Origin of the sequence: Photorhabdus hindustanensis (genome assembly GCF_002968995.1) — a bacterium.
In the GTDB taxonomy this organism is placed as follows: domain Bacteria; phylum Pseudomonadota; class Gammaproteobacteria; order Enterobacterales; family Enterobacteriaceae; genus Photorhabdus; species Photorhabdus akhurstii.
This window is the reverse complement of the sequence record NZ_PUWT01000001.1, coordinates 1-57,671: the sequence shown is the minus strand read 5'-3', so window position 1 is coordinate 57,671 and position 57,671 is coordinate 1. Positions and strand designations below refer to the sequence as shown.

The window sequence follows — 57,671 nt, the reverse complement described above, 5'->3', positions numbered from 1 at the left end:
CCAATACGGTTTTCCGTATCTGCACGGCCATAATCCACACGTTGAACACCCAGATACTCTTTTAAGTTATCTGAATTGATTTCAATATGTTTTAAATTTTTATCCATTAACAATGCTTTTACCGTCTTACGGCACAGCTTAGAAATTTCTCGCTCTAAACTACGCACTCCTGCTTCACGAGTGTAATAACGGATAATCCCAATAATAGCACTGTCATCAACAGTTAATTCGCTTTTTTTCAGGGCATTACGTTCAATCTGCTTAGGCAGCAAATGACGTTTGGCAATATTCAATTTTTCATCTTCGGTATAACCGGAAAGACGAATAATCTCCATACGATCCAACAATGGTGCCGGAATATTCATAGAGTTGGATGTTGCAACAAACATGACATCTGACAGATCATAATCGACCTCCAGATAATGGTCGTTAAATGCCACGTTCTGTTCCGGGTCCAAAACTTCCAGCAAGGCAGAAGCTGGATCACCACGCATATCGGATGACATCTTATCAATCTCATCCAGCAGAAACAGAGGGTTCTTCACTCCAACTTTGGACATTTTTTGGATCAATTTGCCCGGCATAGAGCCAATATAGGTTCGACGATGACCACGGATTTCAGCCTCATCACGAACCCCACCCAACGCCATACGCACATATTTCCGCCCGGTCGCTCGCGCAATGGACTGACCTAAAGAGGTTTTACCTACCCCAGGAGGCCCAACCAAACATAAAATCGGCCCTTTAATTTTACTAATTCGGCTTTGTACTGCCAGGTACTCAAGAATACGCTCTTTCACACGCTCCAAACCATAATGGTCGGTATCCAAAGTTTCCTGAGCTTTAACCAAATCTTTTTTGACTTTACTTCGAGCAACCCACGGAACCTGCACCATCCAATCGATGTAACTACGGACAACCGTCGCTTCCGCCGACATAGGAGACATCATCTTCAGTTTTTGCAATTCAGCTTCGGCTTTTTCACGAGCCTCTTTGGGCATTTTTGCTGCTTCAATTTTACGCTTTAGGGTTTCATACTCATCAGGCGCGTCATCCATTTCACCCAATTCTTTCTGAATCGCTTTCATCTGTTCATTCAAGTAGTACTCGCGCTGGCTTTTTTCCATTTGTTTCTTCACGCGGTTACGAATGCGTTTTTCTACCTGTAACAAATCAATTTCTGACTCCATCATTGCCATCAGATATTCAAGACGCTCAACGACATCAGACATTTCCAAAACAGTCTGTTTATCACTAAGCTTCAATGGCATATGCGCAGCAATTGTATCAGCTAATTTAGCGGCATCTTCGACACTGTGTAACGAGGTCAGAACCTCTGGCGGAATTTTCTTATTTAATTTAATGTAGCCTTCAAACTGATTAATAGCAGTCCTGATCATAACTTCTTGCTCACGCTCATCAACGAGCGGCGAGTCAAGATACTCAGCATGAGCAGAAAAATGTTCGCCATTATCAGCCAGAGTCGTAATGCGGGCACGTTTCAACCCTTCGACAAGCACTTTTACCGTGCCGTCAGGCAGTTTTAACATCTGTAAAATAGAAGCTACGGTACCAACGGAGAAAAGGTCATTAACCCCTGGCTCATCAGTTGAAGCTTCTTTTTGCGCAACCAACATGATCTGTTTGTCATGATCCATTGCTGCTTCCAGGCAGTGAATAGACTTCTCACGCCCTACAAACAATGGGATCACCATATGCGGGTAAACCACCACATCGCGCAGAGGCAATACAGGGATTTCTATGCGTTCGGAACGCTCAAGATTCATAGAGCTCTCTCTTCGTTTAGCTTTCGCCAGTTTTTAGGAATCTCGTGAAACACGGTTCTCACGAGTTTCACTCCATAGAATATAAAATATATGGGGACAGGAATTTGACATTCAATGGTATGGCACTTTAATAAAAACAAAATGAGGGTAATCCCCTCATTTTATTCAATAATATCTCGTTTAGTGAATTCCCTGTCCTAGATTCAATTATTCACCAGAAACCTGAGCATCCGGTTTGCTGTAAATCAGCAAAGGTGCAGATTGACCATTGATAACAGATTCATCTACAACAACTTTTCCAACGTTTTCCATTGATGGTAGATCATACATAGTGTCCAACAATGCGCCTTCAACAATAGAGCGTAGGCCGCGGGCCCCCGTCTTACGAACCATTGCTCTCTTAGCAATAGCAGTCAGGGCTTCACTTCTGAATTCCAGATCAACGCCTTCAAGGTTAAACAATGCTTGATACTGCTTGGTCAACGCATTTTTAGGCTCTTTCAAAATCTGAATCAACGCTTCCTCACTCAATTCACTGAGCGTGGCAACAACTGGTAACCGCCCAATAAATTCAGGGATAAGCCCAAACTTAATGAGATCTTCCGGCTCAGCCTGTGCAAGCAATTCGCCTTCAGTCGCTTTTTCTGACTCACCTTTGACTTTCGCACCAAATCCAATACCCGTACTGGTATTTAAACGCTGGCCAATGACTTTATCCAGACCTGCAAACGCACCACCACAAATAAATAGGATTTTGGAGGTATCTACCTGTAAAAACTCCTGTTGTGGATGTTTACGCCCCCCCTGAGGAGGAACTGCCGCAATTGTACCTTCAATCAGTTTCAGCAACGCTTGCTGTACACCTTCACCTGAAACATCCCGAGTAATTGACGGGTTATCAGATTTACGTGAAATTTTGTCAATTTCATCAATGTAAACAATACCGCGTTGAGCTTTTTGTACATCGTAGTCACATTTTTGCAGTAATTTCTGAATAATGTTTTCTACGTCTTCTCCCACATATCCCGCTTCGGTCAGCGTAGTCGCATCGGCCATGGTAAAAGGAACGTCAAGATAACGAGCCAATGTTTCAGCCAATAGCGTTTTACCACTCCCTGTCGGCCCGATAAGCAGAATATTACTTTTACCTAATTCAACACCGTTACTGATATCGCCATTACGTAACCGTTTGTAATGGTTATAAACAGCAACCGCCAACACTTTTTTCGCCGTTTCCTGGCCGATAACATAATCATCCAAATGCTGACGGATTTCATGAGGCGTTGGTAATGCACTACGCTCACGATGTGGTACAAGCTCTTTAATTTCTTCGCGAATAATGTCGTTACATAAATCCACACACTCATCGCAAATATATACTGACGGGCCAGCAATCAATTTTCGCACTTCATGTTGGCTTTTCCCGCAGAAAGAGCAATACAGCAGCTTTCCTGAACCGTCTTTGCGCTTATCTGTCATCAGTCACAACCTCACTTTATCAACTGCTCCCCCAGATTTATCTGGCAAAGCAGGAAACTTCTGCTATTACCCCAAACGTCATAGCTTTACCAAATGGTAAGCCGAATGTTTATATTATAGCTTCCGGGAATAATAAATTAATCGCGATGGGTGAAAATCTTATCAACCAATCCATACTCTACGGCTTCATCTGCCGACAAGAAACGATCACGTTCTGTATCTTTCGCGATCTCTTCAATAGGTCTTCCCGTATGTTTTGCCATTAACTCATTCATACGCGATTTTACTTTCAATATTTCCTGAGCGTGAATTTCAATATCTGTAGCTTGTCCCTGGAAACCGCCTAATGGCTGATGGATCATAACCCGGGAATTTGGCAAACAGATACGTTTTCCCTTTGCCCCAGCAGTCAACAAGAATGCTCCCATTGAACATGCCTGCCCCATACAAATAGTACTGACATCCGGTTTAATAAACTGCATCGTATCATAGATGGACATTCCCGCAGTAATCACACCACCTGGCGAGTTGATATATAAGAAAATATCTTTTTCCGGATTCTCCGCCTCAAGAAACAGCATCTGAGCTACAACCAAGTTTGCCATATGATCTTCAACCTGACCGGTCAGAAAAATAATACGTTCTTTTAATAAGCGCGAATAGATATCGTACGAACGTTCCCCACGCGCAGTCTGTTCAACTACCATCGGCACCAGAGCCATGTGAGGCGCATATTGATCCCGCTTGTCGCTATATGACATTTTCGTCTCCTAATAGAATTCATGTTGGTGCCATTCATAACCAATTCTACTTGAGATAAGCGATGATGACCATGATTCAAAGTTAACCAATCAAGGGGGAATTACCCCTGAAAAATTTTGCAATCATATACATAATATTAAAAAGGATCTGGGGTTAAACCCACTTTTTTCAAGAAAAATCTTGCCTCTTACTTATAAAAAAACCCGCAGATTTATCTGCGGGTTCATTTCACTAAGACAACTAATTCATTATCTCATGACAAAATTAAAACTTATGCCATTTGATTCTGATTCATTAACTCATTGAAAGTGGTTTCTTTTTCAGAAACTTTTGCTTTACCCAGAAGAACTTCAACAGCTTGTTCTTCCAAAGCAATATTACGAACATTGTTCATCAATTCTTGGTTTTTACCATAGAATTCGATCACTTCTTGAGGATCTTCATAGGCAGAAGCCATTTCCTCGATTAATGCTTTAACACGCTCTTCATCAGCTTTCAGTTCATTACTGCTGATAACTTCACCTAACAGCAGGCCAACCACAACGCGACGTTTAGCTTGTTCTTCAAACAGTTCACGAGGCAGTTCCAGAGCTTGTTTTTCATTGCCGCCAAAACGCTGAGCCGATTGACGACGCAGAACATCAATTTCGCTATCAACAACAGCGGCCGGAACATCGATTTCGTTAGCCTTAACCAAACCATCGATAACCTGAGATTTAATACGGTTACGGACCGCATTTTTCAGTTCACGTTCCATATTTTTACGTACTTCTGCACGCAGACCATCAACGGTGCCATCAGCAATACCGAAACGTTTGATGAATTCTTCATTCAACTCCGGCAGTTCACGCTGTTCCACTTTTTTCAATGTGATCGCAAACTTAGCAGCTTTACCTTTCAGATTTTCAGCATGATAATCTTCTGGGAAATTGACATCAATGGTAAATTCTTCCCCAGCTTTATGACCAACAATGCCCTCTTCAAAACCTGGGATCATGCGGCCCTGCCCCATAGCCAGAACAAAATCAGATGCCTTACCACCTTCAAACTCTTCACCATCAACAGAGCCATTGAAGTCAACAGTAACACGATCTTCTGCGCCAACAGCTTCTTCGGTTTCTTTCCAATTAGCCTGCTGCTTACGCAATGTTTCCAGCATCGCATCAACATCTTCGTCTTTTACTTCAACAACAGGTTTTTCAACTTCAATGGCTTCCAGATCTTTCAATTCAACTTCTGGATAAACTTCAAACTCTACAGAGTAAGTGAAATCTTCACCATTTTTGAATTGTTCTGGTGCATAACTTGGCGCACCTGCTGGATTAATTTTTTGCTCGATGATTGCATTAATAAAGTTACGTTGCATCAGATCACTCAGAACGTCCTGAATGACAGAAGCACCGTAACGTTGTTTAACAATGTTCATAGGCACTTTGCCTTTACGGAAACCATCGATACGAACTTTTTTTGCTACATTGACCAACTCACTACTAACTGCTTTCTCAACATCGGCAGCAGGAACGGTGATTGTCACACGACGCCCAAGGCCTTGAGTGGTTTCAACAGAAACTTGCATCTTTTTACCTCAAAAAAATCATAGTGCTCGGTCAACTCCAGAGACCATACAACCAGCACATATTTGTATGTACCAATCGCAACACTCTCTAAGAACCGGGGCGGTCGCATTTAAAAACCGAGAATCCCTGATGTCAGAAGCGTCCCGAAACCATTCTAAAAATTAGACGCGACATTATAGCGATGCAGACGGTGTGAGTCGAGAATTGCTGAAAAAAGGCCGAACTATTCATCAACTTCACAGGATAACGATTATTCAGCGGCTAAATTTACATCCAAAACGGATGCATATATAAAACATAAAAACGGCCCGAAGACCGTTCGCTAAATTTATTTTATTGTGTAAGAAAATGTCCAAAACTAAGTATCAATCAGCGGATTTCAGGCAACAATATTACCCCCGCGACATGCTGGTGACGCTAAAACAGTATCCTGTAATTCATTCCACTCTTTTTCTGTATAGGTATGCAACGCCAAAGCATGAACACCTGCGGACAATTCTGCCGATAATACGCTGTAAACAGAACGATGGCGGTTCAGCATACGTTCACCAGCAAATTTATTACTGATGATTACGACCTTAAAATGGCTTTCAGAACCTACGGGTACATTGTGACGATAACTTTCATCAATGACCTCAAGATATGAGGGATTAAATGCAGCCTGTAATTTCTCTTCTATATCCTGATACACCATATCATTCTCCTTAACCACACAGCAGTCGTACTGCCAACCATACTAATAATTTTAGTCTATTCTCCATGAGTTATAGCACCAACGCATTAAAATATCTTTTAATCGAATCCCACATCATAAGGTTTTTATATGCGTTTACCCCATCAGGGATATGCCATGATCAAAAGGCAGTGCTATTATTGACGCAATTTATGCTATTGATAAGTATGACTGGATATCCTTATCACCGATGAGAAAATTAACATGTTGAAAAGAATCTTATTCCCACTCATTGCGCTTTTTCTTCTTGCTGGTTGTGCTGCTCCCAGCAATACCTTGACCATTGAACCTAAAATTACATTGCCAACAGCAGATCCAACAATGGGCGCGATTACCATCAGTATCAGCGGTGCCGACAATCGTCAGTCTCAGACACTTGCTCAAGTTAACCGCAATGCAAAGCTGGAAATACTGAAACCCTCCCGTGATCTGCGCTTTCTACTCCAGGAAATCCTGGAAAAACAGATGACCGCCCGTGGTTATATGATTGGCTCACCAGCCAATGCCAATCTGCAAATTATTATGAACAATCTATATGCAGACGTTAAAGAAGGTAGCCTGCGCCATAATATTTCAACAAAAGCTGATATTTCCATCATTAGTACAGCGCAAAATGGCAGTAAACAAGTTAAAAATTACCGCACCAGTTACAATGTACAAGGCCCTTTAGGCGCAACTAATGAGAAAATTGCTGATGCGGTCAATACTGTCTTATCAGAAGTCATAGCAGATATGGCGCAAGATCTTTCCGTCAGTAATTTCATCAAACAAAATGCTCGCTAATTAAAAGACTAATTGTTTATTAAAGGACTAATTATTTACTCTGCCCGCCAAGGGCAGGGTTTTGGGAGGCACATGTCTTATCGTTATCTCACCGTTTTTACCCAACATAACTCACGAATCCTGCTTTTACTCGGCTTTGTTTCTGGTTTACCGCTCGCATTGAGTGCCAGCACCCTGCAAGCATGGATGACTGTTGAAGACATTGATCTTAAAACAATTGGCTTCTTTTCTCTTGTCGGCCAAGCATATGTTTTCAAATTTCTTTGGTCCCCTTTTATGGACCGATTTACCCTCCCTTTTCTTGGACGGCGCCGTGGTTGGCTACTTGTTACACAGTTATTACTCATAGCCAGTATCGCTGCAATGGGTTTTCTCCAACCATCTCAACATTTATGGTGGCTGGCCATACTAGCGGTAACTGTTACTTTCTGCTCCGCATCACAGGATATCGTCTTTGATGCTTATAAAGCCGATTTATTGAGTAGCGAAGAGCGGGGTGTAGGCGCTGCCGTTTCAGTACTTGGTTATCGGTTAGCCATGTTGGTTTCAGGCGGGTTAGCGCTATGGATCGCAGACCGCTATATTGGCTGGCAACACACCTACTGGTTGATGGCTGGATTGATGTTAATTGGCATCTATACGACGTTAAAAGCTAAAGAACCTGACATTGACGCTCCGCCACCAAAAACACTCCAGCAAGCCGCAATAGAACCATTAGCCGATTTTTTTAATCGCAATAATGCATGGCTGATACTACTGTTAATTGTCATGTATAAAATGGGAGATGCCTTTGCCGCCAGCCTAAGTACCCCATTTCTGATCCGTGGTATTGGCTTTGATGCTGGTGAAGTCGGAATGATCAACAAAACGCTAGGATTAATAGCAACTATCATTGGTGCATTATATGGTGGTTATTTAATGCAACGATGGAGTTTATTCCGCTCACTCATGATCTTTGGCATCCTTCAAGCGATTTCCAATATCGGATACTGGCTGTTATCTATTACTGACAAAAATATCTACACTATGGGTAGCGCCGTTTTTCTGGAAAATATCTGTGGCGGAATGGGGACCGCTGCATTTGTTGCCCTAATTATGGCGTTATGTCATAAATCATTCTCTGCAACACAATTTGCTTTATTATCTGCTTTATCTGCTGTTGGACGAGTCTATGTCGGCCCAATTGCGGGTTGGTTCGTTGAATTACATGGCTGGCCAAACTTCTATCTATTCTCTATAGCGGCCTCTGTTCCAGGCTTATTACTGTTATTTGTCTGCCGCCAGACTCTGGTTTATACCCAGCGAACTAATGATTTTATGCCACGTACTGAGTTCAAAAATTTCTATCGTCTAGCGCTTGGCTTACTATCATTAGCAAGCATCTTGCTCACATTTTGGTTACTTATCATCATCACCAATGCTCTTAACTGGACTCATATACCTGATCTGGCCGAAACATTACTATCATGGGGAGTACAAATTGGTATCACAAGCATCATTCTCGGTAGCTTTCTAGATTATCTTGCATTAAGTAAGGTGCAAATTGATTTAAAAAGGTAAAAATATTAAGTTAATTTATCAAAGGTTGATCACTGTCAGCCTTTGATATTCATGCCCTCTTTCTTAAATATTTAAGTGATAGCGATCACACTTCAAATAGTCATTTGCCAAAAGTGCTATTTTCGAGTGATTATTTGATTGTTCAATATTTATATCTGCGTAGAATCAGACTACCATTTTAAGGGTTATTTAATATAGCTTTAAAACCCAAAACCTCTTTTCATGGATGCGTTAGAGAAATTTATGAGAACAACCATTCTGGCTACTGCTTTACTCACCACCGTCTCAGTTCCCGCTTATGCTGAATATCAAGGGGGCTTTGCTAATATCAGCATGAACTACCTCGACTGGACTAGCCATACCACACACAAGTCAGGGCAAACCTCTCATAAAGACGACTTTGCCTATTTGGAACTGGAAGGCGGAGCCGGCTTTGACTGGGGTGAATTATACGGGTTCTTTGATCTGGAAAATGCTTTCAACAGTCAGCATGCTGAACCAGGGGATAACCAAAGATACACTTTTAAAACAACCGGTCGCTTTTATCTGGCTGATACTGGTTTCAATCTCTATGGTCATGTTTACGGTACTTACTCTCTCCCAGGTACAGCGCACGGCGGGAACTTTCATGAGGTAAATACCCTTTATGGTATTGGCTACAACACTGATTTCGCCGGTGTCTGGTTCAAACCGTTTGTTGCGCTGCACTATGTTGACCAAACTTTCTACTCCGGTAATAACGGCTATGTTGTTGGCTGGGTTGCGGGTTACGATTTTCAGCTCTGGGAAGAAAAATTCAGCATAACTAACTGGAATGAAATAGAACTTAACCGGAATGAACGCTACGGCAACGGTGGTCGGAACGGTACCAATGGCGCAATCGCGTTATGGTGGACACCTCATCAATCCTTCACAACCGGCATTCAATATCGATATGCCGATCATAAATTAGGTGAAGACTTCTGGCAGGATGCGATTGTCTACTCCATTAAATATAATTTCTAATTATTGATTTTAATTGTGAGCTGCCAAAAGTGGCTCACAATTAATTTAATTCCTAAATAAAATGACTACGGTGGAAATTTTTAAAGCAAATTTTTTTTATTTTTTTCCTTTCACCTAAAAAATATAAAATGATTCAGTACAAATTCATATTTCCGCACTATTTCGTTACAATTAAATAACCTTTTCAAGCTAACTTCTGATTAATCTTACAGTTGCATGTGATCCCAGTAACATAAAGGGTTAACAACCCCTCAACTAACTATTACAAATGTTTACACTCCAGTAGCCTTACCGTAGAATGCCCGCACTGATGAAACGACAATAGAGCTTTTGTTATTTGGGGTCGTTAGATGAGACTTATGAAATACAATAAAAGTATTGGGATATTGTCAATACTAGCGGCTACTCTTATGCTGAGTGGCTGCGATATGGTATTGATGAATCCTAAAGGCGCTATCGGCGCTGAACAAAAAACGCTGATACTTACGGCTATTGGCCTGATGCTAATCATCGTTATTCCGGTGATCATCATGGCATTCACTTTTGCCCTGCGTTACCGCGAAGCCAACAAAAGTGCTACCTATCACCCTAACTGGGCACACTCAAATAAAATTGAGCTGGTAGTATGGACCGTTCCTATCATTATCATTATTATTTTAGCAACCATTACCTGGAAGACAACCCACGAGCTTGATCCATATAAACCACTGGTCAGTGATGAAAAACCAGTGACTATTGAAGTTATCTCCCTTGATTGGAAGTGGCTATTCGTTTACCCGGAGCAAGGTATCGCTACAGTTAACGAAATTGCTTTCCCTACTGGAGTTCCTATTAACTTCAAAATCACCTCTGATTCTGTGATGAACTCATTCTTCATCCCACAGTTAGGTGGTCAAATCTATGCAATGGCTGGCATGCAGACTAAACTTCACTTAATTGCCGATGAACCTGGCACTTATAAAGGTTTGTCCAGTAGCTACAGTGGCCACGGCTTCTCCGGCATGAAATTTACTGCTACCGCTACCGCAGATCGTGAAGGTTTTGAACAATGGGTTCAAAAAGTGAAAGCCTCTCCCAAAACCTTGGATACCATGCAGGCATTTAACGAGTTAGCTAAACAAAGCCAGAACCATCCGGTTGAATACTTCTCAAGCGTTAAGCCTAACCTGTATCAAGACATTATTGCCAAATTTATGGGCAACATGAATATGCATGGCAGCCACGGTGCAACGACAGGTCATAACATGAATATGAGCGAAACTGCTCATGCCGGAGTTGAGGAATAAAGTAATGTTGGGAAAATTAACACTTGATGCAATCCCATTGCATGAGCCCATTATCATGGTCACTCTTGCAGGGATTCTCTTCGCAGGGCTCGCGATTGTCGGAGCCCTGACCTATTTCCGTAAATGGAAATGGCTATGGAGCGAGTGGTTAACCAGCGTTGACCACAAGAAAATCGGTATTATGTACATTATCGTGGCACTGGTCATGATGCTCCGTGGCTTTGCCGATGCCATTATGATGCGTGGTCAACAGGCTGTCGCCTCTGCTAGTGAAGCAGGTTTCCTGCCGCCGCATCACTATGACCAGATTTTTACTGCCCACGGCGTTATCATGATTTTCTTCATGGCGACACCTTTTGTTGTCGGCCTGATGAACATCGTGGTTCCACTACAGATCGGCGCTCGTGACGTGGCATTCCCATTCCTGAACTCACTGAGCTTCTGGTTCTTCGTCGTTGGCGTTGCGCTGATTAACATCTCTCTGGGTGTGGGTGAATTCGCTCAGACCGGCTGGTTAGCTTATCCTCCGCTCTCAGGTATAGAATATAGTCCGGGCGTTGGGGTCGATTATTGGATATGGAGTCTTCAAATATCCGGTATCGGTACCTTGCTGACAGGCGTTAACTTCTTTGCGACGATCCTGCGTATGCGTGCTCCTGGCATGTCCATGATGAAAATGCCTGTATTCTCTTGGGCAGCACTCTGTACTAACGTACTGATCATCGCAGCATTCCCAATTCTGACCGTTACCATTGCCCTGCTAACTTTTGACCGCTACATGGGTACCCATTTCTTCACCAATGATATGGGCGGTAACATGATGATGTATATCAACCTGATATGGGCTTGGGGTCACCCTGAAGTTTATATTCTGGTGCTGCCAGTCTTTGGTGTTTTCTCTGAAGTGACTGCGACGTTCTCGAAAAAACGACTGTTCGGCTACACTTCTCTGGTGTGGGCAACCATTGCCATCACCGTATTGTCATTTATCGTATGGCTGCACCACTTCTTTACGATGGGCTCTGGCGCGAACGTTAACGCCTTCTTCGGCATAGCCACCATGATTATCTCGATTCCGACAGGCGTTAAGATCTTCAACTGGCTGTTCACCATGTATCGAGGCCGTATTGAGTATAAAACACCGATGTTATGGACCGTTGGCTTCATCGTCACCTTCTCTATCGGTGGTATGACCGGCGTTCTGCTAGCAGTTCCAGGCGCAAACTTCGTTCTGCATAACAGCTTGTTCCTGATTGCACACTTCCATAACGTGATCATCGGTGGTGTTGTCTTCGGTTGTTTCGCCGGTACTGCTTACTGGTTCCCGAAAGCTTTTGGTTTCACACTGAACGAAAAATGGGGTGTCCGCGCATTCTGGTTCTGGATCATCGGCTTCTTTATCGCCTTTATGCCAGTTTACGCGCTCGGCTTTATGGGAATGACCCGTCGTATTAGCCAAGATATCAACCCTGAATTCCATACTCTGCTGGTCGTCTCCGCGATTGGTGTTGCACTGATTGCCGTTGGTATCCTGTGTCAGGTCATTCAATTCTACGTGAGTATCCGTGACCGTGACCAAAACCGTGACCTGACCGGTGACCCTTGGGGCGGACGTACTCTGGAGTGGGCAACATCTTCTCCACCACCATTTTATAACTTTGCTGAAGTTCCACATGTTCAAACCCGTGATGCATGGTGGGATATGAAAGAAAAAGGCACTGCTTATAAGCGTCCTGCTCAGTATGAAGAAATTCATATGCCTAAAAATGCTGGTGCGGGGGTAATTATTGCTGGCTTTAGCTTGCTGTTTGGTTTCGCCATGATTTGGCATATCTGGTGGCTGGTTATCGCAAGCTTTGCAGGCATGATTATCACTTGGATTGCAAAAAGCTTTGATGAAGATGTTGATTACTACGTACCCGTTGCTGAAGTTGAGCAAATTGAGAATCAACACCATGAACAAATTAGCAAGGCAGGTCTGAACCATGTCAACTGAAACTATGACCAACCACAATCATGCCCACGAGCATCATGGGCACCACGATGCGGGAGCCACTAAAGTATTCGGTTTCTGGGTCTACTTGATGAGTGACTGTATTCTGTTCGCATGTCTGTTTGCGACTTATGCAGTACTCGTTAACGGAACCGCGGACGGCAAATCTGGTAAAGAGCTTTTCAACCTCTCTTTTGTATTGGTTGAAACTTTCCTACTGTTATTCAGTAGTATCACTTATGGCTTTGCCATGCTGGGAATGAACAAAGGAAAAATCGGCCAGGTTAACGCCTGGCTCGGCATGACTTTCCTGTTCGGCCTTGGCTTCGTGGCGATGGAATTGTACGAATTCCATCACCTGATTGTTGAAGGCTACGGTCCTGACCGCAGTGCATTCTTGTCCGGATTCTTCGCACTAGTTGCTACTCACGGTATCCACGTTACCTGTGGTCTGGTCTGGATTATCATCATGATAATCCAAGTCACCCGCCGCGGTTTAACTGATGTCAATAAAACCCGTCTGAACTGCCTGAGCTTGTTCTGGCACTTCCTAGATGTGGTCTGGATCTGTGTATTTACCGTTGTTTATCTGTTAGGAGCTATGTAATGAGTCATTCTAATACTGCTCATACTGGAGCTAGCCACGGTAGCCTGAAATCTTATCTGATCGGCTTTGTTCTTTCAGTCATCCTGACTGTGATTCCATTCTGGATGGTAATGGATGGTTCTGCCTCCCATACGACTATCCTGACAACAGTAGTCGCTCTGGCTGTGGTGCAGATTATTGTTCATTTTATCTACTTCCTGCACATGAACACTTCGTCAGAAGAACGCTGGAACTTAGTAGCATTGCTGTTCACCATTTTAATTATCGGTATTGTTGTTGTTGGCTCACTATGGATTATGTACAACCTCAACATTAATATGATGGTTGATTAAAGAGCTGCATATATGATTAAGCAATACCTGCAAGTAACTAAACCAGGAATTATTTTCGGCAATTTAATTTCTGTGATCGGTGGTTTTCTACTCGCCTCGAAAGGGGTGATTGATTACCCTTTGTTCATTTCGACTCTGCTCGGCGTTTCATTAGTCGTGGCTTCTGGCTGTGTATTTAACAACTACATTGACCGTGACATCGATCGGATCATGGAAAGAACAAAAAACCGTGTCCTTGTAAAAGGGCTTATTGATCCGAAAATCAGCCTGATTTATGCATCAATACTGGGTATTGTTGGCATAGTGCTGCTCTATGCAGCAGCCAATGCTTTAGCAATGCAATTAGCGATTATCGGTTTTGTCGTCTATGTAGGGGTTTATAGCCTCTATATGAAAAGGAAATCTGTTTATGGCACGTTGATCGGCAGTTTGTCCGGTGCGGCACCTCCGGTTATCGGTTATTGTGCAGTAACTGGTCAGTTTGATACGGGCGCGTTGATCCTGTTACTGATTTTCAGCCTGTGGCAAATGCCGCACTCCTATGCCATTGCTATTTTTCGTTTCAAAGATTACCAGGCAGCCAATATTCCTGTACTGCCCGTGATCAAAGGCATATCCGTGGCGAAAAACCACATTATCCTTTATATCCTGGCATTTATGATTGCAACCCTTATGTTAGCCATCAGCGGTTACGCTGGTTACAAATATTTGGTTGTTGCAGCAGCAGTGAGCGTCTGGTGGCTAGGAATGGCGTTATCCGGTTACAAAACTGATAATGACCGCATTTGGGCTCGTAAATTATTTATATTTTCCATTGTGGCAATCACTTCCCTGAGTGTCATGATGTCTATTGACCCACATGTACCCTCAGAAGCCTTCCTAACTTACGTCCGGTAATTTTCCCTGATGGCAGTGGTCCCCCCTGCCATCAGTTTCCTTCCAGCCTGTTATTCCCTCTCCTTAATACTTCAATATTATTAATTCAATTAACTATTTACCCCTTATTGAAAACCTATCTACAATGACACATCAAAATATTTCGAGGTAATCATGAACGATAATAAAATGACGCCACTTGAGCTTCGGGCGACATGGGGCCTAGGTTCAGTTTTTTCTCTGCGAATGCTAGGCTTGTTCATGGTGATTCCTGTATTAACAACCTATGGCCTGAATCTAGAAGATGCCACCAAAACACTTATTGGTATCGCCATTGGCATTTATGGTTTAACCCAAGCAATTTTACAGATCCCTGTTGGACTGCTTTCTGACAAAATTGGCGCTAAGCCCTTAATTGTTGGTGGGTTACTACTATTCGTCTTAGGCAGTATCATTGCTGCTCTCAGTGATTCTATCTGGGGCATAATAATTGGACGAGCGCTACAAGGTGCTGGAGCCATATCTGCTGCAATTATGGCGCTACTTTCTGATTTAACCCGTGAACAAAATCGAACTAAAGCGATGGCTTTTATTGGCATTAGTTTCGGAATAACTTTCGCCGCAGCCATTGTACTTGGCCCAATCCTGGCTCATGCCATTGGATTAAACGGTCTATTTTGGGTAATTACCATTCTAGCCGGTTGTGGCATTCTGATAACGCTATTTGCTGTTCCTTCCACAGATAAACACATCCTCAACCGCGAATCAGGCATTGTTCGTCACAGTTTCAGTAAAGTTCTGACTGATAGCCAATTGCTGAAACTCAACTTTGGCATACTCAGTTTGCACACTTTGCTAATGGCAAGTTTTGTCGCCTTTCCTTTGGTGATGCAACAAGCAGGATTCCCTAACCAACAACATTGGAAGGTTTACCTGATCACCATGCTGGTTTCATTTGTATCTGTTTTACCTTTCATTATTTACGCAGAAAAAAAGCGCCGCATGAAACAAGTGTTTTCACTGTGTATCACAATGCTACTGATTGCTGAAATTGTATTGTGGGCAGCGGGACATCACTTATGGGTAATTTTCATCGGCATACAAATTTTCTTTATTGCTTTCAATGTAATGGAAGCTATCCTGCCATCACTTATCAGTAAAGAAGCACCAGCAGGTTATAAAGGTACAGCAATGGGCATCTACTCTACTAGCCAATTTTTAGGTGTCGCTTTAGGAGGGAGCCTTGGTGGTTGGTTATCTGAATTAAAAGGAGCGCCGCTGGTATTTATGGCTGGTATCGTACTGACAACCATTTGGTTCATTATCAGTACAACAATGAAACAACCCCCTTATGTCAGCAGCATCAGAATTTCTCTGCCAGAAAATATAGTCAATAAAGCATTACTGGAACAAAAAATTCTTGTTCAGCCAGGCGTTTACGACGTCGTTATTGTGCCGGAGGAGCATAGTGCTTACATAAAAGTAGATACTAAACTGACAAGCAGAGCACAACTTGAACAATTGATAGCTAACAATAATGACACGATAGGTTAAGTATCAAACCAGATAACTCCACTCACTCCGATTTGATATTAAGGAAAACTGGGAGTGGGGTATTCTGGTCAGGAATACCCCACTCCATATTAGGCTAGATATCTCAATCCACTAGGCAGAAAATCAATCCCGGAAATTAGTAAACTGGAATGGCTGTCCCAGCTCTGCGCCACGAACTAATGCCATAACACTTTGCAAATCATCACGAGCTTTACCTGTCACTCGCACCTGTTCACCCTGAATCTGTGCTTGCACTTTCAGTTTACTATCCTTAATCAGCTTCACGATCTTTTTCGCCGTAGGGGTATCAATCCCCTGCTTCAGAGTCGCTTCAACGCTGTAAGTCTTACCACTGTGCAACATATCATCAGGGATATTCAATGCAGCGCCATCGATACCACGTTTAGCCAACTTTTCACGTATGATATCAACCAACTGACTTACCTGAAAATCTGACTCACTAGCGATCTTGATAGATTCACTTTTTTCATTTAATTCGAAACTGGCGCTGACATTACGGAAATCCCAACGGCTAGCAAGCTCGCGCTGCGCATTTTCTACCGCGTTGCGAACTTCATGCATATCAATTTCTGAAACAATATCGAAAGATGGCATTATCCATGACCTCCTGATAATCAATAAGTTGGCATGATAACCGCTTTCCACTGTCAGCAAAAGCGCTATACTTGGATTAGCGGGATCTTATTATTTCCATCCCAATATTATGGCAGCGTCTTTCAAAAGGTGTATATGAAGATAACCGTTCTTGGCTGTGGCGCTATAGGAAAACTGTGGCTAGCAGCATTATCGCAACAAAAGCATCAAGTACAGGGCTGGTTAAAAAGTTCCCAGTCTTATTTATCTGTTCATATTGACGAAATGAATGGGCAAGTATTCAACCAACCAATCCCAACTAATAATAGCGATCATCTTGCTAACAGCGAATTACTAATTGTCTGCCTGAAAGCATGGCAAGTCGCTGATGCAGTGAATAATTTACTCCCCAAACTTTCACCTAATTGCCCAATTTTATTACTACACAACGGCATAGGCACCCAAGAAGAACTATTATCAGCGCCTAATCCAATACTACTTGGCGTCACAACACATGGCGCATATCAGGATAACCAACGGGTTTATCATACCGCGTCCGGGCTAACCCATATTGGCTCGGCAACGTCAAATGCAACTGGGTTTAGCTCTCTGGCTAATGTATTACACCAATCTTTGCCAGACGTTGCATGGCATAACGAAATACTCTCTATTAGTTGGCTGAAACTTGCCGCTAACTGTGTCGTAAACCCGCTAACTGCACTTTATGAATGCCAAAATGGCGATTTGCTTCGCTATCCGGAACAATTAAATACTTTGTGCGAAGAGATTATTCAGGTTATGCAACGAGAGAACATGCATACTACTATCGACAACCTGATTGCCTATGTCTACGATGTGATTAAACTTACAGCAAAGAACTACTCTTCCATGTTGCAGGATGTCCGCGCAAAACGTCGCACTGAAATTGACTATATCACCGGTTACTTATTACGCCGGGCCGGTGCACATGGTCTGGCAACCCCTGAAAATATCCGTATCTATAACCTAGTTAAACATAAGGAAAGATGATTATGACCCCTTCAGCACTCATCTGCCTGGCCCACGGTAGTGAAGAAATAGAAGCCGTTACAACCATTGATTTACTGGTACGCGCTGGTATCAGTGTCACGATCGCCAGCACCGCCAGCGATGGAGAACTGGTTTTAACTTGTTCCAGAGGTGTAAAACTAGTTGCTGATGTCCCTCTGGAAAAAGTTATTGATGAATCTTTCGATGCCATTATCTTACCCGGCGGTATGCGAGGTGCCGAATGTTTCCGTGATAATTCACTCGTTATCGAAAAAATCCGCCAGGCACATTATCAAAGGAAAATTATCGCTGCAATTTGTGCCGTGCCTGCTATCGTGCTTGAACACCACAATTTATTCCCTACAGCCAAAATGACCGGCTACCCCGGTTTGCAAGACAAAATTTCGTCCGATAAATGGATTGATTGCCGAGTCTGTTTTGATGATCGAGTCAATCTATTGACCAGCCAAGGGCCAGCGACAGCTTTCGATTTCGCATTAAAACTCATTGAATTATTAAAAGGACGAGAAATAGCAGCAGAAGTGGCAGCTCAACTCATATTGCCACTAGGTGTATATTCTTATCAGGATTGAAAAAATAGACAAAAACATCTTACTTTATACGATTCGGGGTTCACGTAATAAGAACCCCGAAATGTATAATTAAAACAATTAAGGCCGATAAACTTTCACGTTATCAAAACCCTGCTCAGATAAATAGAGTGCCTGCAAACGACTCATAACTCCACGTTCACAATAGAGTAGATAAGTCTTATCTTTTGGCAAATCACCAAACTGGCTGCTCAACTTATAGAATGGCAATGATTTGATTTCCACACCATTTAACTGCAATGGCCGATCATCTTGTTCATCAGGCGAACGAATATCCAATAACACATCCGTTGGAACGAACGCTGTCACCGTTTCAATTTCAACCACTTGCTCATTGCTTTGTTCTGCGATCTGGCGAATATCAATATTCTGAGCCTCACTGATCACTTTTTCCAGAATATTAAAATCGAAATTTGCCTCTTCTGCTTCAATTTTAGCTTTAACAGCTTTTACTGTTGGGCTTTTTGAAATAACACCACAGAATTCAGGCATCGTACGGGCAAAATCCTCAGTGCCAATCTCACGCGCTAACCTGATAATGTGCTCCTTATCATGAGAAATCAGCGGCCGCAGAATCAATGTATCCGACGCATTATCAATCAAACGCAAATTAGTGAGTGTCTGGCTGGAAACTTGTCCCAAAGCTTCACCGGTAACAATCGCTTGCACGCCATAACGCTCTGCAACTTTAGATGCCGCTCTTACCATCATCCGTTTAAGCACCACCCCCATTTGGCCATCATCAATTTTTTCCAAAATTTCAGCGACAACAGGTTCAAAATCCACAGCAACGAAACGGACTTTATGGGAACTACCAAAACGATTCCAAAGATAATGAGCAACCTGCTTCACGCCAATTTCATGAGCGGAGCCGCCAAGATTGAAGAAGCAATAGTGAACACGGCAGCCACGGCGCATTAGCATATAGCTGGAAACACCAGAATCAAAACCCCCAGAAATCAGAGACAATACATCTTCCTGCGTTCCGATAGGAAAACCACCAATCCCTTCATAACGGGCTTTTACCAAAATCAGCACATCCTGATCAATTTCCAAATTGACGGTAACATCAGGATGATTGAGTTTTACTTTCGCAGATTCAATATGCTGGTTTAAACCACCACCGACATAACGTTCTACTTCATTAGACGTAAATTGATGTTTACCACGACGTTTTACCCGAACACAAAATGTCTTATTGTGGAGCGATTCGCCATAAGCATCATAAGCTTGTTCAAAGATATGATGCATGTCACGAAACTCACGCTCTTCTACTTGCAGAATATGGTGAATACCGGGGATACGTGTCAGCGCATCACAAATTTGAGCGCCAAGGTTTTCATCTTTAGTACGAACTTCGATATTATCCCAATGGCGAACCACTGCAATATTATCTCCTAATGTTTTCAGCACATTGCGAATATTACTAGCGAGAATTTTAATAAAGCGCAAACGAACAGTTTGGCTCTTGATCGTGATTTCCGGGAATAATTTAATAATAAACTTCATAGTGAGTTATAGTAGTAGTTAGGCATTTTGATAAAAAAACTGATGGTACGTTTTGGTTGTCAAATCAGGCCGCGGAGTATAACACTATCTCGTGGTATAGCGCGGAAAAAACACAAAATCAGTTAAGGATTTGTTTGCACCAGCATAATAAGATAGTCTGCAACCCTCAGGCGAACTCTGTAAATAGTAAAAAATTATGCCAAAGAAAAACGCAATATCAGAAAGTACAAACAGTACGCCAGAACCTGCCCCGGCAATGACATTTGAAAGCTCATTAAAAGAGCTGGAACAGATCGTCGCCCGGCTGGAATCAGGTGAACTGGCACTGGAAGAAGCCCTAAGCGAGTTTGAGCGTGGTATTCAATTAGCCCGTCAAGGGCAACAGACTTTGCAACAAGCAGAACAGCGAGTTCAGATTCTGCTTAACGATGATGCCCAATCTCCACTGAGTCATTTCTCCCCGGATACTGAATAAGCCTATGTCTGAACAAAATTCAACCCAATTTAAAGAACAGCTTAAAATCTGTCAACAACGAGTCAATAACGTTCTGATAAGCACACTATCTTCACTGGCATTTGCAGACAACCCGCTCGTTCACGCAATGCAACATGGTACTTTGCTCGGTGGTAAACGCCTGCGCCCATTTTTAGTTTATGCCGTTGGTGAAATGTTTGGGTTATCCGCAAATAATCTGGATGCTCCAGCAGCAGCCGTTGAATGTATCCACGCCTTTTCATTAATTCATGACGACTTACCGGCGATGGATAACGATGATTTACGCCGTGGACAACCGACCTGCCACATAAAATTTGGCGAAGCTCACGCGATTCTAGCGGGAGATGCATTGCAGGCACTAGCGTTTGAAATCCTATCTAAAAGAGAAATGCCGGATGTTACAACAGCAGATCGCCTCGAAATGCTTGCTGAATTGGCAACCGCCAGTGGCGTAACCGGTATGTGTGGCGGCCAGGCCCTGGATTTGGCAGCAGAAGGCAAACACATCGATCTCCATATGCTAGAAAAAATTCATCGCCACAAAACGGGCGCACTTATCCGTTCCGCAGTCAGAATGGGCGCATATGGCGCAGGTCAACGTGGGCATGACGTCTTGCCTGAATTGGATCAATATGCCCAAGCCATCGGGCTCGCATTCCAAGTTCAGGACGACATTCTTGATGTCATTGGCGATACCGAAATGATAGGAAAACGCCAAGGCAGTGACCAACAGCTAGGAAAAAGCACTTACCCCGCATTACTAGGGTTAGAACAAGCACAGAAAAAAGCATACGAACTGTATCAAGAAGCATTACAAGCTTTGAATAAACTGGAAGATAAATCTTATAACACAACCATGCTGCGCGCACTTGCCAGTTTTATCATTGAACGTAACAACTAAGGTCTGCCGGTAAATTTACCCACTGGCAGCGCTATTAATAAACACTTCTTAACGAGTATCAAATGAGCATTGATATAGCCAAATACCCAACATTGGCATTAGCGGAAAATCCTGAAGAACTTCGTATGTTACCAAAAGAGAGCCTGCCGAAGTTATGTGATGAACTTCGGCAATTCCTGCTAAACAGTGTCAGTCGCTCTAGTGGTCACTTTGCCTCCGGTCTTGGCACCATTGAGCTGACTGTGGCGTTGCATTATGTCTATAAAACGCCTTTCGACAAATTGGTATGGGACGTCGGCCATCAGGCTTATCCTCACAAAATCTTGACAGGACGCCGAGATCGTATTGATACGATTCGTCAAAAGAATGGGCTTCACCCTTTCCCGTGGCGGGATGAAAGTGAATACGACACCTTATGTGTCGGCCACTCATCGACCTCTATCAGTGCTGGATTAGGTATGGCAATTGCCGCTCAACGCGAAGGCAAAGGCCGTCGTACAGTTTGTGTTATCGGTGATGGCGCGATAACAGCAGGCATGGCTTTCGAAGCGATGAACCATGCCGGGGATATCGACCCGGATATGTTAGTCATTCTTAATGACAACGAAATGTCTATCTCAGAGAACGTTGGTGCGTTAAATAACCATCTAGCTCAACTTCTTTCCGGTAAACTCTACACCACATTGCGGGAAGGCGGGAAAAAAGTCTTTTCCAATCTACCTCCGATTAAAGAACTACTGAAAAAAACTGAAGAACATATCAAAGGCATGGTTGTTCCTGGCACTCTGTTTGAAGAATTGGGTTTTAATTACATTGGCCCCATCGACGGACATGATGTACTGACATTGACCCAAACGCTGAAAAATATGCGTGAGTTGAAAGGGCCACAGCTACTGCACATCATGACTAAAAAGGGTCGGGGCTATGCACCCGCCGAAAAAGATCCTATCAGTTGGCATGCGGTACCTAAATTTGATCCGACTACTGGCGCATTACCTAAAAGCTCAGACAACCGCCCTACTTTCTCCAAAATCTTTGGAGACTGGCTATGCGAAGAAGCCGCCAATGACAAAAAATTGATGGCAATCACACCAGCCATGCGCGAAGGCTCTGGTATGGTGCGTTTCTCCCGTGAATATCCTGATCAATACTTCGATGTCGCCATTGCAGAACAACATGCCGTGACTTTTGCCGCTGGTTTGGCAATTGGTGGTTACAAGCCGATTGTTGCTATCTATTCAACATTTCTCCAACGTGCTTATGACCAGGTTATCCATGATGTCGCCATTCAGAATCTACCTGTTCTATTTGCAATAGATCGCGGAGGTATCGTAGGTGCTGATGGTCAGACACATCAAGGCGCCTTTGATCTTTCATTCCTTCGTTGTATCCCCAACATGGTCATTATGTCGCCAAGTGATGAGAACGAATGCCGACAGATGCTGCATACCGGCTATCATTATCAGCAAGGTCCAGTAGCCGTGCGCTATCCACGAGGAACAGGAACGGGGGCAGAACGCCAATCATTTGAACAATTGCCAATTGGTAAAGGCGTTATTCGTCGTCAGGGTAAGAAGATAGCGATCCTGAACTTTGGTACTCTGTTACCCGATGCAATAACGGCAGCAGAGTCACTGGATGCGACTGTTGTTGATATGCGTTTTGTCAAACCACTGGATAAAGAATTGATATTAGAAATGGCTGATAACCATGATTTATTGGTCACGCTGGAAGAAAATGCCATTATGGGCGGCGCCGGAAGTGGCGTTAATGAACTGCTAATGCAGGAAGGTCGTCTGGTGCAAATTCTGAATATTGGCTTGCCTGACCAATTTGTGCCACAAGGCAGTCAGGAAGAAATCAGAGCGGATTTAGGGCTTGATGCCGCAGGTATTCAAAATAGCATCAATAAAAGGCTATTTTCCTGAGTATATAAGGATAATAGGGTATTTATCCTATTATCCTCAGTGTGTGGATTTACCGATTGATTACGTATAATGATTTGAGTTAAAACCGCCAGCGGTCTATACCTCCTACTCTGACGCCCACATTAGGAAATATTGGTGATAATCTGTCGAATTGTTCCATTATTGGAATTGTAATTAGCGACTTTTTTGGGATTATAGTAGGAAGTTCCTCAAGTTAGATGATATGTATTTCCGCATTCTTCTCTATAAAAAGGCACCATTTTCAGAATCAAGTAACGATGCCTACCAAAGTACTCTACACAAACCCAGCAATCCAGTGCAGCCGACTTCTGATATTTCGTGCAGTCGTCTTCTGAAAATGACAAGATAGGGGTCACGGCCGTGCCAAAAGCGTTCGTATTTGATACGGTACACGTACGCTTTCATTATGTACATCTTGCTAATAGGCACACCTTAATGTACGATTTCAATACGTACAAATAGGAGGGCGTAACAATGCCTCAGATCCCAGTAGAAACTAACGACCGAATGTCGCTACGTATTGCCTCAGAAGAAAAGTCGCTGTTGATGCGTGCAGCCGCTTTACAACATACCAACTTGACTGAATTCGTGATCCGCAATGTGATGTCAGCAGCACAGAAGATTATCGACGAGAGCGAACGGCTGGAGCTGACCAAAAGAGATAGTTTGCATGTTCTGGATCTTTTGGATAACCCACCGGCACCCAATGATAAATTGTTGGCCGCAGCATTTGCCTTGCCAAAACAATCATGACGCTACCAATCTGGCACGAAGAACCTATAGGCAAACATCATGATCGCGGTGCTTTTGACTGTGGTGATGAGGCATTGAATCAGTTTTTACATCGCCATGCAAGGCAGAGCCATGAGAAAGGTGGGGCAAAAACCTACCTTGCGGTTAGCGAGAACAATGGAACGGTATTGGGTTACTATAGTCTAAGCCCCGCTTCTATTGCTTATGAACGTGCACCGGAAGTGATTAAACGGGGCCTGGCTCGACATGAAGTGCCAGTATTTCGGCTCAGCCGTCTGGCTGTAGATCTTTCAGTACAGAATCAAGGGCTCGGTGGCCAGTTGTTGCTAGCCGCTGGTCGGCGCTGTTTATTGGTGGCCGCGCAGGCTGGCGGGGTTGCATTGCTGATTGATGCCAAGAATGGACGTGTTGCCGAGTGGTACACCAGCTATGGTGCTATTCCGCTATTAGATGCCCATCTATCTTTGCTGTTACCATTCAAAACAATACATGCAGCTCTAGTCACTGCGGGGAAGCTTTAAATGAGTCCCCTCTAAGGGATAATCAATACACCACACCTCAGAAAATAAAAATCTGATAAAACGCCAATAACCAAACAATCACGAAAGAAAATACAGCAGCGATAACATCATCCAACATGATGCCTAATCCGCCATGAACATAGCGATCAAACCAGCGAATTGGCCACGGTTTCCACATATCGAGAATACGGAACACCATAAAACCGGTCAAAACCCACTGCCAGTTAACCACAGGGATTGCCATCAATGTGATCCACATACCGATAAATTCGTCCCAGACAATACTACCGTGGTCATGAACCTTCATATCATCAGAAGTACGCTGGCAAATCATTATGCCGACAAACATCCCGACAATAATCACCAACCAGCACATCCATTCCGGAAACTGAATCAGTAATAACCAGAATGGAATAGCCGCTGCCGATCCCATTGTTCCCGGCACAACCGGCGACAACCCACTACCAAAACCTGTCGCTAATAGATGCCAGGGATTGCTCATCCGTAAGCGACGCTTTGCCTTATCCATGTGCTTCCTCGGTAATAAAATGATCGAACCCTTTTAGATCTAATTTAATCTCTTTATTATTGCTGTAGTAACGAATACCCTCCGATTCCGCCATGATCTGTCCAACACAGCTAAAACCAGCACCGGTATGCGCTAACGCAATTTCCAACGCACCACGATTCCGCTCCGGGACGGTAAAACACAATTCATAGTCTTCCCCACCACTCAAAGCCCACATCAAAGCTTGTTGTGGTTCAACATATTGTTTCATCGCATCAGAGTAAGGAATCGCATCCAGGTTTATTCTGGCTCCACATCGGCTGGCTTTCAGAATGTGACCCAAATCGGAAATCAAACCATCAGACAAATCAATAGCTGATGTTGCCAGGCCACGTAGTGCTTGCCCTTGTAAAATACGAGGCTGCGGCCTGAGATGACGCTGAACTAACCAGTTGTGGGATATCGGATCAGAAATTTGTAGACGGTTTTGTAACAGAGCCAAACCCGCCGCACTATCACCCAACGATCCACTCACATAAATCCAATCGCCATTTTTTGCGCCAGCACGCCGTAACGCTCTGCCTGCGGGAACTAAACCATGAATCGTCAACGTCAGACTCATCGGGCCGCGGGTAGTGTCGCCGCCAATAAGCTGCATACCGTAATAACGCAATTGTTCAAACAAACTGTCACTGAAACTACTCAGCCAGCATTCATCTACTTCCGGTAATGTTAAAGCCAATGAAAGCCAAGCAGGATCAGCGCCGACCGCGGCTAGATCACTAAGATTCACAGCGAGAGATTTGTAAGCTAAATCTTCAGGGGAGATATCAGGTAAAAAATGAACGCCTGAAACTAAGGTATCCGTACTAACCGCCAATTGTTGTTTATCGGCCAGTGTCATTAGTGCGCAGTCATCACCAATACCCAAATTTACATCACGCCGGTTAGTCTCCTGGCGATCAAAATAACGTGCAATGAGGTCAAATTCGCCACATGCCATAATAAAATCCCAAAAAATTACTGATGATCATGAACATAAGGCCGGTATCCCGGCCTTACAAATCATCGTCTACGGTGGGAAAAACCCGACAAGCAGTAGCTTATCTTTTTCTGCGTACTGCTGGACCAGATTTATCCAATACTCCGTTCACGAATTTGTGACTATCTTCAGCACCGAAGACTTTTGCCAATTCGATAGCTTCGTTAATAGCCACTTTATAAGGGACATCATCACGATAACTTAGTTCAAACATAGCAACACGCAAAATGGCTTTTTCTACCTGACCTAACTCTTCGAGCTGACGGGAAAGATAAGGAGCCATCAAAGCATCCAGCTTAACTGCATTCACAGCTACTCCTGACAGCAATTCACGAAAATAGGTTACGTCAACACCAGTGACGTCCTGCTCCGACAGAAACTGTAATTCAACATCAGCAATGCTATTGCCAGATAATTGCCATGAATATATAGCCTGAACAGCGCACTCACGAGCACGACGACGAGCAGCAGGTTTCACAAGATTCCCCTTAATTAAAACTAAAATCAGCCTTTAATGGCATTAATTACATTGACCATTTCCAGCGCGGTTAATGCAGCTTCTGCGCCTTTATTACCCGCTTTGGTTCCAGCGCGTTCAATCGCCTGTTCAATGCTTTCTGTAGTCAGAACACCAAATGCCACTGGGATTTCACTGGACATCGCCACACTAGACAGACCAGAACTGCATTCACCAGCAACGTATTCAAAATGAGCGGTACCACCGCGGATAACTGTACCTAGCGCGACAACGGCATCATATTTTCGGGTTTCGACCAATGTCTTCACTGTCAATGGTAACTCGTAAGCACCAGGAACCCAGACAACAGTGATATTCTCTGAGGCAACCTGACCGATACGCTCAAGCGCATCTACCGCGCCTCCTAACAGACTGTCATTAATGAAGTTGTTGAAACGTGCAATGGCAATCGCCACACGAGCTTGTGGAGCTGCAACAACACCTTTGATTACGTTCATAGCCTTCCTTCTATCTGTTCATATCCGCAGGGGGGCGGATTCTATCATATTCTTTCGTTAGCCGCGCCTGCCGATTTAGCAACGGAGCATAAAAACAGGCAAATTAATCCACACTCACATATTCAGTCAGTATACAGGCCGTAAACGCAGACGAAGATCAGGCCCAACTTGCTGTATATCAAAAATGTCAAATTCCGGCGCCACTGCCAGATTTTTGAGTTCAGGAATAGTAAACAAACCACAAGCCGTATCACCTAGCACTTTTGGCGCAACGTAAAGAACCAGTTCATCCACCAATCCTAACGTTAGCAATGCCCCCGCCAACAATGCCCCGCATTCAGTCCAGACCGTATTGATCTGGCGCCTCCCCAACTGCATCATCAATGACACTAAATCTACCCCAGCACCATGAGCCGGTAACAGTATCTGTTCTACATTTTTAGACAAGTCATGTTCATCTGCTTTAGTGCGAGCCAGCCAACAATAACCGGGCTGTTGTATCACCTGATGCTGAGGACCAACACGATTTTGACTGTCAACAATAACACGTACCGGTTGACAAAGATTTTCCTCGGGATAAGCCGCCTGAGTTTCTGCATCCAATTCACTCCAACGAACCGTCAAGTGAGGATCATCAGCCAGAACAGTGCTACTGGAACTCAGAATCGCGCTACATTGAGCACGGAATTTTTGCACATCATCGCGAGCTTGAGATGATGTAATCCATTTACTTTCGCCAGAAGCTAATGCAGTTCGCCCATCAAGAGAAGAAGCCATCTTCAACTGAACATACGGGAATCCGGTACGCATCCGTTTCAAAAATCCCCGGTTGAGAGATTCAGCTTCTTCCATCATCAGACCATGCTCTACTGCAATACCAGCCTGTTGCAGCTTATAAAGTCCCCTTCCTGCTACCTGTGGATTAGGGTCCTGCATCGCCGCAACCACACGGCTAACACCAGCCGCAATCAACGCATCGGCACAAGGTGGCGTTTTACCGTGATGACTGCACGGTTCAAGCGTGACATAAACAGTTGCGCCCTTAGCTTTATCTCCGGCCATCCGTAAAGCGTGAACCTCAGCATGTGGCTCGCCAGAACGTAAATGAAAACCTTCCCCAATAATCTGCCCATCACGCACAATCACACAACCTACGTTGGGATTAGGTGACGTGGTAAAGCGCCCTTGACGCGCTAATTCCAAAGCACGCGCCATATATTTTTTATCGTTATTCACTGGCTCAACCTTGTAATTTAGCAATCTCTTCGCCAAATTCACGAATATCTTCAAAGCTGCGATAAACAGAAGCAAAACGGATATAAGCAACTTTATCCAATTTCTTCAATTCATCCATGACCAGATTACCAATCATTTTGGATGGAACTTCCCGTTCACCGGTAGCACGTAACTGAGATTTAATATAGCTAATCGCCATCTCTACATCATCAGAACTAACCGGGCGCTTCTCCAGTGCTTTTTGCATACCGCGGCGCAATTTTTCTTCATCGAACGGCTCTCGGATATCGTCACTTTTTATTACTCTAGGCATAACCAACTCAGCCATTTCAAAAGTGGTGAATCGCTCATGACACTCAAGACACTGGCGCCGTCGGCGCACCTGCGAGCCATCCCCAACTAAACGAGAGTCAATCACTTTGGTATCAACAGCAGCACAAAATGGGCAATGCATATCGTTTCCTGATGGTTAATCCAAACTAAATTTACAGTTTATCCTTAATCTGAATAAAAAACACCCTGTCAGCCGGAATACTCACAGGGTGTTTGAACAGCATCAAGGCAGAATAATTAAGGTAACAAAGATGGCTGATCAGCCCCTTCTTTTTCAACTTTTTGCTGGATCATGTGTTCACGCTTCATACCCAGTTTCAACGCTAAAGCGGAAGCAACATAGATAGAAGATACCGTACCGATAGAAACACCGATTAACATCGCTAGTGAGAAACCCTTCAACATCGCGCCACCGAAAATATACAACATCAGCACCACCAGTAAGGTAGTCGCGGACGTCATGATTGTACGGCTCAACGTTTGCGTCAGAGAGACGTTCATAATTTCATACGACGTACCACGACGGATCTTACGGAAATTCTCACGGATACGGTCAGAAACCACGATACTGTCATTCAATGAGTAACCGATAACCGACATCAGCGATGCCACAATGGTCAGGTCAATCTCGATATGAAACAGTGATAGAACCCCTAATGTGATGATGACGTCATGGGCAAGGGCAAGAACCGCACCCAATGCTAAACGCCATTCAAAACGGAACCCAACATAAATCAAGATGCAGACAAGCGCCGCCAGTAACGCCATTGCACCATCTTGGGCGAGCTCAGCACCGACACTCGGCCCAACAATTTCAATACGATTGACACTCGCATCTTTATCAATGGTGTCATTAACGACCTTAATAACCTTTTTACCCAGTTCCTCATTAGCCGCTCCCGTAACCGGTGGCATACGCACCATGACATCACGGCTACTACCGAAATTTTGCAACAGCGGATCTTCAAAACCCGCTTTTGCCAGGCTATCACGCATCTTATCCAGATCAGCAGATTGACTGAGTTTGATTTCGATTACCGTACCACCGGTAAAATCGAGTCCCCAGTTAAATCCGCGGGTTGCCATCACAAAAACAGAAGCTACCAACAGCAGCAACGAAATTCCGAAAGCAACGTTGTCCCAGCGCATAAAGTCATAGACTCTGCGACCATAGTTCAATTGTTCAACAGTATAATCCTGTGCCACAACGTGCTCCTTAAATTGATAGCTTCTTAATACGCTTACCGCCGTATAGCAGGTTGACGATCCCTCGAGTACCTACAATAGCGGTGAACATAGAAGTCGCGACACCAATTGACGTTGTTATCGCAAAGCCTTTAATTGACCCGGTACCAACAGCATAAAGAATGACCGCAGTAATCAACGTAGTCAGGTTAGCGTCAATAATACTGGAGAAAGCCCCTTTATAACCTTCATGTATCGCTTGTTGTACTGTCCGGCCATTACGCAATTCTTCTTTGATACGTTCGTTAATCAGCACGTTAGCATCAACCGCCACCGCCAGCGTTAGCACAATACCCGCGATCCCCGGCATGGTTAACGTCGCCCCTGGCAGCAGAGACATGATACCGACAATCAACACCAGGTTAGCCAACAACGCACTGCTCGCAATCACGCCAAATTTACGATAGTAAATCACCATAAACAGAATTGATGCGATTAAGCCCCACAGACAAGCTTCTAAACCTTGTTCAATATTTTGCAGACCAAGGGTTGGTCCAATGGTACGCTCTTCCACAATCTGAATCGGCGCAATCAAAGCCCCTGCACGCAACAATAAGGATAACTGACGCGCTTCGGTTGCATTGGAAAGGCCCGTGATACGGAAATTGTTCCCCAGACGAGTCTGAATATTAGCAATGTTAATCACTTCTTCATGTTTAACTAACACCGCCCGACCGTTAGCATCTTTCTTACCGCTGTCTTTATATTCCACAAACAGTGTTGCCATTGGCTTACCAACATTGTCTTTGGTGAAATTAGACATCGCTGTGCCACCGGCACTGTCCAGTGAAATACTCACCTGTGGATTACCATATTCATCGGCATCCGAGATTGAATCTGTAATGTGATCACCGGTCAGAATAACACGCTTATATAGCACAACCGGATTACCGTCACGGGTGTTTTTCACCTCAGAATCACCAGGCACACGACCTGATGCAGCCGCGGTAGAATCAATACTGGTATTAACCAGACGGAATTCCAACGTTGCTGTCGCGCCAAGAATCTCTTTTGCACGAGCGGTATCCTGAATACCCGGTAATTCAACCACAATACGGTCAGCGCCCTGACGCTGAACCAATGGTTCAGCCACCCCCAGTTGATTAACACGGTTACGTAGAATAGTAATGTTCTGTTGTACCGCATAAGAACGGGCTTCGCGCTGACGTTCATCACTCATCACCGCTTTCAGGGTATTATTAGTTCCGATACTGAAAACTAAATCACGGTGACGACCTGTCAGATAGTTTTCCGCCTCAGCACGCGCTTTTTCATCACGGAAGCGGATTTCTACGCCGTAATTATCAATTTTACGAACAGTGGAATAAGGAATACCCTTTTCACGCAAATCAGTGCGCAGACCTTCAATATTCTGCTCTTGCAGTTTGCCTAATGCGGTTTCCATATCCACTTCCATCAGGAAGTGCACCCCACCCCGCAGATCAAGGCCCAACTTCATTGGTTCGGCGCCAACCTTACTTAACCAGGTTGGTGTTGCTGGCGCCAGGTTCAATGCCACCACGTATTGATCGCCTAATGTGGACATCAATACTTCACGGGCACGAAGCTGAATATCGGAATTATTGAAACGAGCAAGAATCGCGCCATTTTCCAGCGTAATAGATTTACTCGCGATTTGATTCTTTTCTAAAACATTATGGACTTGGACCAGCGTTTGCTCACTGGCGGCGACACCTCGCGCGCCAGTGATTTGTACAGCCGGATCCTCACCATAAAGGTTGGGAAGTGCATAAAGCAAACCGATGAGGATCGCAGCGATCAGCATCAGATACTTCCACAAAGGATAACGGTTTAGCACGGCAGTTCCCTTCGGGAAAATCAGAAATTATAGAGCTTTCATCGTACCTTTCGGTAAAACGGCAGCGACGAAATCACGTTTAATGGTCACTTCAGTAGTCTCATTCAGTGCTACAACGATATAACCCGTGTCAGAAACTTTAGTGACGCGACCAATCAAACCACCATTGGTCATCACCTCATCACCTTTGGAAATAGAATCCATCAGCTTTCTATGTTCTTTAGTACGTTTCTGTTGTGGACGCAGGATCATGAAGTAGAAGATCAAGCCAAAAACGACCAGCATGATGATCAAAGAATATGGGCTTCCCTGAGCCGGTGCGCCAGCAGATGCTGCTGCTTCAGAAATAATACTCATTAAACTTCCCTCATTGTTATCAAATTCAATAGTAATCAAAAACCAGCCGCAATATGCTATACACACCGAAACCAGTCAATCACCACTTAAGTCAAATACTTAATGCCGGAACGGGTTTACCAATCCGTTGATAAAAATCTTCAACAAACTGTTCAAGATTACCCTCTTCGATAGCTTGACGAATCTTAGCCATCAGGCGCTGATAATACCGCAAATTATGGATAGTATTCAGCCTTGCACCGAGAATTTCGTTACAACGGTCGAGATGATGCAAATATGCCCGACTATAATTCCGACAAGTATAACAGTCACACTGCTCATCCAGCGGAGAAGTATCCTCTTTATGTTTGGCATTACGTATCTTAATCACACCATTGGTCACAAAAAGATGACCATTACGGGCATTTCGGGTTGGCATCACACAATCAAACATATCAATGCCGCGACGAACACCTTCCACCAAATCTTCTGGCTTCCCCACGCCCATCAGATAGCGCGGTTTATCTTGCGGGATTTGCGGACAGACATGCTCAAGAATACGGTGCATATCCTCTTTAGGCTCGCCTACCGCCAGACCACCTACAGCGTATCCATCAAAACCAATCTCTACCAGACCTTTTACTGAGATGTCACGTAAATCTTCGTAAATACTTCCCTGAATAATACCAAACAACGCGTTTTTATTCTGTAATTCATCAAAACGCTTACGACTGCGCGCCGCCCAACGCAAGGACATCTCCATCGAACGTTTTGCATAATCCCAATCAGCAGGATATGGCGTGCATTCATCAAAAATCATGACAATATCAGAGCCCAAATCATACTGAATTTCCATCGATTTTTCTGGGCTAAGGAAAACTGGGGTACCATTGATTGGGTTACGGAAATGTACACCTTCCTCTTTGATTTTACGCATTGCGCCAAGGCTGAATACCTGAAAACCGCCTGAATCCGTCAAAATTGGACCATGCCATTGCATAAACCCATGCAGATCACCATGAAGTTTCATGATTTCCTGCCCTGGACGTAGCCACAAATGGAAAGTATTGCCAAGCAGGATCTGTGCGCCGGTATCCTTTACCTCTTCCGGTGTCATCCCTTTTACTGTGCCATAAGTCCCAACTGGCATAAATGCCGGCGTTTCTACCACGCCACGCTCAAAAATCAGACGACCACGACGGGCTTGACCATCGGTAGTTTGTAATTCAAATTTCACCTAACCTCCAGGCATCAGATAAACAGTCCGATGCTGTTGTTTAAAACCAGACAAAGTTGAAATTTACCGTTGAGCTGAGATATTCACATAATCCTATTTTCAACAACTTCAACAATATATTCCAGTCAATGCCATAATTATTACATTAAATTAAGAAATCTTTTCCTTGCAAGCTAAGGGATTACGACGAATAAACATCGCATCACCGTAACTAAAGAAACGGTATTTTTCTGCAACCGCCTCTTTATAAGCATTCATCGTATTTTTATAACCCGCAAACGCAGAAACCAGCATGATAAGTGTCGATTCCGGCAAATGGAAATTAGTAATCAACGCGTCCACAACTTGATATTCAAAACCCGGATAGATAAAAATTTGCGTGTCATTAAAAAATGGTGCAATTAGCCCATCCTGGCAGGCTTTTGCTGCACTTTCCAGCGATCGCACTGACGTTGTGCCAACAGCAACAACTTTGTTACCTCGCGCCTTACACGCCAGCACAGCATCAACCACATCCTGTGGCACTTCTGCATATTCGGCATGCATAATATGGTCTTCAATAGTCTCCACCCGCACTGGTTGGAAAGTACCGGCACCAACATGCAGTGTCACAAAAACCATCTCCACGCCCTTTTTACGCAGCGCTTCCAACAATGGCTCATCAAAATGAAGACCTGCGGTTGGCGCAGCTACCGCGCCGGGCCGTTCACTGTATACCGTTTGATACAACTCGCGGTCTGCCTCTTCATCAGGACGATTAATATAAGGCGGCAAAGGCATATGACCTATGTCATCCAAAATGGACAACACATCGCGCTCATCCTCAAAACGTATTTCGAACAGGCTATCATGGCGGGCCAACATGGTTGCTTTAAGACTGTCATTGTCACCCAACAACAGCTCAGTTCCCTCTTTTGGCGCTTTGGAAGCACGCACATGTGCAAGTACCCGCTTATCATCCAACACCCGTTCAACCAGCACTTCCAGCTTACCGCCCGTAGCCTTTCGGCCAAAAATACGCGCGGGTATGACTCGGGTATTATTGAAAACCAGTAAATCTCCGGCATTCAGCTTATTGAGAACATCCGTAAAAACACCATGCGTTAATGCCCCCGTTTCACCATCAAGCGAGAGCAAACGGCAACCACTGCGTTGTGGTTGAGGATAATGAGCAATCATTTCGTCAGGAAGTTCAAAAGTAAAATCGGAGACACGCATTATATTTAATCATTCAGAAAAACAGGCGGACTAGTCTAGTGCCGCAGCTCTGAGGGTGCAACAAATAAGCACATAACTTCGCGGATTTATATTATAATCACCGAATGAATTTTCTCGCTCACCTACATTTAGCTACTCTGACTGACAGTTCCCTGTTAGGGAATCTGATGGCAGATTTTGTGCGTGGTAATCCAGAGGGGCAATACAGCGCTGATGTGGTTGCAGGTATTCGCATGCATCGGCGTGTTGATGTATTAACAGATACCCATCCATTTGTTATACAAGCCCGTCACTTGTTCAGTAATCCATATCGACGGGTTGCGCCGATCACTTTGGATATTATCTGGGATCACTTCCTCTCCTTGTATTGGGATAAATTAGTTCCCACTTACTCATTACCGACATTTATTCACCATGCTCGCAACCAAATTGAACCTCATCTTTATTACACTCCTGAAAAATTTCAGGAGCTGAATGAATTTTTATGGCCGCAAAACTGGCTGATCCGCTATGCAGATCTTGCATTTATCGCAGATGTATTAACAGGCATGGCCCGAAGACATCCCAGATTATCGGCTTTATCTGGATCATTTCAGGATATAGAACAACATTACGCTGACTTTGAAGCACTATTCTGGCAATTTTACCCCTATATGATGGAAAAAGCGGAAAATAAGGATTTCTACTGTTCGCCTCAGTAAGCGTTATTATTACAAATTATGCTTGTGAATAAATTGTAAATGCGGATAGAAAGAAATCATTCAGGCAATACAGTATTTTCGCATGTTTAATGATTTCTTCATTCCTGATATCCAGCGATACAGTCAGAATTTCTTTTCTCCAGCATGCCAACCATTTGGCTGGTGTAAGATGAATAGTAGGAAATGACTTTTTAACGCTAATTTTCATTCGGAAAGATCTTCATCAGGGGGACCTAAGCGATCCAATTCTGCCAGAATCAACGGAATTTGTGCCTCTAAATCAGCGGGTCTTTTATCTTTACTCCACCAGATAAGCGGATCACGGCGTTTATAGTCCACCTTACTGACTGCCTCTTTGCCGTTTAATAAGAATTTCACCATAAAGGCGACTGCCAGCGCTTTATCATTGCCACTACTTAAGAAAGCAAAAGTATAGCTGCTGACATTAGGAATAAAACCACGCCCGACAAGGTTATTATTTTCGTCTAGGCCATAAACTTTGAGATAAAAAATATTAGTTTTTTCCCCCATGCCTACTTGTGGATAGCGGGCAGCATAGGCTTTTCCTTTATACCAAGTATAAAAGATCTGCCGTTCGCGATCGATAATTAATGGTGCCTGACGGCGTAAGAAAAAGATGGCCCAGACAAAAGGAGGAATAATCAGTAGATAAAGTAGCAGAAATGTTATATCAGTTACCAAAATATCATTACTATATCTATAATGGTTATAGCGATAATATAGGTATTTTCTTAAGGAAATTTCTTTATCATAAGCAATATACTCATACTTTTTAAGAAAATCCGGTAGAGCAGGATCCAAATAAAACTTCTCACCATAATCTTTTTTTGCATCGTTAACATACCAAAGCAGATTCTTTTCTGCTGCCCGCCATGTTTCAATAAAATCGTTAACGTTTAATACCAGGCTGCTAATAATCCCCAGTGTGACTGGGATCAAGACAATACTCCGAGCGCGGCGTTGAGTGTTACGAACATGGCACTCCCTGTTATCAAGGTAATCCAGTATCTCCACGTGTTTAATGGTTTCTTCATCCTTAATATCAGGTGGTACCGCTAGAATTTCTTTTTCCCAGCTCGCCAGTCGTTTGGCTGGCAGTGGATGAATAGTGGGAAACCATTTTTTGAGTAAGTGTTTCAATCGTTGTTTCATTCAGAAAGATCTTCATCAGGGGGACCCAAGCGATCCAATTCTGCCAGAATTAGGGGAATTTGGGCTTCTAAATCGGCAGGTCTTTTATCTTTACTCCACCAAATAAGCGGCTCACGGCGTTTGTAGTCCACCTTACTGACTGCCTCTTTGCCGTTTAATAAGAATTCCACCATAAAAGCCAATGCCAGACCTTTATCATTGCCACTGCTTAAAAAAGCAAAAGTATAACTGCTGACGTTAGGGATAAAGACACGTTCGATAAGGTTGTTATTTTCATTCAATCCATAAACTTTGAGATACAAAATATTAGTTTTTTCCATCATACCTAATTGTGGATAACGGGCGGCATAAGCTTTACCTTTATACCAGGTGTAGAAAATCTGTCGTTCACGGTCGATAATTAATGGCGCTTGGCTCTGCCAAAAAAATATACAATATACAAAGGGTGGAATAATCAGTAGGTAAAGCAATAAAAATGCCATATCAGTTATTAAAATATTATTGCTATATCTATAATGATTATAGCGATAATATAGGTATTTTCTCAAGGAAATTTCTTTATCATGAGCAATATATTCATACTTTTTAAGAAAATCTGGTAGAGCAGGATCCAAATAAAATTTCTCACCATAATCTTTTTTTGCATCATTAACAGACCAAAGCAGATTCTTTTCCGCTGCCCGCCATGTTTCAATAAAATCGTTAACATTTAACACCAGACTGCTAATAATTCCCAGAGTTACTGGGATCAAGTTAATACTCCTGAAACGGCGCTGGGGATTTCTAACCCAGCACTCCTTATCATTAAGGCGATCCAGTATTTCCACATGTTTGATGGTTTCTGCATCCTTAATATCTGGTGGTGCCGCCAGAATTTCTTTTTCCCAGCGTACCAGCCGTTGGGCTGGCAATGGATGAATAGTAGGAAACCATTTTTTGATTAAATGTTTTAATCGTTGCTTCATTCGGAAAGATCTTCATCAGGGGGACCTAAGCGATCCAATTCTGCCAAAATCAATGGAATTTGAGCGTCTAAATCAGCAGGTCTTTTATCTTTACTCCACCAGATAAGCGGCTCACGGCGTTTATAATCGACCTTACTGACTGCCTCTTTGCCATTTAATAAGAATTTCACCATAAAGGCCACGGCTAACCCTTTATCATTACCACTGCTTAAAAAAGCAAAAGAATAACTGCTGACGTTAGGGATAAAACCACGCCCGATAAGTTGATTGTTCTCATCCAAGCCGTAGACTTTGAGGAAAAGAATGTTAGTTTTTTCTGCCATGCCTACTTGTGGATAACGAGCGGCATAGACTTTACCTTTATACCAAGTGTAAAAAATTTGCCGTTCACGATCGATAATTAATGGGGCTTGTCGACGTAAAAAAAACATAGCCCATACAAAAGGTGGAATAATCAGTAGGTAGAGTAGCAGGAAACCTATATCAATTTTAAAATAATAGTCGCTATATTCATAATAATTATAGCGGTAATGCAAGTATTTTATCAGGGATAGATCTTTATCATCACCAATATAATCCATACCGTTCAAATAGTCAGGTAGATCATCACGTAGGTAAAACTTCTCCCCATATTCTTTTTTAGCTACATCAACCCAATGATAAATTTCTGATTCATTACTCTTTCGTTCTTCTATGAAATCATTTACTGTTAATAACATACTGGTGATTAGTCCTAGAGTTACCGGAATCAAAGTAATACTCCGAGCGCGGCGCTGAGTGTTACGAATATGGCACTCTCTATTATCAAGGTAGTCCAGTATCTCTACATGCTTAATAGTTTCAACATCCTTAATATCCGGAGGTACAGCCAAGATTTCTTTTTCCCAGCGTACCAGCCGTTTGGCTGGCAGGGGATGAATAGTGGGAAACCATTTTTTGAGTAAATTTTTTAATCGTTGTTTCATATAAATTCTCCATCAAAACTGCCCTTAATGGTATTTTCTGTTGTCGGCTCTTCTCCCCAGAAATAACGCAGAGGAGCGATAACATTTTCTGATTGTTGGTAATACCAATATAACTTGCTGCGATAAGAATTTATTTCTTGCCCTTCTGTTGTGACTATTTCTAATTTGGCTGTATTGCCATTCAGAGTTAGTTTCGCCTGTTCTCGCGCAGCCTTGAATGTAGCATCGCGAAAAGTATCTCGTGTATACTGGCGGTGGTTAATGGTGATAGGGATTATTTGTGCACCAAGATAGTATATTTCATTTTCTTTAACGAAAAGCCCGTATATTTCCGAAATTCCCATTTGGAAGGCAGGTAAGGTAAAGCGGTAAGTCGTCTTTTTATATTCTCTATGTATTTTTAGCTGTGGCTGAATAAACAGATTTAAAAATTCTTGGTTTTCGATAACGAAATGATTTTGCGTGTCATTATTCATTTCTCTAGCTGCTTTAAATTGTAGTGAAATGGTTGGCCTTGCCTTTTCTGTATCCCAAAAAGCATATTTCTTTCCTGCCCCCCAAAAACAGTTATTCAGCACTTTCTCTAAATCTGACCAGGCACTGGTGGCTTGTATAATACTGCCACCGATAAGCAAGCCAGCTCCGACTATAATCGCGGTTAGTACCCCCGCCGTCAGAAAGGTGCCTACCGCAGCTCCGATCAAGACTGCTGTTGTTAAAATGGTAGAACCTGTTCCTATAGCAACTTGGCCATAACCCTCCATGTTATTACCCATTTTGAAAGCGTTACTGGCATCATAGAAGGAAACAATTGCGCCTAAGTATCCTGCCATACTACCGGCAACACGGGAAAATTGACTGACCACCGCCGTATTGACGGCAGGCACTTTTATCCCACTCATCAGCGCTTTCACTATAGGGGAATTCACCTTACTTGCCAGTGTCGAACCAATAGAAGTCAAATCGGCACTCATACCAATCACCGCGGTACTAAAGCGCAGCAGGTTCATATAGGAAGATCCAGGCTGTAAAGGGTTGTTGCGGGCATATTCTGTCTGCATAACCACATCCGCCAGGGTGAAGGCATTGAGAAACAGGCTGACACCGGTCAATGAAGAATCAAACAGTAAACCAATAGAAGTTTTATTAGCCCCTTCTAAGGTAAACAGCTGAACCGGCGAGTCCACACTGGTCTTAACTTCCGGTAGAGTTATCACCGGTTTATTGCCAAGTGATTCCAGGCGCTTACTCCAGTTAATCATCCGTTCTCCGATAGCCTGTTGACGCACTGCCGGGTCAGGTCGGTGGCGATTCGTTTTCGACTCCAGCCGCTTAAGCACTTCCTGATAGCTCTGTTCACTGAGTGCCACTCGGCCGTCTGGTTCAATCACTACGCCTAGCGTGGATAACAAGGCCGGAACCAGTTGTTGGGTTATCTGGTCAATCGCTTTCTGGGGAAGCTGGCGGACATAACTTGAACCCTGATAAATTGCCTGATGAGTATAGGCACAAACAGTTGCTAAAAAAGTCCCCATACCTAACAGAATATTATCGACTCCACTGATAAACGGGCCCTTAAGCATCGGTGATTTTACTTTGTCGTTATTTAGTACGGTGACAACCCCGGTGGTAATGGTGCGCCAGAAGTTGCCATCCCCGTTGCCGTCTGACTCTTTGGCTGCAAGCTTCGCTAAAACCTGCTGGCCGGGCAAGGATGATTGCAGGTTGCCGAGCAGGCCGGAGAGGATTTCACTGAAAAACCGGAACTCCAGCGCATCCTCTTCTTCCAGCGTCTCCTTTTCATCTTGCAGTGAAAAGAAGTAGTGAAAGTAATTTTGCAGCCCGCCGACTTGATAACTGAGGTCCGGGTTATCCGCAAAGGCTTCAAACAATTTCATAAACATCGCCTGACGCGCTTCAAAATCTTCGGTGACTTTTTTCAATTTCGGCCAGTCGTTGTTCCAGCGGTCCTGATGAATACTGTCATCTATTTTCTTTTTCAGCTCCGGGTTTTTGGTGGCTTTGAGCTTTTCGACATAGAAACCGATGGTCAGTGGGTAGATGTTGGAGGCGTTATAGCTCTGTTGCCACAAATTCAGGATGGAGTAGGCTTCCACAATGTCCCGCTGACGGCCTACCGGGTCATGCAGGATCACAATCCGCGCCTGTTCATTGAAGTGCAGATAACTGTTGATTTCCTGGATAATCTTACCGGCGTCCATTTCGTAGCTGTCCTGAGTGGTCAGCGTATCAATACTGACGTCAGCCAAATCCAGTTCATTGATGTCTTTTTCAATGATGGCCTTGATGTTGGCAAACTGTTCCTGCCGGATTTTGTAATCGACAATCAGTTTTCGAAAATACTTGTCTGAGGCGTTAACCGCAAAAGGGGATTGCTTCTGTTCGAGGTTGATGAATTGCATGGTTTTTTGCCGCAGTTCAAGACTGTTGTCAATCTTAGCCAGTATTGAGGAGTGCCACGGGTGTTCACTGTAGGCGATACTGATATTGATGACATCTTTGGCGACAAACAGGAATGGATGACCTTCACCCCGAATGCCCGGCTCAGGGATAAGCCCTTCACTGGCATCTCTGCGGTTGAGGAACATGTATTTTTTAAATTTCTCTACCCGCTGTTTTTTACCGTTAACTTCTTTCTCTGACACGCAGTATTTAAAGATGTGCAGATAGCCCCGGGCCTTGCTGCCGCGGGTGGTGAGCGGGTCTTCTTCCTTGATGTATATCCAGCCGGGACGCAGCAGGCGGGCGGCATAGCCTTTGGTTTGTTGGAGTGATGAAGAGAACATCAGGGTGTGGATATCCGGCGGTGCTTCTGGTTTTTCCAGCTCCTTGCCGAAAAAGTTCACATAAGCATAGCGAACCGGGTAAATCGGTTTAACATCGCAGTCACAGGGCTGAATATAAGTATCTGCTTCAAGATTTTGTGGGAACATTTCGTAAGCTTTTTCTATTAATTTGTCAAATTCTTCCTGAATATTGATGGTCATAATATCTCCTTTGTTGTTAATCTAAGGATGTCATGGATACACTGCGGCTACTCTTATTATTCAAAAAAGTTCATACAACCAAAGGCTGAGAATATTTTCACTGGTTACAATCCTGAATAAGTTCATTGTTCAAGCAGTGAACTTACACAAATGATTTAACAACATTTCAAAAAGCTGTTTGGAGGAAATAGGATACAAAAATAGGGCCGGATCTTGCTTGAAACGGGAGAAATCAGCAGGGAAAAATGTGGGTTTTCTCGCGTCAATTCATTCATATTACATTTTATTTGTAAAAATTTTTCCCTATTGACGTCTTTAAGATTCCTCATTTCTACCTCTGTTTTTCACGTTAGAAAGTTAATATAAATTTATATTTATCCTCAATAAATATCAAAATTGATAGTTTAAGTAAATGTAAATTTTTGCTCAGAACAGTCAATAATATAAATTTTATAAATGTTTAAGTAACATAATTATTTAACTTATTTCAGTAAGTTCTTATTCCAATAACTACAAATTGCCCATCTATGCTGGAGAATAAATGATGGACACAGAAATCGTCATGTAAGTAAATGTAGGTAAGTAATAGGTGAGAATAATGCTCTTCGGTCGCGCTGACGGGTTGTATTAGGAGTGGCCCGAACAGTGCCCAGATTTGCTCTATAACGAATAAAAATAGACTAATTGATATAAGTCTCTTAGTTTGAATCCGAATAAACCTTTGCAAAAATCCCCTACCTTATTAAGGTAAAGAAAATAAAAATAAAGTATTAATAGGTAAAATCTATTGCAAAGATTAGTATTTTATCCTTTATTGGTGTACGCTAATTCTTTATTCTATATCTAATTTTTACATAAACCTCGTAAAACTACAGGAGTAACTCATGGTTCTGGTAACTCGTCAAGCCCCTGACTTTACAGCAGCAGCAGTCCTCGGCAACGGCGAAATAGTTGGGAATTTCAACCTGAAAAAACACCTGAATGGTAAACCTGCGGTTATCTTTTTCTGGCCAATGGACTTTACTTTCGTATGCCCTTCTGAGCTGATCGCATTTGATCACCGCTACGAAGAGTTCAAAAAGCGCGATGTTGAAGTTATCGGTGTTTCTTTTGATTCTGAATTCGTCCATAACGCATGGCGTAAAACTCCTATCGATCAAGGTGGTATTGGCGAAGTTAAATATGCAATGGTTGCCGATACTAAACGTGAAATTCAAAAAGCATACGGCATTGAGCATCCAGATGCGGGTGTCGCTCTGCGCGGTTCTTTCCTGATCGACAAAAATGGCGTGGTTCGTCATCAAGTCGTTAACGATCTACCTCTGGGCCGTAACATTGACGAAATGCTGCGTATGGTTGACGCATTGCAATTCCACGAAGAGCACGGTGATGTCTGCCCTGCACAGTGGGAAAAAGGTAAAGAAGGTATGAGCGCCTCTCCAGATGGCGTAGCTAAATACCTGTCTCAAAACGCTGGTAAACTATAACCTTAGATATTACCCATATTCAGACCAGTCGGTTATTCCGGCTGGTTTTTTATTGCTGAAATTCCTCGTTTTGCCACCTTGCGCACAAAAACTCCCTCATCCTGATAACCATCGCCATTTATAATTAAATTTACAATTGTTTAACATTAAAATCAGTGTAAATAAAACAGCTTATTACAACTGACGAAAATAACCTCGCCAAAAAACAGGAGCTCGCAATATGTCGAAAACATGGAAAACACCACTGGCAATCTTATCCTTGCTTATCTCATCCCATCTTTATGCCGCTTCGCAACCGGCTGTTGAAGCTAAAAATGGTATGGTCGTTTCAGCTCAACACCTTGCTTCACAAGTGGGTGTCGATATCCTAAAAATAGGAGGAAACGCAGTTGATGCAGCCGTTGCCGTTGGCTATGCCCAAGCCGTTGTTAATCCATGTTGTGGAAATATCGGTGGTGGTGGTTTTATGACAATTCATTTGGCTGATGGCACCAATACTTTTATTAACTTCCGCGAAACCGCGCCAAATGCAGCAAGTGCCGATATGTATCTGGATAAAGAAGGCAATGTTATTAAAGAATCAAGTTTATATGGTTACCGCGCGGCCGGTGTGCCTGGAACTGTGATGGGGTTAAACAGCGCCCTAAAAAAATATGGCAAATTAAGTCGTGAACAAGTTATGGCGCCTGCGATTAAGCTGGCACGAGAAGGTTTTATACTGACCCGCGCAGACACTGATATTCTAGATACTTCAATCAAACGCTTCCGCAAAGATCCAGAAGCAGCCCGTATCTTCCTACGCAAAGATGGCTCTCCTTATCAACCGGGAGACAGGCTGATACAAACCGATCTAGCGAATACGTTGGAGTTAATTGCCAAAAAAGGGCAAGAAGCTTTCTATCACGGAAATATTCCTAAATTGGTCGCCGAAGCAGCTAAAAAATCCGGCGGCATTATTACCGAAGCTGATTTTGCCAACTATAAAATCTCAGAAACAACCCCCGTCACCTGTAACTATCGCGGTTATAAATTTATCTCTTCACCGCCACCGAGTTCAGGTGGAGTAACCATGTGTGAAATTTTGAATATCTTGGAAGGCTACAACCTCAAAGAAATGGGATTCAACTCGGCTAATTATATTCACACACTGACAGAAGCCATGCGTCATGCCTACATGGATAGAAATACTTACCTTGGCGATCCAGAATTTGTTAAAAATCCCATCGATCGCTTATTGAGTAAGAATTACGCTGAATCTCTACGTAAAAAAATAGAACCAGGTAAAGCAACATTATCGGAGAATGTTCAGCCAGGTATTGGCCCCCATGAAAAACCAGAAACTACTCACTACTCTATTGTCGACAAAGAAGGTAATGCGGTTTCAACCACCTATACTATCAACGGACTTTTCGGCGCTGTCGTCATCGCCCCCGGGACAGGTTTCTTCCTCAATGATGAAATGGATGATTTCACCACTAAAATTGGTGAGAAGAATCTTTATGGCCTCATCCAAGGCGCGACTAACTCTATTGCCCCAGGTAAGCGCCCACTATCCTCGATGAGTCCGACACTTGTCACAAAAGACAACAAGATATTCCTTGTTCTGGGTTCACCCGGCGGCTCCCGTATTATCTCTATTACCCTGCAAACTGCCTTAAACATCATTGAACATGGGATGCCTCCTCAAGAAGCGGTTAATAGCCCCCGCATTCATCATCAATGGTTACCCGACGAAGTTTATTATGAGCAACGTGGTATTTCTAAAGACTCATTGAATTTACTAGAAAAAATGGGATACAAGATGGTGGAACAGATACCGTGGGGCGCTGCTGAAGTGATTATGGTGGGTTTACCTAAAACCGCTGGCGATTCAGCTAATTCTTCAGGCAATGATGCCGCCGTATCTGGTAAAGTGCGTGAAAACCATTTTTATGGCGCCAATGATGTCCGACGCCCGGCCGGTGCGGCTATTGGTTACTAATGACCAAAATGACCAACAACTAAAAAAATAGCTAATCTGTGTAGGCAATATCGGGATGGGAGATCCTTTTCTCAGGAACCCCATCCCATACTTTCCCTAAACATCTGACAATGGCAAACAATCAGAGAAACAAACATCATCACTAATGCGTTTGAGTCTCGCGAGTACCAGAACGCCCTAAAACGCGGTCATAAATACCAGCCACAACTAAAACCAACAGGGATGGTGCTAACCAAGCCAACCCTTGATCTGCCAGTGGTAAACGTGTTGCCCAGTTTGGTAACAAATAAGCTAATGCTTCGGATGATTTAATCGCATCCAAAATACCAAACATCAGACTAATTAACATTACCGGAGCTAAAATACGGGTAAAATTGTGCCACCAGCACAGCGTAAAACTCAACACAATCAGAACGATACAAGGTGGATAAATAGCTGTCAGCACCGGTATAGAAATCTTAATCAAATGACTCAAACCAAGGTTAGAAGTCAACATGGAGAATCCTCCAAGGATCAAAACCAGTGAACGATAAGACAGAGGCAAATAACGGCTGAAAAACTCAGCACATGCACAGGTTAACCCAACCGCCGTCACCATACAGGCGACAAAAATCAGCACAGCCAGAAAAATACTGCCAACGCCACCAAAAGTATGATGCACATAGGCATGCAAAATGATCGCGCCATTTTCTGCATGAGGCACTAACGATCCACTACCCGCTCCCAACTTGAACAGGGAAAGATAAACCAGTATCAGACCAAGGCCGGCAATAAAACCTGCCCACATTGCATAACGGGTCAATAATGAAGATGAGGCAACGCCTCTTGAACGCGCGGCGTTAACAATAACAATCCCAAATACCATCGCTCCCAGCGTATCCATCGTCAGATAACCATTGACGAAGCCACTGGAGAATGGGATTTGCTGATAAACATCAATCGCTGGAATTGAATCACCAGCCGGCCAAAGTAAAGCAGCAACACCAAGTATACCTAACGCCAACATCTTGATAGGCGCTAACACATGCCCGACAGTATCAAGCAAACGGCCTGGGTACAGGGAAACAGCAATTACCAACACAAAATAAATAAGACTGTAGATAAACAGGGATAACTCGCCGGTACTGGTAAGCGGGGCAATGCCTACTTCAAAAGAGACAGTTGCGGTCCGTGGGATAGCGAATAAAGGACCAACAGCCAAATAACAAACTGTCGCCAGCAGCAAACCAGCAACTTTACCAATAGGTGAACTCAGCTCTTCAATACCACCGCCAACTTTTGCCAACGCGATGATTGTAATGACGGGTAAACCAACCGCAGTTGCTAAAAAGCCTAGTGCTGCTAACCAAACATATTCACCTGATTGTAACCCCACCATCGGGGGAAAAATGATATTTCCCGCCCCCACAAACAGAGCAAAAGTCATAAACCCTAATGCCCAAATATCCTTAGATGATAAACGATGTGTCATAATGATTATTAATATTTTGTTACCATATTTATGGCCTGAATAATATAAATACTGCCAATAGCTAAGCCCATATTGACAATATTGAACCCTAATTTAACGATTTATTATCAAAATAATATTCACCAGGTATCTGTTGAAGACAGATTATAGCGATTATTATAGATAGAATCGCCAACAACTGCCCACAAGTAAAACTTTTATAGTGCCAGAAGGCAATAGATAAACCAGAATGCAGAAGTATATGCCGTACTCTTTTTCAAAACCAGTGATTGCTGTTAGCTATCATTGAATAAACACTATATGATTTGCGTTTTTTTTAACCTGAAAAAATAATAATCAATTGCGAAGATTAATTATTACTGTTAATCAAACTATTCCTATCTCTTCTGCTGGTTATTTTAACAGGTACAATCAATCCTGGCGGTAAAGTAAAACTAAAGGCCGTCCCTTTCCCTATTTCGCTGGAAATTTCAAGATGAGAATGATGATGATGTAAGGCATGTTTCACAATCGCAAGACCGAGACCGCTTCCTCCTGTTTGTCTGGAGCGTGCTTTATCCACCCGATAAAAACGTTCGGTCAAACGAGGTAGATGTTCAGCACTGATACCTTGCCCATTATCTTTCACCGTAAATTCAGCGCCGTGGGAATTCTTTTTCCAACTGACATCAATTTGAGTCCCTTTCGGGGTATGGTTAACTGCGTTATAAACCAAATTCGACATTGCACTGCGAAGCTGCTCTTCATTGCCGAACACTTTGAGCCCTTCGCCAATATCAAAATTAATCTTATAACATTCATTACCCAACGCTGTGGCTTCCTGACGCAATACTTTAAGCATCAAAGGCACATCAACCACTTCATTCATATCAATCTGGGGAGCGACTTCAATTTTAGATAGTTGCAACAATTGTTTCACCAAACTGTCCAGCCTCCGGGTTTGCTCCTGCATCGTATTCAACGCTTTCTTACTTAGCGGATTATCCTCTGCCTGATCCTGCATCATTTCCAAATAACCCTGCAAAACGGTTAAAGGGGTACGCATTTCATGACTGACATTGGCAAAAAAGTCACGACGGGCATTTTCCAATGTTCGCTTCTGAGTCACATCTCTGGCAACCATCAAGAACTGTCCCTCAGTATAAGGCATCACCCGGAACTCAACCGTGAAACCATTATTTAATTCAATGGATAAAGGACGTGAAAAATCTCTGGAAAGGATATATCGGCTAAAATCAGGGTAGCGGAGTAAATTAAAAATATGCTGTCCATTATCTTCAGGCCAACGAAAACCGAGTAAATGTTGCGCCAAGCGGTTACACCAGAAAATATTACCTTCTGTTGTCATCATCACAATGGCATCGGGCAATGATTCCGCCCCGCTACGAAACCGTTTGATCAACAATGCCAGCTCACGACGCCGTTTTCGATTCCGTTGCTGCATCTGGTGAATACCATAGAAAATTGGCTCCCACCCTCCTCTCCCCGACGGCGGCAACATACTGCGATCCAGCCATAGCCAGTTCGACAGTTTTAGCAAGTTATAACCATGCCACATCAACACCAAAAACACCGAAACAAATAAACACCAGGATAAGTGACCAATAAATATCGATAAAATTAACGCAGGCAAACAAAAGAGAAGCAGTTCTGAAACCAGCTTCTTCCAGGATAAACGTTCTAACACATTAGATTCTCCGGTGCGTGGATTTAGTAACGAGTAGAAAAACGGTAACCCGTACCACGAACGGTCTGCACCATTTTATCATGGCCGCCAATCTCTAATACTTTACGTAAACGGCGGATATGGACATCAACAGTTCTATCTTCAACGTAAACGTTTGCTCCCCAAACATAATTAAGCAACTGTTCACGGCTATAGACCCGTTCAGGGTGAGTCATAAAGAAGTGCAATAATTTAAATTCCGTCGGCCCCATATCCAGTGCTTTATCCTGGCTGGTCACCCGATGGGAGGTTGAATCCAAAACCAAGCCATTCATTTCGATAATATCTTCCATGACCATCGGTGAAATACGCCGTAATACCGCTTTAACTCTAGCAACCAGCTCTTTAGGAGAAAAAGGCTTGGTGATATAGTCATCCGCCCCAACTTCGAGGCCACGCACCCGATCTTCCTCTTCACCGCGGGCAGTCAGCATCATCACCGGAATATCACGGATATTATTATTCCGTTTCATCTGTTTAATTATCTGCAAGCCAGAGCCGCCGGGAAGCATCCAATCCAATAACACTAAATCAGGATATGGCTCAGATAAACATGCCAACGCAGAATCATAATCCTCTGCTTCTACCGGCTGATACCCGTTTTTTTCCAGAACAAAACAGACCATCTCACGAATCGGAGCTTCATCTTCAACTACCAGAATGCGTCTTGCCATGATTAATCCCATTAACATATTGAGTTGACATCCACTACGCCCTAAAGAACGAGGTTTTACGGCGCACCTGATAACAGCTTAATTTGAAAAAGCATTATGCGTCAGTTTTATGACAAATTTATGAAATCCTGCCTTGGTTATCCGCTATCTGCAATCTATTTCGCAATAATTAATTTAACAATTGTCATATTTCATAATGAATGCGAAGCCGCTCGGAGATATATTCAAGAGATCGGATTTAAAAGCGACATTCAGAATACAGCGATTATAATCATGCTTCACTTTAACCAATGACGGCGAAACTATGCGTATTATTCACACTTCGGACTGGCATCTCGGCCAATATTTTTTTACAAAAAGCCGGGCTGCTGAACATCAACATTTTCTGCGCTGGCTGATTAAACAGATCGAAAACTACCAAACCGATGCATTAATTGTTGCCGGAGATGTATTTGATACCGGCTCACCGCCTAGCTACGCCCGCGAGCTATATAATCGCTTTATCGTTGAACTACAGCCTACCGGTTGTCAGTTAATTATCCTTGGTGGTAACCATGATTCAGTCGCAACATTAAATGAATCAAAAGAACTCCTTTCCTGCCTGAATACCACCGTTATCGCTCACGCAGAAAAAGATCCACAAAAACAGATAAAAGTACTCATCACCAAACAAGGCAATGCCGGTGCGATTCTTTGTACAATCCCTTTTCTGCGGCCAAGAGATATTATGATCAGCCAGTCCGGTCAATCAGGAGAACAAAAACAACTCGCATTACAAGAAGCCATTGCAAAACACTATCATCGACTCTATCAGCAAGCGTGTGAATTACGTGATGAATTGAATTTGCCTTTACCTATCATTGCTACCGGACACCTAACGACCGTTGGCGCCACGGTTACAGATTCAGTGCGGGATATTTATATCGGTACATTGGACGCCTTCCCGGCACAAGCGTTCCCGCCGGTAGACTATATTGCGCTTGGGCATATTCACCGGCCACAAATCGTGGCTAAATCTGAACATATTCGCTACAGCGGCTCCCCAATTCCTCTTAGTTTCGATGAAATCGGGCAAGAGAAAAGTGTCTGTTTGGTGGAATTTACCCAAGACAAACTGGAATCTATTAAGCTTTTACCCATTCCACAATATCAGCCTATGCAGCTTATCAAGGGCGACCTACAACAGATTGAGCAACAATTACAAACTTTTAATGACCATCAAGGAGAGCAGCCCGTCTGGCTGGATATTGAAGTTGCCACCCAAGATTACCTCCATGATATTCAGAAAAGAATTCAATCAATGGTTGCAGAGCTTCCTGTCGAAGTCATTCTGCTGCGACGCAGTAAAACACAGCAGCAAAATAGGCTAGCGCAAGAAAACAGAGAAACCCTGACAGAACTTAGCGTTAACGAGGTTTTTGCCCGGCGACTTGCCCAATCAACACTCGAAGATGAAGAACATAAAAGACGTCTGACTACTCTTTTCGAACAAACAGTGAACAATATCTATCAGGCTAAAAACAAGGAGGAGCAGGCATGAAGATTTTGAGTCTACGGCTAAAAAACATTAATTCATTACAGGGTGAATGGAAAATTGATTTCACAGCAGAGCCGTTTGCCAGCAATGGTCTGTTCGCCATAACCGGCCCTACCGGTGCGGGTAAAACTACCTTATTGGATGCGATCTGCCTTGCGCTTTATCACGAAACCCCACGCTTGACGATTTCTACCTCACAAAATGAGCTGATGACCCGACACACCGCGGAATCATTAGCTGAAGTTGAGTTTGAAGTGAAAGGTGTCGCTTACCGTGCTTTCTGGAGCCAACGACGAGCGCGTAATCAACCGAATGGCAATCTGCAAGCCCCTAAAGTAGAACTCGCCCTTAGCAGCAGCGGCAAAATTCTGTCCGACAAAATCCAGGATAAAAAAGAAAAAATCATTGAAATTACCGGATTAGATTATGGCCGTTTCACCAAATCTATGTTGCTCTCCCAAGGGGATTTCGCCGCTTTCCTCAATGCTCAGCCAAACGAACGGGCTGATTTATTGGAAGAGTTAACCGGTACTGAAATTTACGGAATTTTATCTCAACAAATCTACCAACAACATAAACAAGCACAATCAGAGCTGGATATTCTGCAAGCCAAAGCATCCGCCATTGATTTGTTAACAGCAGAACAACATCAACAATATCTGGAACAACAGCAACAACTCACCCATGCTGAATCACAACTCAATCAGCAGATAAAAACAGTGCAACATTCGGCACAATGGCTGACACGTGAGGAAGAACTTGAGCAACTTGTTACTGAAAATAACGCTTCCTTACAACAGGCAGAAAAAGCGCTGACTCATGCAGAACCGCAACTGCAAAAACTGGCTAGCAGTGAACCGGCAGAAACAGTGCGTCCCTTGCTGGATGATAAAAACCGAACGCAATATGAACATCAGAGAATCAGCAAACAGTTGGCAGAGATGCGTCAGCAACTTCATCAACAACAACAGACGCTCACGCCGATACAGCAAAACGTGACTCATGCAGATTCTGCCAGAGCCGCACACCAACAACACAGGCAACAACAAGAAAAGCTGATAACAGGACAGGTGATTCCATTAGATCATCAAATTGCGGTGCAGATTAAAGAGCTCAATCTTACTCAGCAACAAATCAACGAACAGAAAACCGCACTTGAAAACCGCTGTCAGCAATATGACACCGCAAATCAGCGCGCCCTATCATTCACCAATCAAAGAAAACAACTGGAAAACTATTTCGAACAACAACCTTATCATCAATATTTCGGTGAAAAGCTGGCTTTTTGGCAACATCAATTCTCTTGGCGACAAGAACAGCAGCAACAAATTGATCACCAAACGCAAAAAATTGGCGAACTCACCGCCGAAATCGCGCAACTTAACGATAATCTGAACAAACAAGGAGAAGATTTAAAACAACAGATTGAAAATAACCAACCTCTGGAACTGGCATTTGAGCAGGCCAAACAACAATTTTTTACTCTGCAAAAGCAATATTCGCCGGAGAAATTAAAAAAACAATTAACTCAATATCAGGAACAGCTACCGCTGCAACATAAACTGGAAATCCTATCGCCGCAAATCTTGCAATTACAAGCCGCTATTGCCAGTCATCATATTCGCTTACAACAACCGGAAAAATTATTAAAGGAACTTCCTGTTCAAATTGAATCCATCGATAAACAACTCTTAGACAAACAGCAACATTTAGCCGATCTGACTCAACGTATTCAGTTAGAACAAAAGATTGTTAGTCTGGAAAAAGAACGGGCACAACTCAAGGAAAGCTCCCCTTGCCCACTGTGCGGTTCTGAACATCACCCTGCCATTCAAGCTTATCAAAATACTGAACTGCCAAAATCAGAACAACGGTTAAAAGATTTACGTCTGCAATTTGACGAGTTACAAGCCACCAAAATATCATTGGTCAATAAAAAAGAGTTCCAACAGCAACAATACGACCATATTTTGCAAGAAATTGCTGACGCTGAACCACGACTGAATGTATTAACTCAACAATGGCAGGAAACTTGCGCAACATTACAGATCGACATTTCTTTTTCAGATAAACCCGCTCTTGAACGATTTGTGCAACAAAACCAATCTGCTCATCAGCTTTGCCAAACCCAATTAACCGAACTTGAACTAGCAGAAAAAACGTACCATAAAACAGAAAAAACAGTGGCCGCTCATCAAGAACACGTTAAAGAAATTGAGCGAAATATTGAACTGAATAAGCATCAATACAATGCACTGAAAAAACACTTATCTGAACTGCAACCAGAAATACAACGGCAGCAGTGTAAGCTGACGGATGCCATCGAAAAAATGACATCAGAATTACAGCAATATGATTTATCACTGCCAATGTTGAATGAGAGTGAAAACTGGCTGCAACAACGTAGAAAAGAGTGGCAAGTATATCAAAACTGTCATGAAAACTGGCAACAGATCCAAAAAGAAGAAGCGGTTATCCAAAATCAGATTGAATCATTGCATAAACAGAAAGAAGAATATGTATCCCGTTTAAACGAGCTTAATCAAACAGCACAACAGCAGAAACAACAACTCGCAGAGACACAACAACAACGCAAAAAGCTATTTGGTGAACAATCTGTTACAGAAATCACTCAAGCATTACAACAACAATCTCAAAAGCTGGAGGAAATGCACAAACAAGCATTGTCACATCTGCAACAAGCGCAATCCAGCATCAACCAACTAACCGGCGCCATTCATGAGACAGAAAAAAACTGTCGCCAATCTGAACAACAAAGACAGCAAGCAGAACAGAACTTCAATGTTGCGTTAGCTAAAAGCCCATTTACCGATCAACATGCCCTTGAAACAGCACTGTTATCACAAGAGCAACGTCAAGAATTGCGACAACTCAAAGAACAACTTGAACAACAGCAGATACAAGCCAACGCCCTATGCCAGAAAGCGATAGAGGCCCTGCAACAACATCGGAAAAATCGCCCTGAATTACTTGATCAATATACAAAACCACAACTGACCGAACAGTTGGAAAACATTGCTGATGAGCTAAAAAGAAACACCTTACAACAAGGAGAACTGAAAAACCTGCTTGGTAATGACGAAACACGCCGTCAACAGCAAAAATCCTTATTGGAAGAGATCAGTCATTGCCGACAAAATTATGATGACTGGAGTTATCTTAATAACCTGATTGGTTCGGCTGATGGCGCTAAATTCCGTCGTTTTGCTCAAGGATTAACACTGGATCATTTGGTTCATCTCGCCAATCAACGGCTGAAAAAATTGCACGGACGCTACGATTTGCAACGTAAAAACAGTGATGGTCTTGAACTGCAAGTGGTTGATGCCTGGCAAGCCGATGCTATTCGTGATACCAAAACGCTTTCTGGCGGCGAAAGTTTTCTGGTCAGCCTCGCCTTGGCTTTAGCACTATCTGATTTAGTCAGCAATAAAACCAGTATCGATTCACTATTCCTGGATGAAGGCTTTGGCACACTTGATCAAGAAACCCTTGATATTGCACTTGACGCGCTGGACCATTTAAATGCTTCCGGTAAAACCATCGGTGTTATCAGCCACATTGAAGCCATGAAAGAACGGATACCCGTGCAGATCAAAGTTAAAAAAATTAATGGGCTTGGGATAAGTAAACTCTCCCCTGAGTTTCGTTATGGTAAACAATAGCGGAAAACAATAAAAAGTATTCCCAAAGTGAATTGAATGCCGCCATTTTTTCCTTGAAAAGGATACTCCCGCCAGCATAAAGGCGGGAAAGAAATTTCGGCAAGGCATTACCCTTGCTGGTTTTGAGTGTATTGCGTGGCTTACTCTCGCCAACATACATCAAGAAGCAAGAACGTCCAACGAAATGATAATTCTTCGAGCTGTTTGTTATCCCTCTTCCCCTGATGTTAAAAGCGCGTTTTACTCATAATTAACATTCAGGAAGGAGAAGTCCGCAGGTTTTGTTAAAAACGATAGGTTTAACAGGTTAATAATTCACAAACTATTGACAACCCTTTTTTTTTAAAAAAATTTTTTTCATCATATAATATTTCAGGTAACGTATTGTCTATTGATTGACTTTCTCTAATAATGCCTTATTACACCATCAATGGTAAAAGGTCTGGTAGATTAATAATCCAGAAAGGTGATAACTGTCAAGCAGGTATTTAAGCGTTAACCGAGAGAGAAAATAGCTTATAAAAATAACGATACGAATCGATTTTAGCATGAGATCACATTAAATGTATGAAAAGAGACATGGCTTAAATTGGAGTATTTAAAGTATCACGGTTTTGTATAATAAATGAAATATATAATAACGCTGTTAAGCAACCCGATTCAGATACTATAATTTAAATCATTTTCTTGGGCATTTTTATACCAATTTTCCATGTTCAATTATTTAATTGCTTTATAAACAAGTTTATTTCCCGATTGAAAACGTTATTAAATAACTTTCCAAAATAGTGCTCCACTTCGTACAACTACTTGTGTAGCAAGGGTTGTAAACTATACATAGCAGAGTTATGAGTTAGTACGGTCTATCAAGCATCAAATTTGTACTGTTTGGATATTAATCAGATAGGCTAACTGTATCAGTATTATGAAATCCTATTTAAAGCCAGTCTCTTTAAGAAAACAGCTTGCCTAATCAATTCATATTCTTATTTATTTTACCTGATTACATAAGTATTAACAGAGTCAAGTTTTTTCACTGATGGATTTATGATTGGCAGGGTTTAAACTGTTATTAAAATGCATTATTTTAACATCGGATTTTAATCGGTATAAAATACTAAATGGTATTTTTACCACTTTCGACGTCTGCTTTCTGTTAAGTTTAATCATACCCACTATCTATTTTTACTGATCATAATAATCACTTATCTGTTTGGACATTCATTCTTTTTTATCCATTATTTCCCAACACGCATTAATACTGACCCTGTTTTACCGACAATCTTGAGTGATTTTAATAATCCCCACTCTTTGTTTTATGAATAAATCAGTCAGTAAATAGCCTGATGATATAAGGATATCCCTTTATGTTTTTTCAGATAATTAACTCAACTATTATAACTTAAACCCTATTAAAATAATCTACCAACCAATTTTTTATAGATTTTCTCGTAAAATAACAACGAAAAAGCATCTGAATATCCTCTTGTTAGTTATATAAAAGCTTTAATTTCTCCGCATTATCACTTTTAAATAGTTGTATCATATTAGGTAAACGTAAAATAAAATAATCGGAGGATAGTATCGCAGATAAATGTATTAAATATGAAAGAGAGTCGGCTGTTTTTAGCCACTCTGTATTTTTTTAAAACCTGGCATTAATGAAGCACCTATTTTTTCAATCCTTAGCTAACTAATTTCCCTTGGATTCATATAATGAATAAAATATTAAGGTATAAGTTTCTTATATCTTTTCATAAACATAAACGACTTATAGATTAATTTCACAGGTAATAAAGAATATGCAATAGGAATAATAACTACTACAACAGAACGAGTATTTGTTTCCACAAATAACTCACCTAATCACGCTCCCCATGTTATTAAGGTGTCATTTCGTCCTCTATAAAGTTGCTTCAGTCTGACCGGTTTCAGCTTCGCCGGGCAAACATAAAAGTCCCTCGTATAGCCATCATCCTGAATAAGAACAAAAATACCGATCTTGAACATCGGCATTTTGCTGTGGAAGAGAAGATTAATTTAATGCTTCAACGCTTCAATTTTATCCCGGCTCAGGCCGGTACTGGTGACAATAATGTCCAAACTCACGCCATGCCGTAATAAGGCACGAGCCGTTTCCAGTTTACCTTCCTCTCGACCTTCCTTTCGACCTTCCTCTCGGCCTAGCTCAATACCTTGCTCAATACCTTGTTCGCGCCCTTTTTGTTCAAGCTGTTCTGCAATAGTCATCAACATTGTTTTATGCTCCGGAGATTGTTGCTTTAGTCTGACCGGTTTCAGCTTCGCTGGGCAAACGTAAAAGTCCCTCGTATAGCCATCATCCTGAATAAGAACAAAAATGCCGATCTTGAACATCGGCATTTTGCTGTGGAAGAGAAGATTAATTTAATGCTTTAACGCTTCAATTTTATCCCGGCTCAGGCCGGTACTGGTGACAATAATATCTAAACTCACGCCATGCCGTAATAAGGCACGAGCCGTTTCCAGTTTACCTTCCTTTCGACCTTCCTCTCGGCCTTCCTCTCGACCTGCCTCTCGGCCTAGCTCAATACCTTGTTCAATACCTTGTTCGCGCCCTTTTTGTTCAAGCTGTTCTGCAATAGTCATCAACATTGTTTTATGCTCCGGAGATTGTTCAATCAGTTGATGGACAAAGTGTGAGATATCCAGCGTATGTCCATTCAGTAAAATATAGCGTAATACAACATTGCGCTGCTCGATTGTATTATACCCTCCATTCAGGAGTTCCACCAATTGGGGGACCCATTCCAGCATATCCCGGCAGCAAATAATCTAAAAACAAAAATGTTCAATTAAAACAAAAAATTACATCAACATAAATCACAACAAAATAAAATATGTACAAACAAATGTACAAACAAAAAGGGTACTCAATATGAAGTGTAGTGATTGGTTTTACGGTGTTAGGCGGGAGGTTCTGAGATGAGAAAGAGATTGTGAAGCCGGATTAACCGGCTTCGTTCTGCCTGTACGGCAGTATACATGCTTTTCAAAAATCAGCATTTCTAAGCTACTTGTGCAGTAGTAAATCAATGTTAAACATATTTAAAAGCATATGTCAACACTTTACTTCGGCACTTCCGGCCACTTCACATCAGGCGCTTGATTCAAATCTGTATGAGTGAGTAGTACTCTGTATTTTCTCCACTCTAATAGAGACTCGCGCGTTTCATCTGTAGCCATCTCTAAGTCGACAGAATCTTGCAACAGTGAGATTGTGTAATTTGCTTGCTGTAACAGTGTTGCTTGTTTCTGTTTTGCTTCGTTGATTTGATGAGCTTTGAGTAAGTCTTTATCAACTACCCAATCCTTACCATCCCATTTGTCAAAATCAGTTGGCGGTTTTTTGAAGGTCAGTGTTGCCGGTAACTCACCGATTTCCGTTATCTCAATCGGCTCTCGTGTTAATGTGTCGTAAGCTATCTTTCCTCGGTAATCGGGGCGGATTTCCCAGCACTTACCATCAATGCTGCGGCAGACAGCCTCGTCATCAGACTTCGGTAACTCAGGAGCATCAGGATAAGCACCCGCTGATAAACTGATACCAAGCATCACATACTCAATATCAGAGTTGATGAATTCTCGTGTGATTTGATTCGAGTGATAAAC

46 protein-coding genes and 3 pseudogenes (1 of these 49 running past the window's edge) are annotated in these 57,671 nt (G+C 42.8%); 21 read left to right on the top strand and 28 right to left on the bottom strand.

The window, feature by feature from the left end; genetic code table 11:
- The 5 genes from lon to bolA form a co-directional block, all read right to left on the bottom strand.
- Positions 1–1,787, bottom strand: partial view of an endopeptidase La gene (gene lon, locus C6H66_RS00260; protein ID WP_036775120.1) — the 5' portion only. Its footprint begins 568 nt before the window's first position; the window shows 1,787 of its 2,355 coding nt (coding positions 1–1,787); the start codon lies at positions 1,785–1,787; the stop codon falls past the left edge of the window.
- A gap of 207 nt (positions 1,788–1,994) precedes the next feature.
- Positions 1,995–3,266 (bottom strand): ATP-dependent protease ATP-binding subunit ClpX, encoded by a 1,272-nt coding sequence (gene clpX / locus C6H66_RS00255; RefSeq protein WP_036775117.1) that lies wholly within the window; start codon positions 3,264–3,266, stop codon positions 1,995–1,997.
- Between the two features lie 137 nt (positions 3,267–3,403).
- Positions 3,404–4,027 (bottom strand): ATP-dependent Clp endopeptidase proteolytic subunit ClpP, encoded by a 624-nt coding sequence (gene clpP / locus C6H66_RS00250; protein ID WP_036775116.1) that lies wholly within the window; start codon positions 4,025–4,027, stop codon positions 3,404–3,406.
- A gap of 272 nt (positions 4,028–4,299) precedes the next feature.
- On the bottom strand, positions 4,300–5,604 hold the full coding sequence (tig, locus tag C6H66_RS00245) for a trigger factor (protein ID WP_040150024.1): 1,305 nt from the start codon (positions 5,602–5,604) through the stop codon (positions 4,300–4,302).
- Positions 5,605–5,984: 380 nt separating this feature from the next.
- Complete coding sequence (bolA, locus tag C6H66_RS00240; RefSeq protein WP_036775112.1) at positions 5,985–6,299, bottom strand: transcriptional regulator BolA; 315 nt, start codon at positions 6,297–6,299, stop codon at positions 5,985–5,987.
- A gap of 243 nt (positions 6,300–6,542) precedes the next feature.
- Between bolA and C6H66_RS00235 the strand changes: the two genes are divergently transcribed.
- From C6H66_RS00235 to C6H66_RS00195, 9 genes are all read left to right on the top strand, one after another.
- Positions 6,543–7,121, top strand: a complete 579-nt coding sequence (locus tag C6H66_RS00235; protein ID WP_046394478.1) for a lipoprotein — start codon at positions 6,543–6,545, stop codon at positions 7,119–7,121.
- A 72-nt stretch (positions 7,122–7,193) separates the two neighbouring features.
- The gene (ampG, locus tag C6H66_RS00230; protein WP_105394486.1) at positions 7,194–8,681 is read left to right on the top strand and encodes a muropeptide MFS transporter AmpG; all 1,488 of its coding nucleotides are present in this window, start codon (positions 7,194–7,196) and stop codon (positions 8,679–8,681) included.
- 243 nt (positions 8,682–8,924) lie between these two features.
- Positions 8,925–9,686 carry a nucleoside-specific channel-forming Tsx family protein gene (locus C6H66_RS00225; protein ID WP_036775106.1) on the top strand — a complete coding sequence of 254 codons (762 nt, stop codon included), beginning with the start codon at positions 8,925–8,927 and terminating at the stop codon, positions 9,684–9,686.
- Positions 9,687–10,036: 350 nt separating this feature from the next.
- Positions 10,037–10,972: a cytochrome o ubiquinol oxidase subunit II gene (cyoA, locus tag C6H66_RS00220; protein ID WP_105394485.1), complete on the top strand. Its 936-nt coding sequence runs from the start codon at positions 10,037–10,039 to the stop codon at positions 10,970–10,972.
- A 4-nt stretch (positions 10,973–10,976) separates the two neighbouring features.
- The gene (cyoB, locus tag C6H66_RS00215; protein ID WP_046394476.1) at positions 10,977–12,968 is read left to right on the top strand and encodes a cytochrome o ubiquinol oxidase subunit I; all 1,992 of its coding nucleotides are present in this window, start codon (positions 10,977–10,979) and stop codon (positions 12,966–12,968) included.
- A complete protein-coding gene (locus tag C6H66_RS00210; RefSeq protein ID WP_105394484.1) occupies positions 12,958–13,572 on the top strand; it encodes a cytochrome o ubiquinol oxidase subunit III in 615 nt (204 codons plus the stop codon). Before cyoB ends, C6H66_RS00210 begins: the two co-directional genes overlap by 11 nt.
- The gene (locus C6H66_RS00205; protein WP_036775099.1) at positions 13,572–13,904 is read left to right on the top strand and encodes a cytochrome o ubiquinol oxidase subunit IV; all 333 of its coding nucleotides are present in this window, start codon (positions 13,572–13,574) and stop codon (positions 13,902–13,904) included. The genes C6H66_RS00210 and C6H66_RS00205 overlap by 1 nt, the downstream gene beginning before the upstream one ends.
- 12 nt (positions 13,905–13,916) lie before the next feature.
- Positions 13,917–14,801 carry a heme o synthase gene (cyoE, locus tag C6H66_RS00200; protein ID WP_046394473.1) on the top strand — a complete coding sequence of 295 codons (885 nt, stop codon included), beginning with the start codon at positions 13,917–13,919 and terminating at the stop codon, positions 14,799–14,801.
- A 153-nt stretch (positions 14,802–14,954) separates the two neighbouring features.
- A complete protein-coding gene (locus C6H66_RS00195; RefSeq protein WP_105394483.1) occupies positions 14,955–16,334 on the top strand; it encodes an MFS transporter in 1,380 nt (459 codons plus the stop codon).
- A gap of 123 nt (positions 16,335–16,457) precedes the next feature.
- Here C6H66_RS00195 and C6H66_RS00190 read toward each other — a convergent pair whose 3' ends face one another.
- Complete coding sequence (locus C6H66_RS00190; protein WP_036775093.1) at positions 16,458–16,949, bottom strand: YajQ family cyclic di-GMP-binding protein; 492 nt, start codon at positions 16,947–16,949, stop codon at positions 16,458–16,460.
- Positions 16,950–17,084: 135 nt separating this feature from the next.
- Between C6H66_RS00190 and panE the strand changes: the two are divergent.
- A pseudogene (gene panE / locus C6H66_RS00185) lies at positions 17,085–17,997 on the top strand (2-dehydropantoate 2-reductase).
- Complete coding sequence (yajL, locus tag C6H66_RS00180) at positions 17,960–18,550, top strand: protein deglycase YajL (protein ID WP_046394470.1); 591 nt, start codon at positions 17,960–17,962, stop codon at positions 18,548–18,550. Before panE ends, yajL begins: the two are co-directional and overlap by 38 nt.
- Before the next feature lie 78 nt (positions 18,551–18,628).
- Here yajL and thiI read toward each other — a convergent pair whose 3' ends face one another.
- Positions 18,629–20,077: a tRNA uracil 4-sulfurtransferase ThiI gene (gene thiI / locus C6H66_RS00175; RefSeq protein ID WP_046394469.1), complete on the bottom strand. Its 1,449-nt coding sequence runs from the start codon at positions 20,075–20,077 to the stop codon at positions 18,629–18,631.
- A 196-nt stretch (positions 20,078–20,273) separates the two neighbouring features.
- On the opposite strand from thiI, the gene xseB reads away from it, so the two are divergent.
- The 5 genes from xseB to C6H66_RS00150 all read left to right on the top strand — a co-directional run bounded on the left by xseB (position 20,274) and on the right by C6H66_RS00150 (position 24,697).
- Entirely contained in the window at positions 20,274–20,552 is a 279-nt protein-coding gene (gene xseB / locus C6H66_RS00170) for an exodeoxyribonuclease VII small subunit (protein ID WP_046394468.1), read from the top strand.
- Between the two features lie 4 nt (positions 20,553–20,556).
- Positions 20,557–21,474 carry a (2E,6E)-farnesyl diphosphate synthase gene (ispA, locus tag C6H66_RS00165; protein ID WP_046394467.1) on the top strand — a complete coding sequence of 306 codons (918 nt, stop codon included), beginning with the start codon at positions 20,557–20,559 and terminating at the stop codon, positions 21,472–21,474.
- A gap of 62 nt (positions 21,475–21,536) precedes the next feature.
- A complete protein-coding gene (gene dxs / locus C6H66_RS00160; RefSeq protein ID WP_046394466.1) occupies positions 21,537–23,402 on the top strand; it encodes a 1-deoxy-D-xylulose-5-phosphate synthase in 1,866 nt (621 codons plus the stop codon).
- 495 nt (positions 23,403–23,897) lie between these two features.
- The gene (locus C6H66_RS00155) at positions 23,898–24,176 is read left to right on the top strand and encodes a type II toxin-antitoxin system TacA family antitoxin (protein WP_046394465.1); all 279 of its coding nucleotides are present in this window, start codon (positions 23,898–23,900) and stop codon (positions 24,174–24,176) included.
- A complete protein-coding gene (locus C6H66_RS00150) occupies positions 24,173–24,697 on the top strand; it encodes an acetyltransferase (RefSeq protein ID WP_046394464.1) in 525 nt (174 codons plus the stop codon). The genes C6H66_RS00155 and C6H66_RS00150 overlap by 4 nt, the downstream gene beginning before the upstream one ends.
- Before the next feature lie 37 nt (positions 24,698–24,734).
- Here C6H66_RS00150 and pgpA read toward each other — a convergent pair whose 3' ends face one another.
- The 11 genes from pgpA to queA form a co-directional block, all read right to left on the bottom strand.
- Positions 24,735–25,226: a phosphatidylglycerophosphatase A gene (gene pgpA, locus C6H66_RS00145; protein ID WP_105394482.1), complete on the bottom strand. Its 492-nt coding sequence runs from the start codon at positions 25,224–25,226 to the stop codon at positions 24,735–24,737.
- On the bottom strand, positions 25,219–26,208 hold the full coding sequence (gene thiL / locus C6H66_RS00140) for a thiamine-phosphate kinase (RefSeq protein WP_046394462.1): 990 nt from the start codon (positions 26,206–26,208) through the stop codon (positions 25,219–25,221). The genes pgpA and thiL overlap by 8 nt, the downstream gene beginning before the upstream one ends.
- A gap of 100 nt (positions 26,209–26,308) precedes the next feature.
- Positions 26,309–26,725 (bottom strand): transcription antitermination factor NusB, encoded by a 417-nt coding sequence (gene nusB, locus C6H66_RS00135; RefSeq protein WP_046394461.1) that lies wholly within the window; start codon positions 26,723–26,725, stop codon positions 26,309–26,311.
- Between the two features lie 26 nt (positions 26,726–26,751).
- Positions 26,752–27,222 carry a 6,7-dimethyl-8-ribityllumazine synthase gene (gene ribH, locus C6H66_RS00130; protein ID WP_046394460.1) on the bottom strand — a complete coding sequence of 157 codons (471 nt, stop codon included), beginning with the start codon at positions 27,220–27,222 and terminating at the stop codon, positions 26,752–26,754.
- A 126-nt stretch (positions 27,223–27,348) separates the two neighbouring features.
- Complete coding sequence (ribD, locus tag C6H66_RS00125; RefSeq protein WP_181150124.1) at positions 27,349–28,458, bottom strand: bifunctional diaminohydroxyphosphoribosylaminopyrimidine deaminase/5-amino-6-(5-phosphoribosylamino)uracil reductase RibD; 1,110 nt, start codon at positions 28,456–28,458, stop codon at positions 27,349–27,351.
- 4 nt (positions 28,459–28,462) lie between these two features.
- Positions 28,463–28,912 carry a transcriptional regulator NrdR gene (gene nrdR, locus C6H66_RS00120; RefSeq protein WP_036775072.1) on the bottom strand — a complete coding sequence of 150 codons (450 nt, stop codon included), beginning with the start codon at positions 28,910–28,912 and terminating at the stop codon, positions 28,463–28,465.
- Positions 28,913–29,028: 116 nt separating this feature from the next.
- A complete protein-coding gene (gene secF, locus C6H66_RS00115; RefSeq protein ID WP_036775069.1) occupies positions 29,029–29,997 on the bottom strand; it encodes a protein translocase subunit SecF in 969 nt (322 codons plus the stop codon).
- A gap of 10 nt (positions 29,998–30,007) precedes the next feature.
- The gene (gene secD, locus C6H66_RS00110; protein WP_105394481.1) at positions 30,008–31,855 is read right to left on the bottom strand and encodes a protein translocase subunit SecD; all 1,848 of its coding nucleotides are present in this window, start codon (positions 31,853–31,855) and stop codon (positions 30,008–30,010) included.
- A 27-nt stretch (positions 31,856–31,882) separates the two neighbouring features.
- Complete coding sequence (gene yajC, locus C6H66_RS00105; protein WP_036775066.1) at positions 31,883–32,212, bottom strand: preprotein translocase subunit YajC; 330 nt, start codon at positions 32,210–32,212, stop codon at positions 31,883–31,885.
- 91 nt (positions 32,213–32,303) lie between these two features.
- Entirely contained in the window at positions 32,304–33,428 is a 1,125-nt protein-coding gene (gene tgt / locus C6H66_RS00100; protein ID WP_105394480.1) for a tRNA guanosine(34) transglycosylase Tgt, read from the bottom strand.
- Between the two features lie 150 nt (positions 33,429–33,578).
- Positions 33,579–34,646 (bottom strand): tRNA preQ1(34) S-adenosylmethionine ribosyltransferase-isomerase QueA, encoded by a 1,068-nt coding sequence (queA, locus tag C6H66_RS00095; RefSeq protein ID WP_046394458.1) that lies wholly within the window; start codon positions 34,644–34,646, stop codon positions 33,579–33,581.
- Positions 34,647–34,750: 104 nt separating this feature from the next.
- Here queA and C6H66_RS00090 point away from each other — a divergent pair, with 104 nt between their 5' ends.
- A complete protein-coding gene (locus C6H66_RS00090) occupies positions 34,751–35,347 on the top strand; it encodes an acyl carrier protein phosphodiesterase (RefSeq protein WP_105394479.1) in 597 nt (198 codons plus the stop codon).
- 204 nt (positions 35,348–35,551) lie between these two features.
- Here C6H66_RS00090 and C6H66_RS00080 read toward each other — a convergent pair whose 3' ends face one another.
- From C6H66_RS00080 to C6H66_RS00065, 4 genes are read right to left on the bottom strand one after another with little or no spacing between them, the layout of a single operon-like run.
- Complete coding sequence (locus C6H66_RS00080) at positions 35,552–36,520, bottom strand: hypothetical protein (RefSeq protein ID WP_105394478.1); 969 nt, start codon at positions 36,518–36,520, stop codon at positions 35,552–35,554.
- On the bottom strand, positions 36,517–37,485 hold the full coding sequence (locus C6H66_RS00075; protein ID WP_105394477.1) for a hypothetical protein: 969 nt from the start codon (positions 37,483–37,485) through the stop codon (positions 36,517–36,519). The genes C6H66_RS00080 and C6H66_RS00075 overlap by 4 nt, the downstream gene beginning before the upstream one ends.
- On the bottom strand, positions 37,482–38,450 hold the full coding sequence (locus tag C6H66_RS00070; protein ID WP_105394476.1) for a hypothetical protein: 969 nt from the start codon (positions 38,448–38,450) through the stop codon (positions 37,482–37,484). The genes C6H66_RS00075 and C6H66_RS00070 overlap by 4 nt, the downstream gene beginning before the upstream one ends.
- Positions 38,447–41,458, bottom strand: a complete 3,012-nt coding sequence (locus tag C6H66_RS00065) for a toxin VasX (protein ID WP_105394475.1) — start codon at positions 41,456–41,458, stop codon at positions 38,447–38,449. Before C6H66_RS00065 ends, C6H66_RS00070 begins: the two co-directional genes overlap by 4 nt.
- A gap of 884 nt (positions 41,459–42,342) precedes the next feature.
- On the opposite strand from C6H66_RS00065, the gene C6H66_RS00060 reads away from it, so the two are divergent.
- A complete protein-coding gene (locus C6H66_RS00060; protein WP_065389338.1) occupies positions 42,343–42,945 on the top strand; it encodes a peroxiredoxin C in 603 nt (200 codons plus the stop codon).
- Between the two features lie 220 nt (positions 42,946–43,165).
- Positions 43,166–44,926: a gamma-glutamyltransferase gene (ggt, locus tag C6H66_RS00055; RefSeq protein WP_105394474.1), complete on the top strand. Its 1,761-nt coding sequence runs from the start codon at positions 43,166–43,168 to the stop codon at positions 44,924–44,926.
- 142 nt (positions 44,927–45,068) lie between these two features.
- Here ggt and brnQ read toward each other — a convergent pair whose 3' ends face one another.
- From brnQ to phoB, 3 genes are all read right to left on the bottom strand, one after another.
- Positions 45,069–46,397, bottom strand: coding sequence for a branched-chain amino acid transport system II carrier protein (gene brnQ, locus C6H66_RS00050; protein ID WP_105394473.1), 1,329 nt, complete (start codon positions 46,395–46,397; stop codon positions 45,069–45,071).
- A gap of 349 nt (positions 46,398–46,746) precedes the next feature.
- Positions 46,747–48,084 carry a phosphate regulon sensor histidine kinase PhoR gene (phoR, locus tag C6H66_RS00040; RefSeq protein ID WP_046397682.1) on the bottom strand — a complete coding sequence of 446 codons (1,338 nt, stop codon included), beginning with the start codon at positions 48,082–48,084 and terminating at the stop codon, positions 46,747–46,749.
- A gap of 23 nt (positions 48,085–48,107) precedes the next feature.
- Complete coding sequence (gene phoB / locus C6H66_RS00035; RefSeq protein ID WP_036783259.1) at positions 48,108–48,797, bottom strand: phosphate regulon transcriptional regulator PhoB; 690 nt, start codon at positions 48,795–48,797, stop codon at positions 48,108–48,110.
- A 304-nt stretch (positions 48,798–49,101) separates the two neighbouring features.
- On the opposite strand from phoB, the gene sbcD reads away from it, so the two are divergent.
- Together sbcD and C6H66_RS00020 are read left to right on the top strand one after the other, a co-directional pair.
- A complete protein-coding gene (gene sbcD / locus C6H66_RS00025) occupies positions 49,102–50,337 on the top strand; it encodes an exonuclease subunit SbcD (protein WP_105394471.1) in 1,236 nt (411 codons plus the stop codon).
- Positions 50,334–54,020 carry an AAA family ATPase gene (locus tag C6H66_RS00020; protein ID WP_105394470.1) on the top strand — a complete coding sequence of 1,229 codons (3,687 nt, stop codon included), beginning with the start codon at positions 50,334–50,336 and terminating at the stop codon, positions 54,018–54,020. Before sbcD ends, C6H66_RS00020 begins: the two co-directional genes overlap by 4 nt.
- Before the next feature lie 2,040 nt (positions 54,021–56,060).
- Here C6H66_RS00020 and C6H66_RS00015 read toward each other — a convergent pair.
- The 3 genes and pseudogenes from C6H66_RS00015 to C6H66_RS00005 form a co-directional block, all read right to left on the bottom strand.
- Positions 56,061–56,309 (bottom strand): annotated as a pseudogene (locus C6H66_RS00015) (ISNCY family transposase); the annotation flags it as partial.
- 117 nt (positions 56,310–56,426) lie between these two features.
- Positions 56,427–56,831, bottom strand: a pseudogene (locus tag C6H66_RS00010) (RpnC/YadD family protein); the annotation flags it as partial.
- 297 nt (positions 56,832–57,128) lie between these two features.
- On the bottom strand, positions 57,129–57,671 hold a 543-nt coding region (locus C6H66_RS00005), incomplete at its 5' end, for a tail fiber assembly protein (RefSeq protein ID WP_105394469.1).

What these genes read in the sequence shown, in the direction of transcription:
- clpX (WP_036775117.1), bottom strand. Translation starts at nt 3,266, where the DNA reads ATGACAGATAAGCGCAAAGACGGTTCAGGAAAGCTGCTGTATTGCTCT.
- clpP (WP_036775116.1), bottom strand. Translation starts at nt 4,027, where the DNA reads ATGTCATATAGCGACAAGCGGGATCAATATGCGCCTCACATGGCTCTG.
- tig (WP_040150024.1), bottom strand. Translation starts at nt 5,604, where the DNA reads ATGCAAGTTTCTGTTGAAACCACTCAAGGCCTTGGGCGTCGTGTGACA.
- bolA (WP_036775112.1), bottom strand. Translation starts at nt 6,299, where the DNA reads ATGGTGTATCAGGATATAGAAGAGAAATTACAGGCTGCATTTAATCCC.
- C6H66_RS00235 (WP_046394478.1), top strand. Translation starts at nt 6,543, where the DNA reads ATGTTGAAAAGAATCTTATTCCCACTCATTGCGCTTTTTCTTCTTGCT.
- ampG (WP_105394486.1), top strand. Translation starts at nt 7,194, where the DNA reads ATGTCTTATCGTTATCTCACCGTTTTTACCCAACATAACTCACGAATC.
- C6H66_RS00225 (WP_036775106.1), top strand. Translation starts at nt 8,925, where the DNA reads ATGAGAACAACCATTCTGGCTACTGCTTTACTCACCACCGTCTCAGTT.
- cyoA (WP_105394485.1), top strand. Translation starts at nt 10,037, where the DNA reads ATGAGACTTATGAAATACAATAAAAGTATTGGGATATTGTCAATACTA.
- cyoB (WP_046394476.1), top strand. Translation starts at nt 10,977, where the DNA reads ATGTTGGGAAAATTAACACTTGATGCAATCCCATTGCATGAGCCCATT.
- C6H66_RS00210 (WP_105394484.1), top strand. Translation starts at nt 12,958, where the DNA reads ATGTCAACTGAAACTATGACCAACCACAATCATGCCCACGAGCATCAT.
- C6H66_RS00205 (WP_036775099.1), top strand. Translation starts at nt 13,572, where the DNA reads ATGAGTCATTCTAATACTGCTCATACTGGAGCTAGCCACGGTAGCCTG.
- cyoE (WP_046394473.1), top strand. Translation starts at nt 13,917, where the DNA reads ATGATTAAGCAATACCTGCAAGTAACTAAACCAGGAATTATTTTCGGC.
- C6H66_RS00195 (WP_105394483.1), top strand. Translation starts at nt 14,955, where the DNA reads ATGAACGATAATAAAATGACGCCACTTGAGCTTCGGGCGACATGGGGC.
- C6H66_RS00190 (WP_036775093.1), bottom strand. Translation starts at nt 16,949, where the DNA reads ATGCCATCTTTCGATATTGTTTCAGAAATTGATATGCATGAAGTTCGC.
- yajL (WP_046394470.1), top strand. Translation starts at nt 17,960, where the DNA reads ATGACCCCTTCAGCACTCATCTGCCTGGCCCACGGTAGTGAAGAAATA.
- thiI (WP_046394469.1), bottom strand. Translation starts at nt 20,077, where the DNA reads ATGAAGTTTATTATTAAATTATTCCCGGAAATCACGATCAAGAGCCAA.
- xseB (WP_046394468.1), top strand. Translation starts at nt 20,274, where the DNA reads ATGCCAAAGAAAAACGCAATATCAGAAAGTACAAACAGTACGCCAGAA.
- ispA (WP_046394467.1), top strand. Translation starts at nt 20,557, where the DNA reads ATGTCTGAACAAAATTCAACCCAATTTAAAGAACAGCTTAAAATCTGT.
- dxs (WP_046394466.1), top strand. Translation starts at nt 21,537, where the DNA reads ATGAGCATTGATATAGCCAAATACCCAACATTGGCATTAGCGGAAAAT.
- C6H66_RS00155 (WP_046394465.1), top strand. Translation starts at nt 23,898, where the DNA reads ATGCCTCAGATCCCAGTAGAAACTAACGACCGAATGTCGCTACGTATT.
- C6H66_RS00150 (WP_046394464.1), top strand. Translation starts at nt 24,173, where the DNA reads ATGACGCTACCAATCTGGCACGAAGAACCTATAGGCAAACATCATGAT.
- pgpA (WP_105394482.1), bottom strand. Translation starts at nt 25,226, where the DNA reads ATGGATAAGGCAAAGCGTCGCTTACGGATGAGCAATCCCTGGCATCTA.
- thiL (WP_046394462.1), bottom strand. Translation starts at nt 26,208, where the DNA reads ATGGCATGTGGCGAATTTGACCTCATTGCACGTTATTTTGATCGCCAG.
- ribH (WP_046394460.1), bottom strand. Translation starts at nt 27,222, where the DNA reads ATGAACGTAATCAAAGGTGTTGTTGCAGCTCCACAAGCTCGTGTGGCG.
- nrdR (WP_036775072.1), bottom strand. Translation starts at nt 28,912, where the DNA reads ATGCATTGCCCATTTTGTGCTGCTGTTGATACCAAAGTGATTGACTCT.
- yajC (WP_036775066.1), bottom strand. Translation starts at nt 32,212, where the DNA reads ATGAGTATTATTTCTGAAGCAGCAGCATCTGCTGGCGCACCGGCTCAG.
- queA (WP_046394458.1), bottom strand. Translation starts at nt 34,646, where the DNA reads ATGCGTGTCTCCGATTTTACTTTTGAACTTCCTGACGAAATGATTGCT.
- C6H66_RS00090 (WP_105394479.1), top strand. Translation starts at nt 34,751, where the DNA reads ATGAATTTTCTCGCTCACCTACATTTAGCTACTCTGACTGACAGTTCC.
- C6H66_RS00080 (WP_105394478.1), bottom strand. Translation starts at nt 36,520, where the DNA reads ATGAAACAACGATTGAAACACTTACTCAAAAAATGGTTTCCCACTATT.
- C6H66_RS00075 (WP_105394477.1), bottom strand. Translation starts at nt 37,485, where the DNA reads ATGAAGCAACGATTAAAACATTTAATCAAAAAATGGTTTCCTACTATT.
- C6H66_RS00070 (WP_105394476.1), bottom strand. Translation starts at nt 38,450, where the DNA reads ATGAAACAACGATTAAAAAATTTACTCAAAAAATGGTTTCCCACTATT.
- C6H66_RS00065 (WP_105394475.1), bottom strand. Translation starts at nt 41,458, where the DNA reads ATGACCATCAATATTCAGGAAGAATTTGACAAATTAATAGAAAAAGCT.
- C6H66_RS00060 (WP_065389338.1), top strand. Translation starts at nt 42,343, where the DNA reads ATGGTTCTGGTAACTCGTCAAGCCCCTGACTTTACAGCAGCAGCAGTC.
- ggt (WP_105394474.1), top strand. Translation starts at nt 43,166, where the DNA reads ATGTCGAAAACATGGAAAACACCACTGGCAATCTTATCCTTGCTTATC.
- brnQ (WP_105394473.1), bottom strand. Translation starts at nt 46,397, where the DNA reads ATGACACATCGTTTATCATCTAAGGATATTTGGGCATTAGGGTTTATG.
- phoB (WP_036783259.1), bottom strand. Translation starts at nt 48,797, where the DNA reads ATGGCAAGACGCATTCTGGTAGTTGAAGATGAAGCTCCGATTCGTGAG.
- sbcD (WP_105394471.1), top strand. Translation starts at nt 49,102, where the DNA reads ATGCGTATTATTCACACTTCGGACTGGCATCTCGGCCAATATTTTTTT.
- C6H66_RS00020 (WP_105394470.1), top strand. Translation starts at nt 50,334, where the DNA reads ATGAAGATTTTGAGTCTACGGCTAAAAAACATTAATTCATTACAGGGT.